Source organism: Pseudomonas sp. ADAK2 TE3594, from assembly GCF_053628675.1.
Window position 1 is genome coordinate 4,956,693 of the sequence record NZ_JBRJGV010000001.1, and the last position, 57,671, is coordinate 5,014,363.

Here is a 57,671-nt window from a genome sequence, read left to right on the forward strand (position 1 = left end):
TTCGCTGGATCAGCGGCTGGACTATTACCACGGCTCGGCCATCCGCCAATTCATCCTGGTGGCGACTGTTTTCGGCTGCCTGCTACTGGCTGCGTTGTACCTGTTCATCTGTTTGCAGGCCTCGATCCGTCGCAGCGCCAGCGGCATCACGCTACTGGCCGAAGCGTTGCGTGACGGCAACCTGAGCCTGCAAGTACCGGTGCAAGGCCGCGACGAACTGGCTGCTATCAGCACCGCCCTCAACGTCGCGGTGGTGCAACTGCGCAACAGCCTGTTGGGGGTCGATCATGAGACCTTGCAGTTGAGCAACGCGGTGCGCACTCTCAACCATCACTCGAGTGGTGCCCTTGGGGAAGTCGAAGCTCAGCAGTTGCAGATCAGCCAGATCGCCGCTGCGGCCACGCAATTGGCCGCGACCTCTCAAGGGGTCGCCCAGAGTTGCGAACAGGCCTCAGGCAGCGCTCAGCACACCCAGCGCATCGCCGCCGACAGCAGCCGTGACAGCCAACGCACGACAGCGAGTATTCAGCAGCTCAATCAGCGTTTGAACGACACCGCGGCGGCACTGGGACGGGTCAGCGAGCAAGGACAGCAAATTCAATTGGTGGTCGATACCATTCGCGGCGTCGCCGAGCAGACCAACCTGCTGGCCCTCAACGCCGCCATCGAGGCCGCACGGGCCGGCGAGCAAGGTCGTGGTTTTGCCGTAGTGGCCGATGAAGTGCGCAGCCTGTCGCAACGCACCCAGTCCTCCACTGCGCAAATCGCCGGCACCGTCGACAGCCTGCGCAGCACCGTCAACGAAGCCGTAAGCCTGATGGAAGCCGCCTGCGGCCAGGCCCAAACGGATGCACAAGCCGTCACCGGTCTCGGCGAGCGCCTGGGGGAAATCGCCAGCGCGGTGCAGAGTGTCACCGATACCCTGGCGCAGATCGCCACCGCTGTCGAAGAGCAAGCGAGCACTGCCGATGAAGTCAGCGGCAACATTCAGCAAGTCGATCAGGCTGCGGTACGCTTACTTGAAGGCGCACGGGCGGTGAACCTGGCTGCGGACACCTTGAGCCAGGGCAGCAAGGCCTTGAGTGCGAATACCGGGAGATTTCAGCTCGGTTGACGCCATCCCCTGGCCCGACTTTTCGGGTCAGCGGGATAAGCGGTTGAAAGTGTGGAGAAATATTTTAAATTTACGCTTGACGCATCTTCGTTCCAGGTGAATAATGCGCGCCACTTGGCTACATAGCTCAGTTGGTTAGAGCATAGCATTCATAATGCTGGGGTCCGGGGTTCAAGTCCCTGTGTAGCCACCAAGTACTAAAAACGGCTTACCGAAAGGTAGGCCGTTTTTTTATGCCTCGAAAAAAGTCGCGGCCTCCATCCCTGATTTGCGTACCGTTCCCTCGGCCGATAAAGTCCTCAGACCTTTTATCCCATGGACGGAGTGCCCCGCGTGTTCTCAGCCTTCCACTTGAGCCTCTCTCGCCTGTCAGCCCTTTCGCTGATCGCCAGCGTTTTAACCCTCACCGCATGTAATGCCCCGCCCTCTTCACCGTCAGTCTCGACCCTGCCGGTCGCGCCAGAAATCGCCTCTGGTTATCGCACTGACCTGCAGACCCGGCACGCCTCGAAACACATGGCCGCCGCCGCCAACCCGCTGGCAGCTGAAGCCGGACGGGAGATGCTGCGTGAGGGCGGCTCGGCGATTGATGCGGCCATTGCCATGCAAGCAGTGTTGACGCTGGTCGAGCCACAATCATCGGGTATCGGCGGTGGCGCGTTGATTGTGCTGTGGGATGGCAAGGCTGTACGCACCTACGACGGTCGAGAAACCGCTCCGGCCGGCGCCAGCGAGAAACTATTCCTGCAAGCCGACGGCAAACCGATGCCGTTCACCCAAGCGCAGATCGGCGGGCGATCAGTGGGTACGCCGGGTGTGTTGCGGGCGTTGGAGCTGGCGCATCGCAAGCATGGTCGCCTGCCGTGGGCGAAGCTGTTCGAACCCGCCATCAAACTCGCGGAACAAGGCTTCGCCATCTCGCCACGACTGCATCAGTTAATCGCGGCAGATACGTTCATACCGCGTTCACCGGACATGGCCGCCTACTTTTTGAATGCCGATGGCAGCCCGAAAGCCGTCGGTACGCCGCTGAAGAACCCGGCACTCGCCGCAGTGTTCAAGCGCATCGCCAAGGAAGGTCCCGACGCGCTGTACAAAGGCCCGATCGCAAGTGAGATCGTCGCCAAGGTTCAGGGCCACGCCAACCCCGGCAGCCTGTCGCTGAACGACCTCCAAGGCTACAAGGCCAAGGAACGCGCACCGCTGTGCACCGACTACAAACGCTGGCAGGTCTGCGGCATGCCGCCACCGTCGTCGGGCGGGATCGCCGTGGCGCAAATTCTCGGCACCTTGCAGGCGCTGGAATCCCGCGACCCGCGCTTTGCCCTGGCACCACTCAAACCAATCAAGACCAGCAAAGCGGCGGGCACAGAACCAGCCCCAGAAGCTGTGCACCTGATCGCCGAAGCCGAGCGCCTGGCTTACGCCGACCGAGCGCAGTATGTCGCCGACACCGACTTCGTACCCGTGCCGGTAAAAGGTCTGATCGACCCGACTTATCTTGCCAGCCGCGCCGCGCTGATTGGTGACCGCAGCATGGGTCAGGCCAAACCCGGCACCCCGCCGGGGATTCAGGTTGCCTATGCGCCGGACCGCTCGCCACTGCGCATCTCTACCTCGCAAGTGGTGGCGGTCGATGACGAAGGCGGCGCGGTGTCCATGACCACCACCGTGGAAGCAGCGTTTGGCTCGCACCTGATGGTCCAGGGTTTTCTGCTCAACAACCAAATGACCGACTTCTCGTTCATCCCCGAAGAGAACGGACAGAAAGTCGCCAACCGCGTTGAACCGGGTAAACGCCCGCGTTCGTCCATGGCGCCAACGCTGATCTTCGACCGCCAGAGCGGCGAGTTCCTGGCCACCGTCGGCTCCCCTGGCGGCTCGCAGATCATCGAATACGTCGCCAAATCCACTATCGCTCTGCTCGACTGGAATCTCGCTCCGCAAGCGGCCATCAACCTGCCCAACTTCGGCAGCCGCAACGGCCCGACAGAACTGGAACAGCGCCAGTTCAGCCCGGCGCTGATTCAGGCGTTGAAGGACAAAGGGCACAGCGTGAACGAGATCGACATGACCAGCGGGACCCAGGCGATTGTTCGGGTCAAGGATGCGCAAGGGAAAGCGGCGTTGGCCGGCGGGGCCGATCCACGGCGCGAGGGGGAAGCGTTGGGGGATTGAGTCGTACGCAGGAATGAGAAAAGGCTTACCGGGAGGTAGGCCTTTTTTGATTGGAGAAGAATCCTGATCAAGTCTCTCGCGTAGCCTTTTCCTACCTTCAAACTGCTACCTTTTAGATAGAGTATGAAAACCGTTTTTAGCTCGAATGCCCTGTTAACGACTGGAAGACGCCTGCTGACAAGCCGCAGAGTCGTGTTCAACATCAAGGGCAATGACTTTCGGCTAGTAGTCGCGGTGGCCTACCGTTTCGGCGCCGTATACATAAAATTTGTCGGCACCCACAAGCAATACGATGGGATCGACGCTGATACCATCGAAATGGAATAACCCATGAACATTCATCCGATTCACACCGACGCGGACTACCGTGCAGCCCTCAAGAACGTATCTGCACTATTCAACAATGAGCCTGAGCCGGGTACCCCCGAAGGCGATTACTTCGAGATCATGATTACCCTCATCGAGGCCTATGAATCGAAGCAGTTTCCTGTCGATCTGCCCACCCCGATCGACGCTATCAAATTTCGCATGGAGCAGTCCGGTCTGTCCGCGGCTGATCTGGCACCTGCCATTGGCCGGACAAACCGGGTTTATGAAGTGCTCAACGGTAAGCGTGCGTTGACGCTTCCGATGATCTGGAAGCTTCATGATCTATTCGGGATACCAGCCGAAAGCCTGATCAAGCCAGTGAAGCAGGCCTGATCTTTTTTAGGGCTACCGACACCGGATGCAGGGCATCAAGTCGATAATTGATTGGCAAACTGCCCGACCGCGTTCACCACTTTCTGTGCACCGTCCTGGATTTCGACGATCACTGTGCCCGCCTCCGCTGCCAGCGCCAGCCCCTGTTCGGCCTGGAGTTTGCCATCGGTCATCAGGGCCACGGCGTTGCGCGCCATGTCCTGGTTCTGGCGTACGACGCCGACAATTTCATCGGTCGCCTGGCTGGTGCGCGAGGCCAGTTGCCGGACTTCGTCAGCCACCACGGCAAAACCTCGACCTTGTTCACCCGCGCGAGCCGCTTCGATGGCCGCGTTGAGCGCCAGCAGGTTGGTCTGTTCGGCAATGCCACTGATGGTTTTGACGATGGTGCCGATTACCAATGATTGCTCGTTCAGCGCCTCGATGCCTTCACCGGCGGTTTGCATGTGTTTGGCCAAGTCACGCATGACGTCCACCGCTTGAGTCACCACGGTGGTACCGCGCTGGGCGCTGCTGTCGGTTTGCAGCGAGGTGCTATAGGCGATGTTGGCCGCTTCGGCGACGGCCTGTTCCTGATTGACCTGATCGGTAATCACCGTGGCGAACTTCACCACTTTGTAGAGTTTGTTGTTGGCGTCGACCACCGGATTGTAGGAAGCCTCCAGCCAGACCACGCGACCGTGGCTGTCGACGCGCTTGAAGCGATCAGCCACGAACTCGCCGGCGTTCAAGCGGCGCCAGAAGTTCTGATATTCAGCGCTGTTGTATTCCTCTGGCGCGCAGAAGGTCCGGTGATGTTTACCCTGGATCTGCGCCAGGCTGTAACCCATGCCGCTGAGGAAGCGGTCGTTGGCCATCAACACGTTGCCATTGAGATCGAACTCGATGACCGCCGTCGAGCGCACCAGGGCGCCGATCAGGTTCTGATGTTCACGGGACGCTTCAATGGTGCGGGTCAGGTCGCTGGAGTAAATCGAGAAGTGTTTGACCCGGCCATCCGAGGACCGCACCGGTTGCATGATCGACCGCAGCCAGGCTTCGGCACCGTTGCCACGCAACAGACGAATCGTGCCGGCAAAGTGCTCGCCACGGGTCAGCGCAGTCTTGAAGCGGCGGTGAAACTCGTCCGATTTCACATGGACGGGGACGATGTCTTCGATGTGCCGGCCGACCAGATCATTACCCTTGTAGAGCATCTCACCCATGAAGTTCTGGTTGACCGATTGAATCCTGCCATCGGAATCAAGGGTCAGGGCCAGCATCTCGCTGTCCAGGCTCTCCTTGACTTGCTGAAGGCTGGAGAGTTCTTCGCGCAGAGCCGACAGCTCCTGCTTCAAGCGTTTGTTGAACATGGGAAAGCACCGATGGACAGGGATAGAAAGCGGCGTACAGCCTAACCATCGGCATTGTGGTTATTTTCTGAAGAGCGTTTAGGGGTTGTCCTACAAAAATAGTGGCAACACGATCACCTTTATACCGCGCCAGCTACCGAACAACGCCCAATTCGCGGTACTCGCGCGCCGAAATACGCTGCGCTGCTGACGCCCACCGCCCCCATCACCGCGCAGAAAATCACACAAATCCATGGACTCCACGGCATCAGACCGATCAACAGCAGCGGCGTGATACTGGCCCAGGCGGCGTAGGCAATGTTGTAGGTAAAGGAAATCCCCGAGACGCGAATCCGTGCCGGAAACAGGCTGACCATCACCGACGGCACCGCGCCGACGACCCCGCAACCGAGGCCGGCCACCGCATAGGCGAAACCGAGCCACTGGCCTTCAATGATCAGGCAGGTGTAGAGCACGCCGATGCCCAGAGGCAGCAGCAGGCTATACAGCATCACCGTGCGCCAGGCGCCAATGCGGTCGACGAGCAGTCCCGCGAGTACGCAGCCGATGTTCAGAAACACGATGCCCAAGGCACTCAGGGCGAAGGTATGGCTGGCGCTCATGCCGAAGGTTTTTTGCATCATGGTCGGGGTGATGACTACAAACACCACAACGGCCGAGGTCAGCACACAGGTGAGAATCATCGCCGGCAGCATCGCCATGCGGTGCTCACGCAGAACCGTGCGCAGCGGCAGTTCGACAGTAGCCTCGCGCTGGGCCTGCATCGCCATGAATACCGGGGTTTCACTGAGCCAGCGACGTAGCCAGACACCAATGACGCCAAACACACCGCCAAGGAGAAACGGGTAGCGCCAGGCGTAATCAAGGATTTCCGCCGGGGTGAACGTCTGTGCCAGAAATGTCGCCGTCAGGGCTCCGATCAAGTAGCCAAAGGTCAGCCCCGCCTGCAGGAAACCCAAGGCATAACCGCGATGCCCGACCGGTGCATGCTCGGCGACGAACACCCAGGCACTCGGCACCTCACCGCCTACCGCAGCACCTTGCAGGACCCTCAGGGCCAACAGCAGCAGTGGAGCGAAATAACCAATCTGGGCGTAGGTCGGCATGATCCCGATCAGCAGGCATGGTAACGCCATCATCAGGATGCTCAGGCTGAAAACCTTCTTGCGTCCCAACTTATCGGCGAAATGCGCCATCAGGATCCCGCCCAGAGGCCGCGCAAGGTAACCGGTAACGAAGATCCCGAAGCTTTGCAGCAGACGCAACCATTCGGGCATTTCTGGCGGAAAGAACAGCTGGCTGAGGGTCAGCGCGAAAAATACGAAAATGATGAAGTCGTAGATTTCCAGCGCGCCGCCAAGGGCTGCAAGCCCCAGTGTCTTGTAGTCCGAGCGGGTGAAGGGCGCCGGGCGCGCATCGTTATTGGCAGTCATGGAAAAAACTCTGGCAGGCAAAAAACCAAGGCGCCCATGGTCTACGCAAATGCGCTTGTGGACAACCCGTTAGACCATCGGCCCAAATACACAAACAGCGTCACCGCAACGGGCCGATTGATTTGTAGTTGCTACGGACCGGACGGGTAATGATCAAGATTTATCCTACAGGCAGACTCGATTGCGCCTGACATTAAACCCAGCCAGTTCCTATCTCGAATATATAAATCAGCGGGTTAAACTTTGGCGTCTCACAACCTACTTTTTCAAAGTAAAAACAACACCACCCAAGGATGAACAAGTCAGATGTCTTTAGTATCGAAAACGCTGGAAGAAATGATCAATGAGATTTACCAGGACGGTAGAGTTTCAGTCGTTGAATATAGGAAGTTGCGTGATGATGCTGATCGCCGCATGGACGCTGTCGTCCGCGAGTTTGGCCTGCACAACAATCTGACAGCGCTCCAGAAAGCAATGGATGTGGTCATGCAGTTAATGCAATCGTCCATCATCGATGCCAAAAAAGCCAAGTTGACCGATACAGGCGAAGCCATCGTCAAGGATGCTGTTGTTGCGCAAATAGAGTACCTGCGCGCTGGCAGCCATTTGGCATTGCATTTGTTGTAATACTTTATATTTACCCGGTCCCGGACAATTGACTTGGGGGCCGGACCCTCACCCCGGCAGGCCTGCAAACATGCAGAGGTAGCTCTGTGAAAAAAACCATGAGAACCCGCTTTTATATGTAACGCCGCTGATCCAATATGGCATGCATCCCATTATCGGGACCACGCTGAAAAGGATCTGAGCATGTTAAAACTCACAGGACTCACCCTCGCAGCCCTCACCCTCAGTGCCGCCGCTCACGCCGATGTCGATCTGAATCTGGGCAGTACCGAACGGGTCACCCGGCTGTTCTCCTACCCCAACAACTGCAACGTCATCTGCTATCGCAACTGGACGCTGGAGCAGACCGTCGAGCATTACCTGACCCAAAGCGTACAGCGCGATGGCTACAAAACCGCAAAAGTGCAGGTAAAGACCGACAACAATCAGCTCTACGCCAATATCAGCGGTGTACCCAAAGGCTATGACAAACCACTGACCGCATTGCTCAAGGCTGGGGATTTGGCCTACAACGGCGCCAGCAAACTGAATGCTGACGGTAAATGGACTTTTAGCTGGTACCTGTTCCTGCCGTTGGGAATGGCGCTGGAAAACCGCAAAAGCGTCGAACTGCTGCACTTCCCGCCGGATTATTCCCTGATCCAGGCCCAGGATTACCTGGAGTCCAAGACCACGGACCGTTGGGCCACGCTGCTGACGAACAACGGCATTCCCGCCGACCAGACACCGGGCTATCAGACCATCATCGACATCGCGCCAATTGCCGCACCGTCCAGCGCCGGTAAGGACCTGGAGGGCGTCTACGGCTACTTCAAGGACTACCAGACCACCATGGTCAAGGAAGTCAGCCAGAACGCCAGCGGCGCTGCGTTGCCAATGGTTGCCTTCGGCGCACCGGTGCGTAACTGGATCAAGCAACAATATGGGCCGACCGTGGACGTGCTGGGCCTGGCAACCATCAGCCCGAGCGAGGGTGTGAAAGTACCCGTACTGGGTTCCAACCACCCGAGCTACATCTGGTACGCCGCCGATCCCGAGGCCTATAGCGGCAGCGATGCCCAGGCCAAGGCCGATGCTGCGGGGCTGAAAGTCATGGGGCAGGATTTGAGCGCCGCGTGCTGGCAGGCCGGGATGGGCAGCAAACCGGGCACTGACCCTACCGTTCAGCTGAAAAGCTGTACTCAGACCTGGCAAGTGACCCAGAAAGAAAAAACCTGCGAACTGTTCTACACCTCGATTCGCAACCTGACGCCTGAACAGGCCGTGGCCAAGTGCTCGACAGCGCAGGTCAAATCTCAGTTGAAACAGTTGAAGAGTCCAGCCCTTGTGACCTCCTCCGCCCCTGCTCCACACTTGTAAACGATAAAGCTCTTTCTCGCGTGAGCCATGGCTGACGCGGGAAAGAGCTTTTTTCACCTGTCATATCTGACAGTAGATCAATTGGTTCATTTGCGAGAGGCTTGGGGCATACCCATGTGCTGCAGGACTGACAGGATGTCAGTAGACGGCGGTCGTAGCACTCGACTGACAAGGATTGTTATGAGAGCCCATGCAGAACAAGCAATACCCCCACCGCCATCAAATGGCATCTATCCGTTTGTAGAATTGCCCCTTCGCCTTGGGTTCCCCTCCAAAGACGACTTTGAAATTATCTACAACACCCAGGGATCGGCAATGGCTGTCGTGGCACTGCGCGAGTTCCCGCGCATCAGCCGAATCTGCCGGGTTTCCGGGCATCTGCTGCCCTATCGCTGCCGACACACTCGGCAACTGGCTCCAGGAATCCACCTCTACGATCCGCGCTTCTGCGGTCTGCTGAGCCACTCCTGCGATCCCAACGTCTTTCTGGACATGAGCGAGCTGTGGTTATGGGCACTCAAGGACATCAAAAAAGGTGATCGACTGACGATGGATTTCGCCGCGACAGAAGACAAACTGCAGCGGCAGTTCGCTTGCCGCTGCGGTTGTCCCTGCTGCCGTGGCTGGATCATCGGCTATGACGAGTCGCCGAACGCCAATGGAGAACAGTTTTTTCAACACTGGCGTCGACGAAGTTCCAGCTGAAAGGCTCTTACAACGTTTCGACCGGACGCAAACGGTACTGCGGCGGCAACTGTTCGAAACCGCTGATGGTGGCGTTCAGGCTTTTCCAGCGACCGTCCTTGATGCCATAGATGCAACCATGGATCGACAGGCTCTGGCCGCGGTGCCAGGCGTTTTGCACAATGCTGGTATGACCGACGTTGGCCACCTGCTGGATCACATTGAGCTCGCAAAGGCGGTCGACCCGCTCTTCTTCGGTGGACAACTTGGCCAGTTCGTCGCGCTTTTCATAATAGAGATCGCGAATCGAGCGCAACCAACCGTCGATCAGGCCCAACTGACGGTCCTGCATCGAGGCGCGTACACCGCCGCAGCCATAGTGGCCAGTGACCAGGATGTGTTTGACTTTGAGTACGTCGACCGCGTACTGAATCACCGACAGGCAGTTGAGGTCGGTGTGCAATACAACGTTGGCCACGTTGCGGTGCACGAACAGATCGCCCGGCAGCATGCCAACGATTTCATTGGCCGGCACGCGGGCATCGGAGCAACCGATCCACAGGTATTCCGGGGTTTGTTGACGGGCCAGCTTGGCGAAGAAATCAGGATCTTCCTGGGTGATCGCGTCGGCCCAGCGCTCATTGTTATCAATCAGATCTTGTAATTCGTTCATGCAATGAAGCCTCGATAATGATGCGCTGGTTTGACAGACAACCGCCTGTCGGGGTCACGTGCGCGATGCAGATACCCCTGATGCCCTGATGCCTATAACGGCGAGCCGACGTTCCCTGCCGGTGGAATTCTCGCAAGCCCAGTGGGTCAACTGTAGTAAGGCCTACAGTATGAGGGAATGCCATGACTGATTCACGACGTCCGTTCGATGAGGCGCAACCCGAGCCCATCGATGACAACGAAGACCGCATGGGCTCAGTGCATGAGCTGAATTTCGACGAGGAAGAACCAGGCACCAGAATCGGCGACTTGATCCCCGAACGCGAGCGTGCACAGAAGATCCCCGACGAACGCGTCCGTGAAGCTGGCATGACCGGCGGCTCGACCGATGACCATGAATCCACCGACGATGACATGAGCCCGGAAACCTTGATCCGTGAAGACGGCGCACGGGACGCCCATGAAGAGGGTGAAGGCGACCAGGCGGATTGGGATTTGAGCATTGTCGATGAGGACGACATCGGCGGGGGCAATGGGTTGGACGAAGCAGAGATGGCGCAGCGCGATCCAATGGATGGCAAGCGTTGATCGTTGTCGTCAGTGAGGACGCCTTCGCGGGCAAGCCTCAATCCACTAATGTACAGGCCATGACCACGGCATCTTCGCGCCCGCCAACAGCGGGGTAGTAATCGCGCCGACGTCCGATTTCGTTGAACCCATACCGCTCATACAACCGAAACGCCGCCCGGTTGCTGTCGCGCACCTCCAGGAAACATTCCCGCGCCTCTGCCTTGTAGGCAATCGACATCAAGTGCTCCAGCAGCGTCAATCCCAGGCCTCGGCCCTGATTTTCCGGTTTGACGGTGATGTTCAGCAAATGCGCCTCGTCGAGAATGATCTGCACCACGCCATGACCGACCTGCTGCTGCCCTTCGAACATCAGCCAGATCTGGTACTTGCCCAGGCCATCGAGAAAAATCCCGCGGGTCCAGGGGTGGCTGTAAGCCGCGTATTCGATTTTCAGTACAGTGTCCAGGTCCGCTTCGGTCATCGGGCGGAACGATACAGCGTCACTCATTCGATTCTTTCCAGCGCGCCATCAGCCGACGCATGGCTTGCCAGACATCAGCCTTACGCTGTGGCTCTTCCATTAATAATTCCAGACCCGGCAGGGCCCAGACCGAACCCAGGCCTTCGACCTGAAGTTCACGGTTGAAGGATTCGGCGTTGGCCTCACCCGCAAAACGCACCGCCGGCAAGCCGATCAGCCACAGGCAGACGCATGGCGCGTCTTCCAGACGGGCCGACAGAAAGCCTTGTACGAAATCCCGAGCTGCTTCCGGCCCTTGATCCATGGTGCCGCGAGCCAGCAGTGGCCAGCGCACCGGCTCGCCGACGATCTGCGGGCTGTCCGGCAGACCGGCGGCGCGCAGCATGTCCTTGAGCAACAGATAGGCCGGATCGCGGGTCTGGAAGCTTTCGCCTGTGGGTAACTCCACCAGCAACAGGCAACGACCCGCGCGCAGCAATTGCAGGGCGAATCGCGGTGGCGGAACGACCGGCGCCTTGACCGCGACCGGGGCCTCCTCTTCTTCGACCTTGGCGTTCGTACGGGTGCTGGCCAACGATGGCCGCGGCACCTCGATTTTTACCCGTTCGGCCGGTTTGACCACGGGCTCCATCGGTGCCTCGGCCACGGGAGCCGGCGCAACCGGGGTGACGACCAATGGCTCGGGCATCTCCAGCAGTTCGGGGCGCGAGGGCGCAGCAAAGGGCAATTCGGTGCGCGGCAGCCAGTTGACCACCTGCATGGCGGTCAAATAAGCGCGGCGACGGGACTCGATAAGCAAAGGTCGGCCACTTGTGGATAACTAAAGTGCGTTGATTCTACCGCCCTTCGCTCAAGATCGCCCGCGCTTGATCGATAGAAAGCCAACTGTCCGTCCCGAGAGTGAATCGCAACGGGCGTGATGCAGTACAATCGCGACTTTTAATCGCCAACCAGCCGGCCATTCCGATGATCGAACCCAAGCGCGTCTTGCGCGCCCTCGCTGAACACTGGGCACTTCTGGAGCCACTGTGCGAGCACTTCGACCAAGGCACCTTGAGCCTCAACGAACTGCGCACGCAACTGGCCGCCCAGCAACTCGACAGTACTGCACAGGACATCACCAGCCTGCTGGATGTGTGGATCCGCCTCGACATTCTGGTTCCCGTGGCGAAAAGCCCGAACCGTTTCGAGCTCAATGCGCAGATCCACGACTTCCTCGCTTACCTGCGCCGTGAGCACCGTCTGGGCCTGTGCCTGGAAATCGAAGCCTATTTGCGCCATCTCGAGCGCCTGGCCGGTTACATTCAGGACGCCTTCGACATTCGCGACGGCAACGACCTGGCGCGTCAATTGCGCCTGCTCGACATGCGCGTGCGCGACGTGCTGAAAAAACTCGACAACGACGAACAGGCGTTGGTGGCCGTCGCCGAACGGGCGAAAACCAGCGATCGGCAGATCCCGCTGCGTCAGCGCTACGCTGAAGTGCTGGCGACCTGGGACGAATACGTCGAGCCGATGATTGAACTGGTGAACGCCGACGGCGCCTTCGAACAAGGCGTGCGCAAGGTCGAAACAGTCCTGCTGAAGATGCTCTCCGAACAGCAGCGCCTCGGCCATCTGGTCGACGACGACATGCTGCTGCGCACCCACGCGCGCATCCTCGAAATGCAGACCAGCGCCCAGCTGACTCTGCGCCACGCCCGCGAACTGCTGCTGCCGCTGCGTGAAGAAGCCCGCCGCCATAACGCCGTGACCCGTGGCGCGGCGCTGGCCTTGTCGGCCATTCGTCGCAAAGGTATCGATGCGGTGCCACAAGCAGCGATGCCGATGTTCACCCGCCCGCAAAGCACGTTCCTGGGCAGCGCCAGTCAGGTCGAAGCCTACGTTTATGCCCTGGCCCGTTTCGAACCAAAACCGGCACGCTTCCCCAAGGCGCACAAGACCCAGAAAGGTGAAGCCCCGCGCGCGCCACGCACGGTTCGGGAAATGCTCGAACGCTGCGAAGACGCCCTGCCGATGCCGGACCTGATGACCTGGCTGCTGGAGCAGGAACCGGACGGCGCCACCGACGAATTGCTCTACTGGTTCTCGCGCCTGTCGCGGGAAAAACGCTTCAAGCGCGAGCGTCTGGAACGCCGCGATTACCACACTCATGAGCATCAGGTCAGCCTGCGCTCCTTCGCCCTGCTCTCGGCCGACGACTGCGCCGCCGAGGATTCTGCGAGCACACTCTATGCAAGTACTTCGCATGCAACTTGATCTAAACGAACTGTCCCAGCTGGCGCCGATCTTTCGCGAGCTGTTCAAGGGCTACCACGTCAGCCGCCGCGATCCGGAGCTGTACGCGCAACTGTCGAACTTCCAGGACCAGTACCGCACGCTATTCAAGGCGTTGGGCTTTGAACTGGTCTGCGACACCCGCGGTTTCTACTACTTCGTGCCAGACCTCGCCGCTGCGGCGGTGAACAAGACCGCGCAACGTCTGGCGCTGTTCACCTTCATTCTCGTCGAGCATCTGGCCGATCAGGGCCGCGACCCGGTCGCCGTGCTGGATGGGGGCAGCCTCGGCCGCGATGAATTGCCATCGCTGCTGGAGAAATATCGCGACCTGTTTATCCAGGCCGAAGTGCAGACCGTCGAAGAACTCGAAGAAAAAATCATGCGCCGCATGACACAACTCGGTTTCGCCGGCGAAGAAAACGGCATCTACCGTTTCCTGCCGCCGATGCACCGTTTCCTCGACGTCTGCCTGTCGGTTCAGCAGGACCGCGATCTGGCGGCCAGCCTGCACAGCGTGTTGCCTCTGCCGGTGCCGGTGCTGATCGATGACGACAGCGACGAAAAACTTTTGGAAACCGATGACCCGCTCGACTTGAGTGACTTCGCTGAAGAAAGCGAAGAAGACGCCATGGCCCGTGCCATAGCCGAAGAACAGGAGACCGACGCATGAGCAAGGAACGCTACGGCATTCGCCGCTTTGCCCTTTTGAACACCGCCGGTTACAGCCTCGGCCTGTTCCCGCTGGAAGAACCGCTGTCGGTTTACGGCGCGAACAACCTCGGTAAATCTGCTTCGATCAACGCCTTGCAGTTCCCGATCCTGGCGCGCATGTCAGACATGAGTTTCGGCAAGTACAGCCTGGAGCAATCCCGGCGCTTCTACTTCGCCTCGGACACCAGTTACATCCTGGTGGAAGTCTCCCTGCCCCACGGCCCACACGTAATCGGCGTGGTCGGCCGCGGCCCGGGCGGTGGTTTCGGTCACCAGTTCTTTGCCTACGCCGGCAAACTGGATCTGGCCCATTACCAGAAAAACGACACCTGCCTGCGTCAGAAAGAATTGTTCACCAACCTTGAGCGCGAAGGCCTGAAAGCCTACGAACTCAAGCCGGATGAACTGCGTCGCTTGCTGGTCGGCGGTCACACCTCGATTCCGCTGGACCTGACGCTGATCCCGCTGCGCTCCACCAGCGAGCAGAGCCTGAAGACCTTTCGCGCCCTGTTCATCAACCTGCTGCACATGCGCGAAATCACTGCGGCCAAACTCAAGCAGCTGTTCCTCGATGCTTTCGAACACAGCCTGCGTTCCGGCAGTGTCGATTACATCGCCGCGTGCGAAGAAGCGTTCCGCGATGTACGCCGCATGGAACAGGACTACAACTCGCTGGTTACCGCCGGCCCGCTGGTTGAAGCGCTGGCCGCAGGCGTGGCCCAGCGCAATATCCTGCGCGGCAAACTGCATCGCCTGTCGCCGCTGCTCGACTCCCTGCTCGGCACCTGGTCGGACTACGCCAGTGCGCGCAAGGAAGAGCTGACGATTCAGGCCGAGCACTATCGCAACGAGCAGGACGCGCTGCAAAACGATCAACGCGGCGGCACTCAGGAGCTGATGCGTCTGGAGCGGGAAATCACCGGCATCCAGCGCTGGCTCGGCGAGTTGTCGGTGCTCAAGCATCGCTTCGCGCTGGTCGATGACGTCAAAGTCCTCGAGCAGCAACTGCTCGCCGCCAAGGACGCGCATGACGAACTGGCCGGTGCACTGGCCCAGTCGCGCCAGTTCAGTGCCGAAGACCTGGAAGAGCGTCTGCGGGATCTGGAAAAACGCCTCAAATCGGTGAAGCAGCAACTCGACCACGCCGACAACAACAGCTACGCCCGTCTGCGCGAAGAGTTTTCGCAGCAGGACGTCGAGCGCCTGATGCGCCTGTTCAACAGCGCGTTGTTCAGCCTGCCACTGGGTGAACACGGCATTACGCTGGACGAGGACGGTCAGTGGGTCAAATCCATGGAGCTGATCCTTGACGGCTTCAAAGGCGAGCGCTTCGAAGTGCCGGGCCTGTCTATCGACATCTCGCACATCGAGCCACCAGCCCTGCAAGCCCTGGCCGACCGTGCGGCGTTACGCGATCAGAAAGAGCGTCTGGACAAAGAACTCAAGCAACTGAAAACTCAAGCTGCCGTGGCAGCCGACCGCGCGGCCAGTAAGACCCAGACCGAAGCGCTGTACCAGCAAGTGCTGGATGCGCAGAAAGCCCTGGAAGACTTCCGCCGCGCGCAAACCCTGAGCGCCGAAGAAGGCGACAAGCTTGAGCAATTGGCGCAGATGGAAGCCGCTCAGGACGAGTTGAAACGCTCCAGCGACGCCTTCACCGAACGCGTCCAGCAACTGTCGGCCAAGCTGCAACTGGTCGGGCGGCAGATCGGCGACATGGAAGCCAAGCAACGCACCCTCGACGACGCCCTGCGCCGCCGTCAGCTGTTGCCAGCGGACCTGCCATTCGGCACGCCGTTCATGGACCCGGTCGACGATTCCATGGAGAACCTGCTGCCGTTGCTCAATGACTATCAAGATAGCTGGCAAGGTTTGCTGCGCAGCGACGGACAAATCGACGCGCTCTACGCTCAGGTTCGCCTGAAAGGCGTGGCCAAGTTCGACAGCGAAGACGATATGGAGCGTCGCCTGCAACTGCTGATCAATGCCTATGCACACCGCACCGATGAAGCCCTGACCCTCGGCAAGGCACGCCGTGCGGCGGTCACCGACATCGCCCGGACCCTGCGTAACATCCGCAGCGACTATGACAGCCTCGAACATCAACTGGCGCTGTTCAACCGCGAGATCAACAAACGTCAGGTTTCCAACCTGCAAAGCTTCCGCATCGTGCTCGCGCCGAACAAGGAAGCGCTCAAGCACATTGACCAGATCATCCACAGCGCCGGTCAGTACGAAGAAGGCGAAACCCTTTCCGTCTTCGACCTGAGCCAAAGCGCCGATCAGGACAACAAGAACGAAGAGGCCAAGGAATACCTGGCGCGGCTGGTGGCGGCAAACCACAACCAGCTCGGTCTCAAGGATCTGTTCGAGCTGGCGTTCGAGATCACCAAGGTCAACGGCCAACCGGTGATCCATACCGACATCGACGGCGCGGCATCCAACGGCACCACCATGACGATCAAGGCGCTGACCAACATGTACTTGTTGCTGCACTTGATGGACCGTGACCAGGCCGGTCGCGTGCGCCTGCCGTACTACCTCGACGAAGCGGCGGACATCGACGAGAAGAACCAGGCGGCACTGCTGGAAACTAGCTTGCAATTGGGCTTCGTGCCGATCCTGGCGAGTGTGAAGCCGCAAGTTTGCGCCAGTGTCGCTATCGACCTGGAAGGCGGCAGCGGCCCGAACGGTATCTACATCGACGAGGCGGACTGGAAGTACATCCGTCGTCACGATGAGGTGAAGGCTACCGTTGTTGTACAAGCTGATGAGCCAGAGCTGGATGCGGTCTGATTTGACTTAATCCAAGCCAACAAAAAGGCCGCGATCCAAATGGATCGCGGCCTTTTTTTATCTTTTCATTGTAGGAGCGAGGCTTGCCCGCGAAGGCGTCATCACAGACGCAATAACTACTTGCCGATCGAAATCTTCGGCGCCCAGGTCAGCCATTCATCTTCGAACTGGTCAAACAGCGGGAATGTTTGCTCGGGCCGCGCCGGGGCACCCATGCGATCGCCATCCGGTGTGGCAAACGCAATGCCGCCCTGGACCAGCGTCTCCAGCGATTCGGTGCGTATTGTCGCGCCTTTGAACAAGCCGTAGTCAAAACCAAAACCACTGGTGTTCCAGAACCGCGTGCCACTGCGCACCAGCGGCGCGTACTTCGGCTCGATCAGGATGTGCACCAACACTCGATCCGCCGTTTGGCCCAGTTCATAGCCGGTCACCTTACCCACCGTGATTTCACGATAGGTGACGGGGACACCAGTCTTCAACGAACCCCTACGAGCAGCGCTCAACACCAGACTCAAACCAGCTTCTTCCTTGGCGGTTTCCGGGGGAATGGTCAGGGCCACAAAGTTCTTTTGCGGGCCGAGGTTCTTTGGCGCGGGCTGCACTTCGATGTATTGCCCGGTGACCAACGTTTCGAGGTTCGAGGTTTTAATCAGACCTAGCTCAGGTTTGACCACCCAAAACTGACTGCCGACCCGAGCGATACGCTCCGGCACTTCTGTGATCCGCGCGGTCAGCAGTACTGATTGCAGGTCATCACTGAGGTCGACGTCCTCGATCTTGCCAACGTCCAGCCCTTTGAATCGAACCGGCGTGCCACTGCGCAGGCCATCGGCGCGATCAACCTTGATTGTCACCATCGTGCCTTTCTGCGTTGCCTCGTCATGGCTCGCATGCAGGCGGAAACGTGGAATACGCTTCTGCAATGGTGCTTTGGCTTCCGGGGTTTCGAAGGCGATGCCGCCGGCCATCAGGCTTTGCAACGACTCACTTTTGACCTGGATGCCGCCGGTCAACCCACCGGTGAGCGTAATGCCGCTGGCATTCCAGAAACGCGTCGAGGCGTTGACCAGCCCTTCGTATTCCTTCTCGATGTGCACACCGATCACAAGCTGCTTTTTGGTGCGGGAGAACTGATAGCTCTGCACCGAACCGACCTTGACCTGCTTGTAGAGAATCGGACTGCCGACTTCCAGTGAACCGAGGTTCTCGGTGAATAGCACCAGATGCAGACCCGGCGAACGCAGATCCAGAGGCGGCGCCTTGGGCCGCGCTTCGAACTCGCGCTGCGGTGCCCCGCCCTTGTCGCCAGGCCGAACGGCGATGTAGTTACCTTTGACCAGAGCTTCCAGGCCTGTAATACCGGCGAGCGAAATCGATGGTTTCACCACCCAGAACTGGGTGCCAGTGACCAGGTAATCCTCGGCGAGTGGGTCGAGAGTCAACTCGGCACTAGCACTGGACAGGTCCGGGTCAATCTTGAGCGTTTTCAGATTACCGACCTGGATGCCTTTGTACATTACCGGCGTACGACCGGCCTGCAGGCCTTCGAAATCGCTGAGTTTGACCTTGACTCGAATACCCGCTGCGGCCGCATCGAAATCCTCATAGAGACGGAACGGCAGGCTTGGATCGGTGGGCGGGCTGTCCTTGCGGTTCTCCGGAGTGGCAAATGCAATACCACCGGCGACGATGCTGGCGAGGGACTCGCTACGCACTTTCACACCGGAGAGGTTGGCGTCGATACTGATGCCGCTGGCATTCCAGAAACGCGTGTGTTTACGCACCAGGTTGGCGTAGGTCGGCTCGATGAAGACTTTGAGTTCGACAGTATTCTGGTCTGCGGACAGCACGTAGCTTTTGATCTGACCGACCTGGATCTGTTTATAGAACACCGGGCTGCCGCGATTCAGCGAGCCAAGGCGATCAGCCTTGATGGTCAGGTGCAGGCCGGGTTGGGCATCCGATAGCGGAGGCTCTTGGGCCAAGGCCTTGAACTTGCGAGTCGGCTCGCCTTCACCTGGGCTGACGGCCACATAGTTACCCGAGACCAGCGTCTCCAGGCCCGTGATACCTGCCAGGCTCACGCTCGGCTTGACCAGCCAGAAACGCGTGCTGGTCTTGAGGTATTGCTCCACGTCCTTGTTCATCTCGATGGTGGCGATCACTCCTTTGGAGCTGCCTTCGTCATCGAGTTTGAGGGCTTTCACCTTACCGACCGACATGCCTTTGTAGACAACTTCAGTCTTGTTGGCCTGAATGCCTTCACCGCTTTCGAAGCGCACATGAATCTCGATGCCCGTCTCGCTGTAGGCACGCCAGCCTAGCCAGCCGCCGATAATCAAGGCGATCAGGGGCAACACCCAAATGGCTGACCAGTTCGAGGCCGGTCGGGTTTTCGCTTTAGGCAAATCAGTCATGGTCGTCGTCCGACTCCGTGTTATCCCAAATCAGTCGGGGATCGAAAGTTACCGCGGCAAGCATCGTCAGAATCACCACACTGGCGAAGGCGATGGCGCCAAGATTGGCTTCGATGCTGGCAAGCCGTCCAAAATTCACAACCGCCACCAGGATGGCAATTACAAAGATATCCAGCATCGACCAGCGGCCGATGAACTCGATAAAGCGGTACATCAGAATGCGCTGGCGTGCCGAGAGCGGCTGACGGCGCTGCACCGAAAACAGCAGCAATGCGATGCCCACCAGCTTGAACGTGGGTACCAGGATGCTGGCGATAAAAACCACGGCGGCGATCGGAATCATGCCGTGCTGAACCAGTTGGATCACACCGGACATAATGGTGCTCGGATCGCCCTGCCCCAGGGAATTGACGGTCATGATCGGTAGCACATTGGCCGGGATATAGAGAATCGCGCCCGTGATTAATAACGCCCAAGTACGCATCAGACTGTTCGGGCGGCGGGCGTGAACCAGCGCACCGCAGCGAGTGCAAACCTGCTCGTCGGTATCGGCTTCCTGCTTGTTCAACTCATGGCATTCGGCGCAAATCAGAATGCCTGCATCAATCGCCCGCATGGGCATCTTCTCCTGATAGAGCCTGCCAGATCTGGTGGGGTGACATCACTACCTCCAGCCAGACCTGAACCAACAACAAACTGATGAAGCACGCCAGACCAAGACCTACGGTGATCGCCGCCATATCGGCCAATTTGACGATCGCAACCAGTACGCCCATGAGGTAAACCTCGAGCATCCCCCAGTCCCGTAGATGGTGATAAATGCGGTAGAGCAGCAGGCCATAACTGCGTCCGATATCGAAGCGAATACTCAGCAACACGAACAGCTGGCAAAGCAGCTTGAGCAGCGGAATCCCCATGCTGCAAAGGAATACCACTGCTGCTACGCCTCGCATACCGGTATCGAACAGACCGACAACGCCACTCCAGACAGTATCGTGCGACGACTGTCCGAGTAGATGGAGCTGCATGATGGGTAAAAAGTTCGCAGGGATGTACAACAACAGTGCGGCAATGACCAAGGCGAGACTGCGCTGGACGACATTGTGCCGATGGGCATACAGCTCATAACCGCAGCGTACACAGATGGCTTTCTCACCATGAGCAAGCTCAGGCTTGCGCATCAGCAAGTCGCACTCATGACACGCTACCAAGTCGTCCAGCGGTAAATCTGACAGCCCTGGGGCGTCAACCGGATCTGGCATAAAGGCTTTGGCTCCGAAAAAGTTGGACCTATTCTAGTGTCCCGACTCGAAAATAACTGTGCAATTTTGTATTGCCGTCAGAGTGCTCTTTTCCTGCGGACAAAACAAAACCCCTACCTGCATACGCAGATAGGGGTTTCGGAATTTAATCTTGACGATGACCTACTCTCACATGGGGAAACCCCACACTACCATCGGCGATGCATCGTTTCACTGCTGAGTTCGGGATGGGATCAGGTGGTTCCAATGCTCTATGGTCGTCAAGAAATTCGGTAGCCAGGTCGTTCTCTCTTGCGAGATCACGCTCCAGCGAATGGGTATGCGATAGTTTGTGTGTTTGTTCTCGAACTTTCGGTTCGTTTCGTCTTCACACACCGCAATCTGGCCTCTTTCGAGTTCACAAATTGCTTGGGTGTTATATGGTCAAGCCTCACGGGCAATTAGTATTGGTTAGCTCAACGCCTCACAGCGCTTACACACCCAACCTATCAACGTCGTAGTCTTCGACGGCCCTTCAGGGGACTCAAGGTCCCAGTGAGATCTCATCTTGAGGCTAGTTTCCCGCTTAGATGCTTTCAGCGGTTATCTATTCCGAACATAGCTACCCGGCAATGCCACTGGCGTGACAACCGGAACACCAGAGGTTCGTCCACTCCGGTCCTCTCGTACTAGGAGCAGCCCCTCTCAAATCTCAAACGTCCACGGCAGATAGGGACCGAACTGTCTCACGACGTTCTAAACCCAGCTCGCGTACCACTTTAAATGGCGAACAGCCATACCCTTGGGACCGGCTTCAGCCCCAGGATGTGATGAGCCGACATCGAGGTGCCAAACACCGCCGTCGATATGAACTCTTGGGCGGTATCAGCCTGTTATCCCCGGAGTACCTTTTATCCGTTGAGCGATGGCCCTTCCATACAGAACCACCGGATCACTAAGACCTACTTTCGTACCTGCTCGACGTGTCTGTCTCGCAGTCAAGCGCGCTTTTGCCTTTATACTCTACGACCGATTTCCGACCGGTCTGAGCGCACCTTCGTACTCCTCCGTTACTCTTTAGGAGGAGACCGCCCCAGTCAAACTACCCACCATACACTGTCCTCGATCCGGATAACGGACCTGAGTTAGAACCTCAAAGTTGCCAGGGTGGTATTTCAAGGTTGGCTCCACGCGAACTGGCGTCCACGCTTCAAAGCCTCCCACCTATCCTACACAAGCAAATTCAAAGTCCAGTGCAAAGCTATAGTAAAGGTTCACGGGGTCTTTCCGTCTAGCCGCGGATACACTGCATCTTCACAGCGATTTCAATTTCACTGAGTCTCGGGTGGAGACAGCGCCGCCATCGTTACGCCATTCGTGCAGGTCGGAACTTACCCGACAAGGAATTTCGCTACCTTAGGACCGTTATAGTTACGGCCGCCGTTTACCGGGGCTTCGATCAAGAGCTTCGCGTTAGCTAACCCCATCAATTAACCTTCCGGCACCGGGCAGGCGTCACACCCTATACGTCCACTTTCGTGTTTGCAGAGTGCTGTGTTTTTAATAAACAGTCGCAGCGGCCTGGTATCTTCGACCGGCGTGGGCTTACGCAGTAAATGCTTCACCCTCACCGGCGCACCTTCTCCCGAAGTTACGGTGCCATTTTGCCTAGTTCCTTCACCCGAGTTCTCTCAAGCGCCTTGGTATTCTCTACCCAACCACCTGTGTCGGTTTGGGGTACGGTTCCTGGTTACCTGAAGCTTAGAAGCTTTTCTTGGAAGCATGGCATCAACCACTTCGTCACCCAGAGGGTAACTCGTCATCAGCTCTCGGCCTTAGAATCCCGGATTTACCTAAGATTCCAGCCTACCACCTTAAACTTGGACAACCAACGCCAAGCTGGCCTAGCCTTCTCCGTCCCTCCATCGCAATAACCAGAAGTACAGGAATATTAACCTGTTTTCCATCGACTACGCTTTTCAGCCTCGCCTTAGGGACCGACTAACCCTGCGTCGATTAACGTTGCGCAGGAAACCTTGGTCTTTCGGCGTGGGTGTTTTTCACACCCATTGTCGTTACTCATGTCAGCATTCGCACTTCTGATACCTCCAGCAAGCTTCTCAACTCACCTTCACAGGCTTACAGAACGCTCCTCTACCGCATCACCTAAGTGATACCCGTAGCTTCGGTGTATGGTTTGAGCCCCGTTACATCTTCCGCGCAGGCCGACTCGACTAGTGAGCTATTACGCTTTCTTTAAAGGGTGGCTGCTTCTAAGCCAACCTCCTAGCTGTCTAAGCCTTCCCACATCGTTTCCCACTTAACCATAACTTTGGGACCTTAGCTGACGGTCTGGGTTGTTTCCCTTTTCACGACGGACGTTAGCACCCGCCGTGTGTCTCCCATGCTCGGCACTTGTAGGTATTCGGAGTTTGCATCGGTTTGGTAAGTCGGGATGACCCCCTAGCCGAAACAGTGCTCTACCCCCTACAGTGATACATGAGGCGCTACCTAAATAGCTTTCGAGGAGAACCAGCTATCTCCGAGCTTGATTAGCCTTTCACTCCGATCCACAGGTCATCCGCTAACTTTTCAACGGTAGTCGGTTCGGTCCTCCAGTTAGTGTTACCCAACCTTCAACCTGCCCATGGATAGATCGCCCGGTTTCGGGTCTATTCCCAGCGACTAGACGCCCTATTAAGACTCGCTTTCGCTACGCCTCCCCTATTCGGTTAAGCTCGCCACTGAAAATAAGTCGCTGACCCATTATACAAAAGGTACGCAGTCACCCAACAAAGTGGGCTCCCACTGCTTGTACGCATACGGTTTCAGGATCTATTTCACTCCCCTCTCCGGGGTTCTTTTCGCCTTTCCCTCACGGTACTAGTTCACTATCGGTCAGTCAGTAGTATTTAGCCTTGGAGGATGGTCCCCCCATATTCAGACAAAGTTTCTCGTGCTCCGTCCTACTCGATTTCATGACCAAGAGATTTTCGCGTACAGGGCTATCACCCACTATGGCCGCACTTTCCAGAGCGTTCCGCTAATCTCAAAGCCACTTAAGGGCTAGTCCCCGTTCGCTCGCCACTACTAAGGGAATCTCGGTTGATTTCTTTTCCTCAGGGTACTTAGATGTTTCAGTTCCCCTGGTTCGCTTCTTAAGCCTATGTATTCAGCTTAAGATACCTAACTTATGTTAGGTGGGTTCCCCCATTCAGACATCTCCGGATCAAAGTCTGTTTGCCGACTCCCCGAAGCTTTTCGCAGGCTACCACGTCTTTCATCGCCTCTGACTGCCAAGGCATCCACCGTATGCGCTTCTTCACTTGACCATATAACCCCAAGCAATCTGGTTATACTGTGAAGACGACATTCGCCGAAAATTCGCGATTAAACTCACAAATTTTACCTTAGCCTGAACAACACCAGTGAAAGTGTTATCCAGTCTATCTTTCTATCACATACCCAAATTTTTAAAGAACGATCTAATCAAAGACTAGAAATCAACATTCACCATCGTCACGATGGAATGCTCATTTCTAAGCTTTCAACAAACAGAAGCAGTAGTGGTGGAGCCAAACGGGATCGAACCGTTGACCTCCTGCGTGCAAGGCAGGCGCTCTCCCAGCTGAGCTATGGCCCCGTATTTCTACAGGCGTTTCCCACACAAAATTGGTGGGTCTGGGCAGATTCGAACTGCCGACCTCACCCTTATCAGGGGTGCGCTCTAACCAACTGAGCTACAGACCCAATTTCGAGCTTTAAGGCCGACCTCACCCTGCTCTTTACCGCAAAACATGGGGTGCGCTCTAACCAACTAAGCTACAACCTGTTAGGGCTGCTTCTTATCGTCTTCTTCAATGAATCAAGCAATTCGTGTGGGAACTTATGGAGCAGCTGATGTCGTCGATTAAGGAGGTGATCCAGCCGCAGGTTCCCCTACGGCTACCTTGTTACGACTTCACCCCAGTCATGAATCACACCGTGGTAACCGTCCTCCCGAAGGTTAGACTAGCTACTTCTGGTGCAACCCACTCCCATGGTGTGACGGGCGGTGTGTACAAGGCCCGGGAACGTATTCACCGCGACATTCTGATTCGCGATTACTAGCGATTCCGACTTCACGCAGTCGAGTTGCAGACTGCGATCCGGACTACGATCGGTTTTATGGGATTAGCTCCACCTCGCGGCTTGGCAACCCTCTGTACCGACCATTGTAGCACGTGTGTAGCCCAGGCCGTAAGGGCCATGATGACTTGACGTCATCCCCACCTTCCTCCGGTTTGTCACCGGCAGTCTCCTTAGAGTGCCCACCATGACGTGCTGGTAACTAAGGACAAGGGTTGCGCTCGTTACGGGACTTAACCCAACATCTCACGACACGAGCTGACGACAGCCATGCAGCACCTGTCTCAATGTTCCCGAAGGCACCAATCCATCTCTGGAAAGTTCATTGGATGTCAAGGCCTGGTAAGGTTCTTCGCGTTGCTTCGAATTAAACCACATGCTCCACCGCTTGTGCGGGCCCCCGTCAATTCATTTGAGTTTTAACCTTGCGGCCGTACTCCCCAGGCGGTCAACTTAATGCGTTAGCTGCGCCACTAAGAGCTCAAGGCTCCCAACGGCTAGTTGACATCGTTTACGGCGTGGACTACCAGGGTATCTAATCCTGTTTGCTCCCCACGCTTTCGCACCTCAGTGTCAGTATCAGTCCAGGTGGTCGCCTTCGCCACTGGTGTTCCTTCCTATATCTACGCATTTCACCGCTACACAGGAAATTCCACCACCCTCTACCATACTCTAGCTCGTCAGTTTTGAATGCAGTTCCCAGGTTGAGCCCGGGGATTTCACATCCAACTTAACGAACCACCTACGCGCGCTTTACGCCCAGTAATTCCGATTAACGCTTGCACCCTCTGTATTACCGCGGCTGCTGGCACAGAGTTAGCCGGTGCTTATTCTGTCGGTAACGTCAAAACAATTACGTATTAGGCAACTGCCCTTCCTCCCAACTTAAAGTGCTTTACAATCCGAAGACCTTCTTCACACACGCGGCATGGCTGGATCAGGCTTTCGCCCATTGTCCAATATTCCCCACTGCTGCCTCCCGTAGGAGTCTGGACCGTGTCTCAGTTCCAGTGTGACTGATCATCCTCTCAGACCAGTTACGGATCGTCGCCTTGGTGAGCCATTACCTCACCAACTAGCTAATCCGACCTAGGCTCATCTGATAGCGCAAGGCCCGAAGGTCCCCTGCTTTCTCCCGTAGGACGTATGCGGTATTAGCGTCCGTTTCCGAGCGTTATCCCCCACTACCAGGCAGATTCCTAGGCATTACTCACCCGTCCGCCGCTCGCCACCAGGTACAAGTACCCGTGCTGCCGCTCGACTTGCATGTGTTAGGCCTGCCGCCAGCGTTCAATCTGAGCCATGATCAAACTCTTCAGTTCAAACATCTTTGGGTTTTTAAGAAACCCTAAACTTGGCTCAGCAATCGTTGGTCACATCTTTGATTTCTCGCGGAGTAACTTGTGATGCTGATAATCTTGTTGACTATCAGTCTGACTCCACAAGCACCCACACGAATTGCTTGATTCAGTTGTTAAAGAGCGGTTGGTTAAGATCTTTCATCTGAACCGAGGCGCGCATTCTACAGCAGCCTCTGTTGCTGTCAAGCGGTTATTTTCAGAAGTTTTCAAAGTTTCCTCTGCAACTTCAACCACTTGCGCTTTCGATCTCTCGTTAGCGGGAGGCGAATTCTACAGCGTTACTCGCTGCTGTCAACACCTCTTTTTCTCCGCTTTCGACCGAGATGATCGAACCGTCAATAAGGCAAAAACACACTGCCCTACCAACTCCTTCTGGCTTCGATGAACTGAAACGTAACCGCTGCCGAAAACTGCGTAACTCTTTGTTTACCAAGGAGTTTTCGGTTTCGACTGCGCCGGAAGTGGGGCGAATTATAGACTTCCAGAATCTGCCGTCAACCTCTAATTACGCTTTTCTTGCAGAAGGTGCCTTTTTGGCTGTTAAACGTGGAATCCGGCGGGTTACAGGCGGCAATCTCAACACCAACAACAACGCACCTATAGAAGCATAGATCGCCCACTCCTTCAGATCGGCACGAACGATCCACAACATATGCAGCAATCCGAGCCCGAGAACCACATAGACCAACCGATGCAACTTCTTCCAGCGAGAACCCAAACGCCGCTGACTGTAGCGATTGGAGGTAACAGCCAATGCCAACAAACAGAGAAACCCCAGGCCCCCGACAATAATGTACGGCCGCTTGCGCAACTCGATACCCAACTGCGACCAATCAAAGCCAAGAATGAAAGCGGTGTAACCGCTCAAATGCAGAACCACATAAGCGAAGCACCACAACCCCAACTGCCGTCGGACAGCTATCCATCCCGGCCAACCGGTGAGCTTCTGCAAAGGAGTCATGCTTAATGTAATCAGCAGCAGTACAAGCGTCCCCAGCCCTAGACGGTCAACCAGTACCTTGCCCGGATCTGGACCCAACATATCCCCCCAAGCCTGATACAACCAAAACAGCGGCCAAATCGCTGCAGCGATGAAGACGCCAATACGCCAGAACGGATATCGCATCAGTAATTCTTCCGCAGATCGAGCCCTGAATAGAGAGAAGCGACTTCATCCGAGTAACCATTGAACATTTGCGTGTCCCGCACGTTGGGCTTGAACAGACCGCTCGGCAAACGCCTTTCTCGTGCCTGGGTCCAGCGCGGGTGATCGACTGTCGGGTTCACGTTCGCATAAAAGCCATACTCATCCGAAGCAATACTCTGCCAGGTGGTTTTCGGCTGCTCACTGACCAGGCTGATCCGCACGATGGATTTAATGCTCTTGAAGCCGTATTTCCAAGGCACCACCAGACGCAGCGGTGCACCGTTCTGATTGGGCAACTCACGCCCGTACATGCCCATAGCAAGAATCGCCAACGGATTCATCGCCTCATCCAGACGCAGCCCTTCTACATAAGGCCAGTCGATCAGGGCAAAACCGGAACGCTGCCCGGGCATAGTTTGGGGATCCTGCAAGGTTTCGAAGCGAATGAACTTGGCTTTGGACGTCGGCTCTACTTCCTTGAGCAACGCCGAAATGGGAAAACCTATCCACGGAATGACCATCGACCAGGCCTCCACACAGCGAAGACGATAAATACGCTCTTCCAGTTGATAAGGCTTCATGAAGTCTTCCAGCGCATACCGCCCCGGCCTCCCCACCTCCCCGTCCACCACCACGCTCCAGGGTTCGGTTTTCAGCGCACCGGCATTGGCCGCGGGATCACCTTTATCGGTACCGAACTCATAGAAGTTGTTGTAGTGAGTCGCATCCTTGAAAGGTGTGATCGCCTCGTCCTTGACGTTGACCGCCCCCCACTTGGTAGAAGGAAGCTTTTCGGCAAACCAGGAGGGCGCCTTGCCAGGCTCGACATCAGCATAACGCGCAACATCGTCGGCACTCGCCCAACGCGGCAGACTGCTCGCAGCCAAACCTGCAACGGCGGCACCTAATACACTGCGACGAGAAAGGTAGAGGGATTCAGGCGTGACGTCCGACTCATGACAGTCAGACGCTTTGGGGACTTTGATCAGCATGACAACTCCGCAGCTTTGGAGGACAGATGCACCCATAGACTGCGGAGTATGAGGGAAATTACATCACTCGGCTTTTTTGTGCCGACGAAGGCGCAGCAGGTACTGCACCGGCCCGGAAGCCGCATAGGCAAGGAAAACCAGCAGCAGGATACGCGGCGGATCACTGAACACAACGGCGAATACCAATACCACTGCGAGGATCGCGACAAAGGGAACGCGCCCTTTCAAGTCCAGCTCCTTGAAGCTGTTGTACTTGATGTTACTGACCATCAGCATGCCAGCGGCGGCAACCATCAGTGCAACCAGGAACGACATCTTGGAACCCTGAATGCCGTAGTCGCTGAATGCCCAGACAATGCCCGCGACCACTCCGGCGGCAGCCGGGCTGGCCAGACCGATGAAGTAACGTTTGTCTGCAGTGCCGACCTGAGTGTTGAAACGCGCCAGGCGTAACGCCGCCCCCGCTACATAGATGAAGGCGACCATCCAGCCGACCTTGCCCATATCGCCCAAGGCCCAGCCGAATGCCAGCAATGCCGGCGCCACACCAAAGGCAACCATGTCTGACAGCGAGTCATACTCGGCACCGAAAGCGCTTTGGGTATTGGTCATACGGGCAACGCGACCGTCGAGGCCGTCGAGTACCATGGCGACGAAAATCGCGATCGCGGCAAACGCAAAATATTTGCTCGCGCCGATGGCATCACCTGCACTCAAGGCACTCTGGGCGCTCATCGAGTTGATGATGGAATAAAACCCTGCGAAGAGGTTCGCAGTGGTGAACAGATTCGGCAGAAGATAGATACCACGATGCCGGACTTTACGGCCTTCAGCGTCATGCCCTTCTTCGATGTGTTCATCGATGGGCAGAAGGCTTTCGGCGTCAGAAGCCTGCTTTGGCTCTTCGGGACGTTCGCTCATGGACATTTACCTTGCAACGGGGTGGAAAGTTTCGACAGGTGTCTGGGACGACGGTTCGGCCACAAACAATGCAGCTTTATACCAGAACCGACGGATCCAAACGAAAAAACGCGGCCTAGGCCGCGTTTTCCGTACAAGCTCGGGACTTAGTTCTTGGCTTTGTCGACGATCTTGTTGGCACCGATCCACGGCATCATGGAGCGCAGTTGCTCACCGATGATTTCGATACCGTGAGCGGCGTTGTTACGACGCTTGGCGGTCATCGAAGGATAGCCGGTGGCGCCTTCGCTGATGAACATCTTGGCGTATTCGCCGTCCTGAATACGTTTCAGGGCGTTGCGCATGGCCTGACGGGATTCGGCGTTGATCACTTCCGGACCGGTCACGTACTCGCCGTATTCAGCGTTGTTGGAGATCGAGTAGTTCATGTTGGCGATACCGCCTTCGTACATGAGGTCAACGATCAACTTCAGTTCGTGCAGGCATTCGAAGTAGGCCATTTCCGGCGCGTAGCCAGCTTCAACCAGGGTTTCGAAACCGGCTTTTACCAGCTCAACGGTACCGCCGCACAGAACGGCTTGCTCGCCGAACAGGTCGGTTTCAGTCTCGTCCTTGAAGGTGGTTTCGATGATGCCGGTACGACCGCCACCAACGCCAGCGGCGTAGGACAGTGCAACGTTTTTGGCGTTGCCCGAAGCATCCTGGTAGATAGCGATCAGGTCAGGGATACCGCCGCCTTTGACGAACTCGGAACGCACGGTGTGGCCCGGAGCTTTCGGCGCGATCATGATCACGTCGAGGTCAGCACGTGGCACAACCTGGTTGTAGTGAATCGCGAAACCGTGGGAGAAGGCCAGGGTGGCGCCTTTCTTGATGTTCGGCTCGATTTCGTTCTTGTACAGGGCAGACTGGAACTCGTCCGGGGTCAGGATCATGACCAGGTCGGCAGCCGCTACGGCGGAAGCAACGTCAGTCACTTTCAGGCCGTGGGCTTCAGCTTTGGCAACAGTAGCCGAACCTTTACGCAGACCAACAGTAACGTCAACGCCGGAGTCTTTCAGGTTGCACGCTTGAGCGTGGCCCTGGGAACCGTAACCGATGATGGCAACTTTCTTGCCCTGGATGATCGACAGGTCGCAGTCTTTATCGTAGAAAACTTTCATGAATTTCCCCTTTATATCTGGCCCTTCAGGCCATTCGCTAATTTGGTTTAGATGCTCAGTACTTTGTCGCCGCGGGCAATCCCGGTGACGCCACTGCGTACGGTTTCCAGAATCGAGGCAGTCCCGATCGATTGAATGAAGCTGTCGAGCTTGTCGCTGGTACCGGTCAATTGAACGGTATACACGCTAGCGCTGACATCAACGATCTGCCCACGATAAATATCGGTGGTGCGCTTGATCTCGGCGCGCTGGGCGCCGGTGGCCTTGACCTTGACCAGCATCAGTTCGCGCTCGATGTGAGCACTTTCCGACAGGTCGACCAGTTTTACCACTTCGATCAGTTTGTTCAGGTTCTTGGTGATCTGTTCGATGACTTCATCATGGCCAACAGTGGTCAGCGTCAGACGCGACAGAGTCGGGTCTTCGGTGGGTGCCACGGTCAGGCTTTCGATGTTGTAGTTGCGCTGCGAGAACAGGCCGACTACACGAGACAGAGCGCCCGGTTCGTTTTCCAGAAGCAAGGAAATAATGTGCCGCATGATTAAGTACGCTCCGTCTTGCTCAGCCACATATCGCGCATGGAGCCGTCTTTGATCTGCATCGGGTAGACGTGCTCGCTGGTGTCGACCGAAATATCGATAACCACCAGGCGATCTTTCATGGCGAACGCCTCTTCCATCTTCGACTTCAAATCTTTCGATTCGGTGATGCGCACGCCAACGTGACCGTAGGCCTCGGCCAGCTTGACGAAGTCAGGCAACGATTCCATGTAGGAGTGCGAGTGGCGGCTGCCATAACTCATGTCCTGCCACTGGCGAACCATACCCAGTACACCGTTATTCAGAATGACGATCTTCACCGGTAAACCGTATTGCAGGCAGGTCGACAGTTCCTGAATGTTCATCTGGATGCTGCCCTCGCCCGTTACGCAGGCGACGTCGTCATCCGGGAAGCTCAGCTTGATGCCCATGGCCGCCGGAAAACCGAAGCCCATGGTGCCCAGGCCACCGGAGTTGATCCAGCGGTTTGGCTTGTTGAACGTGTAGTACTGCGCAGCGAACATTTGGTGCTGGCCCACGTCGGAGGTCACAAAGGCATCGCCCTTGGTCACTTCGCACAGGGTTTCGATCACGGTCTGCGGCTTGATCACGCTCCCGTCGCCCTTGTCGTAAGGGAACAGGCCGCGGTCGCCGCGCCACTCATCGACTTGCTTCCACCAGCTGGCAACGGACTCCTTGTTCGGGGTCTCGCCGATTTCCTTGAGGATCGCGACCATTTCGGTCAGGACACTCTCGACTGGACCGACGATAGGCACGTCTGCCTTGATGGTCTTGGAAATCGAAGCCGGGTCGATGTCGATGTGAATGATCTTGGCATTCGGACAGAACTTGGCCGGGCCGTTGATCACGCGGTCATCGAAACGCGCGCCGACTGCAAGGATCACATCGGCATGGTGCATCGCCAGGTTGGCGGTGTAGCTGCCGTGCATGCCGAGCATGCCAATGAACTGACGGTCGGTGCCAGGGTAGGCACCCAGGCCCATCAGGGTATTGGTCACTGGCAGATTGAGCATTTTTGCCAGTTCGGTCAGCGGCGCGGAGCCACCTCCGAGAATCACGCCGCCGCCTGCATAAAGCACAGGACGCTTGGCCGCCAGGAGCATTTCGGCTGCCTTGCGGATTTGCCCGGAGTGACCGCGAACGGCCGGGCTGTAGGAACGCAGCTTGGCTTTTTTCGGGAAGATGTATTCGAACTTCTCGGCCGGGTTGGTCATGTCTTTCGGGATATCGACAACGACCGGACCAGGACGACCGGATTGCGCCAGGTAGAACGCCTTCTTCATGACTTCCGGGATTTCCGACGCATGCTTGATCATGAAGCTGTGCTTCACGATCGGCCGGGAGATACCGATCATGTCGGTTTCCTGGAATGCATCGGTACCTACCATGGTGCTAGGCACCTGGCCGGAAATGATCACCATCGGAATGGAGTCCATGTAGGCCGTGGCAATACCGGTGATGGCGTTGGTTGCGCCCGGACCGGAAGTCACCAGTACCACGCCGGCTTTACCGGTGGCACGGGCATAACCGTCGGCCATATGGGTCGCAGCCTGCTCGTGACGAACCAGGATGTGGGTCACTTCCGGTTCTTTGAACAGGGCATCGTAGACATGAAGAAGAGCACCGCCCGGGTACCCGTAGATATATTTGACGCCTTCGTCACGCAAAAAGCGGACGAGCATCTCACCGCCAGATAAAAGCTCCACGTTGTTCACCTCTAAAACGCCAGAATACCGTCCACATACATGAGGACGGGTCTTAATAGGTTTACTTCTCGGCAGAGCATGAGCGACGGTGGTCGCCGACTACGTCAGCACTGACTGAGCAAGTATTGGGAACGTCCCAAGTGTTGCGGGCCTTTCCCACCCAGCGCGAGGTAACGCGTTGCGGGTGTAACAGGTCGGCGCGGATGTGCGCCTCATGATCTACCGAGTGGGTCTGCTTCTGGCAGTCCCTCTACAGCGGACTTTGGATTCTTCTGTTTCGCCCATCGCAAGTCAAGCCGTCAATGTGCTTTATTCGAACTAAGCGCATGAGAACGCAAGAAAAAACCTTTAAACCGCAACTGTGTTAGCTTCGATTGCGCACCCATGACAAGGAAATGGCATGCGAACGTTCTTCTTCACCGCCGGCTTGCTGATCAGCCTGAGCCCTTTGTGCATGGCGGGTCAGATCTATAAATGGGTCGATGCCCAGGGCGTTACTCATTTCGATGCGCAACCACCCCCAGGCCAGGAGCCGACCCTCGTGGTGACACCCGCCCCGCCCGTCGGCAAACCGAGCGCGCCGCCGCGCAGCAACGTCATAGGCGATCAACGGGCCATCGACAACAAAGTGAAAAAGCAGGTCGCCGAGCAGCAAGACCAGCTAAAAGTATTCTGCGAACAGGCCCGAACGAACCTGGCTCAACTGCAGAATAATCCGCGACTACGGGAGGATGTCGAGGGTGAGATGCGCCGCCTGACCGACCAACAACGTCAGGAGCGCATCACCGAAGCACAGAAACAGATTGTGAAAAACTGCCAATAGAAGGAGTCAGCGGGAGGCGGTGATCAACAGGTCGAACTCTTTGAGCAAGACCTGAAGCTGCCGGTCCTTGCCCTGGACGTTGCGGGCGGCGAAGACCATTTCGGCCATCTCCTGAATACCCGACGCGTTCGGCAAGGGCAGATCCTGCTCCAGGATCGCTTTCATGCGCGGCAGGAAAATCCATTGCAGCCATTGCTCGAAATCCAGCGTATCCACCGAAAATGGCTCGACACTGGATAGCGCTTCAGCGGACGGCGCGACTTCGTCCCACCAGCCCTGGACACGCAGTTCGCGCTCGATCAACAGCAACTGCTCGGCAATCTTCGGGAAGCGTGCATCCATCACAGCGAGACCTTGGCCTTCTGACGAGCCAACGCTGCACCGGCGGAGTCACCCTGCTTCTCACGAGCCTGGGCGATCAATTCCCACAGGCTGGCCTGAAGGGCCGGACGACCACTGGCGAACGTCAAACCACGACGAGCGAATTGCTCGGCCTGTGCCGCATCGCCTTGGGCCATACGTACCTGGGCCAGGCGATAAAGTACTTGCGGCTCACGCGGCGCGACACGCTGGGCGCGCTCGAGACTCGAAGACGCACCATTAAGGTCGCCGCTGGCCTGTTGCTGCTGGGCAGTGGTCAACAACGCCAGGACCGGACCGTCCAGTTGCTCATCGGCAGACAGGCCGCCGGAACTCGAAGGAATCCCGCTCGGCGTCGACGGCATGCTGTAGCTGCCCTGATTGATCGGTGCCGACTGAACCGGCGAGGTATCGATCGGCCCCGGAGTGATCGGGCCTGGGGTAATCGGCGAAGTGCTGATCGGGGCCGAGGAAACCGCGCCACCACCCGGTACCATCACGACAACGCCAGTGTCACCTTGCGGGATTGCCTGAGTCTGGGCTTGTGCAGGACGTTTTACCGTCGTCTGACGGTAACCGCCATTCGCCTGTATCCGTTCACTGTTCGAAACGGCACTGCCGGCATCCACAACCGGAATCGAACCACGCTGTACGGTGGAGCAGCCGCTGAGCAAAGCCACGGCGGTCACTGCTGGAATCAACCACTTGTTCACTTGAAACCCTCTTCGCTTAATTCATCCAGCCCTTGACCCAATCCATCACCGATTCTGCAGGGCTTTCGCCACCGCAAGCAGCACCGGGAGGCGGTTCGCTGCCGCGAATATACGGCATCTGCACCGCGCCTGGGCAGCTGCCTTCAGAACCTTGCCCGGTGCGTGAATCGACCCAGGCCTGAACAATGTTGTCTGGCTGCGGCATGTCCAGCGGCAGCGGATCGGCCTTGCGCATGAAACTGGTCCACACCTGTAACGCACCGGTGGCACCGGTGAACGGCGTCTTGCCGTTATCATCGCGCCCCAGCCAGACCACTGCCAGCAGATCCTGACTGAAACCGGCGAACCAGCTGTCCCGCGAATCGTTACTGGTACCGGTCTTGCCGGCCAGGGTCAGGGTTTTTGGTAACACGTTGTAAACCGAGCTGCCCGTACCTTCACGCATGACCCGTTGCATGGCGCTCTGGATCAGGTAAATGGACGCCGGATCGAATTGCTGCTGAATCTGGAACGGATAACGCTTGAGCGGTTCGCCCTCGGCAGTCAGCACGCTGCGAATCCCGCGCATCGGCGTATTGAACCCGCCATTGGCGAGCGTCTGGTACATGGTCGCCACTTCGATCGGGGTCATACCGCCGGCACCCAGCAACATCGACGGGAACGCCGGAAATTCCCGCGTCACGCCCAGGCGCGCCAGGGTCTTCAAGACATTCGGTACGCCCACCGCCAAGCCAAGACGCGCGGTCGACAGGTTGTAGGAATGCGCCAACCCTTGATACAGGAACACCGTACCGTGGGAACGGCGATCATAGTTCTGCGGTTTCCAGACCTGACCGTCCGCGCCTTTGACCGAGAAGTAGTCGTCCGACAACCAACTGGTCAGCGTGTACTGGCTCGGCTTCTCAAGGGCTGTCAGATAAACCGCCGGCTTGATCAACGAGCCGATCGGTCGTACCGCGTCCAGCGCCCGGTTGAAGCCGGCAAAACTCGCCTGACGACTACCGATCATGGCCTGGACTTCGCCGGTTTCCGGGTTGGTCACGACCATGGCCGCTTCAACCTCATCGGAACCCTTGCGCCCGGACAGACGCTTGAACGTGTCGTTGACCGATGCTTCGGCCTTCATCTGCAGGATCGGGTCGAAACTGGTGAAGATCCGCAGACCTTCTTCGGTCAAGTCTTCGTCGCGGTAGTCTTCGCGCAACTGACGTTTAACCAGGTCGAGGAAGCCAGGGAACGAGCTGTCGGCCAACTTGCCGCGAGTGGTCACACCCAGTGGCATTTTCTTCGCTGCCTCAACCTGCTCGGCGGTGGCAACGCCTTGTTCCGCTAGAACATCGAGCACCAGATTGCGCCGCTCCAGCGCCCGCTCAGGGTTGCGACGCGGGTTGTAATAGGACGGCCCCTTGACCATACCCACCAGCAAAGCGACTTGATGCAGTTTCAGCTCGGACAATGGCTGCCCGAAGAAGAATTGGCTGGCCAGGCCGAAACCGTGCACCGCGCGCTGACCATCCTGGCCGACGAACACTTCATTGAGGTAAGCCTCAAGAATTTCGCGCTTGTCGTAATGCAACTCAAGCAACAACGCCATCATGGCTTCGGTGAGCTTACGGGTCAGGCTGCGTTCGCTGGTGAGGTAGAAGTTCTTGACCAATTGTTGCGTCAGCGTACTGCCGCCCTGGGTCATCTTGCCGCCCGAGGTGTTGACGTAGATGGCTCGGGCAATCGACTTCGGCGACACGCCCCAGTGGCTGTAGAAATCCCGGTCTTCTACGGCAACCAGGGTTTCGAGCAGATACGGCGGAACCTGATCGATCTTGATCAGGATGCGGTCTTCAAGGTTTTTCGGGTAAATCCCGCCGATCAGCAGCGGCTCCAGTCGCACCACAGAAAGCTTCGAACCGTTGGTCGCCGAAAGCTCGGCCACGTAATCGCCGGAGAACCGCACGCGCACGGGCTGAGCCGTCTCCATGCCTTCATAGAACTGGAAGCCCCGGGTATTCAAGTCGACGGTATTGCCATTGACCGCCGCCGCACCGGGGCCGTTGCTGACGGCTTCGCGTCGGTAGCCCAAGGCATCGAGCTCGGTGAGGAAGTCTTCCTTGCTCAGCTTTTGGCCAGTGAACAGTTCAAGCGGGCGCGCGTACACCTTGGCCGGAATGGTCCAGCGCTTGCCGGAGAACTTCTCCTGGACCACTGCGTCGAGGTAAACCGCGAACCCGGCAAGCACCACAAGGCCGACCAGGCTGAGTTTAAGGGCCCAGCCCAGCCAGGGGCGCATGCCTCTGGAAGGTGGTTTTTTTGGGGTGCGGGGGGATCGAGTTCGAGTCATGGCGGCGGATTATACGCACTTTATTCATACTCAACAGAAGCCCGCTGAGGTTTGCGTCGGGCGGACTTGCGGCCATAATGGCGGCCTTGAATTTTCCCCAGACTCTGAAGGATCGCCTGTGAGCCAGTCCCTGATCGCTGCCCTGCAAAACCCGGCCCTCTACCCGCATCCCGTAGAAGGGTTCCAGGTCATCGAGACCCATATTTCCTGGGTGCTGCTCACCGGCCCCTATGCTTATAAAGTGAAGAAGCCAGTGAATTTCGGCTTCCTCGATTTCACCAGCCTCCAGGCGCGCGAGCATTTTTGCGCTGAAGAACTGCGTCTGAACCAGCGCCTGACCCATGATTTGTATCTTGAAGTGTTGCCGATTACTGGCAGCGCCGAGGCGCCACAACTGGGTGGCGAGGGTTCGGTTGTCGATTACGCCCTGAAAATGCGTCAGTTCCCACAAAGCCAATTGCTCAGCACCTTGCAAGCCAACGGCGAATTGACCACCACGCACATCGACGAGATGGCCGCGCAAATCGCTCAATTCCACCTCAGCGCGCCAAAAGTACCTGCCGAACATGAAGCTGGCACGCCGGACAGCGTGATGGCGCCGGTACGGCAGAACTTCGAACAGATCCGCCCGTTCCTCAGCGACAAGGCCGATCTGCTGCAACTCGATGCACTGCAAGCCTGGGCCGAAAGCAGCTTCGAACGCCTCAAGCCGCTGTTCGCCCAGCGCAAGGCCGACGGTTTCATTCGTGAATGCCACGGTGACATTCACTTGGGCAACGCTACCGTGATCGACGGCAACGTGGTGATCTTCGACTGCATCGAGTTCAACGAACCGTTCCGCTTCACTGACGTTTACGCCGACACCGGTTTCCTGGCCATGGACCTGGAAGACCGTGGCCTCAAGAGCCTGGCACGCCGTTTCATCAGCCAATACCTGGAGCTGACCGGCGACTATCAGGGCCTTGAGCTGCTGAACTTCTACAAAGCCTACCGCGCACTGGTTCGCGCCAAGGTCAGCCTGTTCAGCATGCCCGCCGAGGCCGATCCGGTGCAGCGCGCCACTACTCTGCGTCAGTACCGCAACTACGCTAACCTGGCGGAAAGCTACAGCACCATTCCTTCGCGCTTCCTGGCGATTACCCACGGTGTTTCCGCCGTCGGCAAGAGTCACGTGGCCATGCGCCTGGTGGAAGCCCTCGGCGCCATTCGCCTGCGTTCCGACGTCGAGCGCAAGCGTATGTTCGGCGAGCAAACCGTACCGAACGACCCGCAGGCTGGCATCTATAGTGCTGACGCCAGCGCTGCCACCTACAGCCGCCTGCATGAAGTTGTCGATGTCATTCTGCGTGCCGGTTTCCCGGTGGTGGTCGATGCCACGTACCTCAAGCGCGACCAACGCGACGGCGCGGCAAAAATCGCCGAAGCCACGGGTGCGCCGTTCCTGATCCTCGACTGCGAAGCACCGCAAGCGGTGATCGAGAGCTGGCTGAAGCAACGTCAGGCAGACAATAACGATCCGTCCGACGCCAACCTGACCGTTATCGCCGCCCAACAAGCCAGCCGCGAGGCCCTGACGCCAGCAGAAATTCTGTGCAGCAAACGCGTCCAGACCAATGAAAGTGGCACGCTCGATACCGTCGTTGCGCAGATTCGCCAACGTCTGCCAGGCCTGTAAGAAACTATTTCAACCGTGAAGCCTTCATCGGCTTCACGGCTGTCAAATAGTGGCACTATACTGGCGTCATAAAACCATCAGGTGATGTGACATGAGCCAGCCGAAACTTCTCGACACCCCGCTTTATGCCTTGCTGCACAAAGACGACATCACAGGCTTTAACAACGAACGCCCGAAAGATGGACCTATCGACATGGTCGGTGGCGACTTCCGTGGTCTCGATCTGCGTGAACTGAACGCCGACGGCGTCGACTTCACCGATGCCTATTTCCGCTCTGCCGACTTGCGCGGCATCGACTTTCGCAACGCTTCCCTGGAAGGGGCGAGCCTGGCCCACGCGCAGATCTCCGGCGCCTACTTCCCGCCAGAGCTGAGTGCCGATGAGATTCTGATGTCGATGAATTTCGGTACGCGACTGCGTTATCGCACCCGCTAAAAGCGACGTTCTACCAGGTCCGGCGCCCCTGCTTTGCGCTGGACTCTGTACTTTTTTTCTACCCTGAAACTCAATCCTCCGCCCTTCTTCCGACTGCACTCGCAGCCTTTTCACGCCCCTTCTTGAGCCTGTTTCTTAGAAGCTTTTGCGTCGAAACCGACCAAACAATCACGCTTTTCCTACTGATGGCTACACTGCTGAGAGGCTCGCCCACGCACCGTTCGGCTGTCGCAAGGAGGCTTGATGAATGATGAACTGCAACACCTGAAAAATCTTGGCAAGACGTCGGCGCAATGGCTGCACGCCGTGGGCATCCACAGTGCCTCGGACTTGCGTCGGCTGGGAGCTGTGGATGCTTATCGGGCCGTGCGCACGCGCGGTTTTCGGGCTTCCAAGGTGTTGTTGTATGCGATCGAAGGCGCACTGATGGATGTTCACTGGAACGACATTCCCGCCGAACGCAAGGAAGCCCTGAACAAACAGCTGGACGCTATCTCGTCACGCCACAAGATTTGAACGGGTAATTACGCTTACGCACACAGCCTGAAGACCAATGATTGCAGGGCCTTCACCAAGGGAACTGGTGAGATCCACAGAAATTGAAAATCAGCGGTTGACTTGGTAATGAGAATCGCTATGATTATCACAACTGGTCGCGAGACTGGTCGATATTCTGAAAAGCCCTTGGTTCGGACTCTCAGATTATCTCCTCATCAGGCTAATCACGGTTATTTGACCCGGCTCTTGCCGGGTCTTTTTTTGCCTGTGGAAAACTCGCCAGATTTTACTGCCCTGACTGCTTGCCGAACTGTTTACGCATTTGCGCGCAGTAATCCTGCGGTGGCGTGGCGGGCGTATACCAAACGTAATCGGCCATGGCCGGCGTGATCTCAGCGCCCTGCTCCGCCAGCATCAATACCATCGGCGATTCGGGCTCATCCAGATCCAGCACATGGATCGGCACCCCGACATCCTTACGCACGTGGTACGCGCCGGCAAACAGCAGTGAAGGCGTTGGTGCGGCCAGTAATCGCTCGGCCATCCGCCGATCACGCTGCTGCTGGACGGCCAGCATCGCGGGCATTTGCGATGTGGGCAGCAAGCCACAATGTGAATCGCTGATTTGTGCCAGCAACGTCTCTTTGACCATCGGGGTATTGAAACGCGAACCGCTCAATGTCGGCGGTTTGGCATAGACAGTACGGATTTCAAGCGTATCCAGATTGGCCGCCAGCAACGGGTACGGCTGAGTCAGGGCAAAACCAACGATCGGCCCGTACAGATTCCACTCCCAACCCGGTTGCCAGGCCAATGCATTGGGCAAGTCAGCGGGTAGCGGTGAAGAGTGCTTAACATGATCGACGCGCACTTGTTGATCCGGCGTGAGCATTTCCAGCAGTAGACTGCCTTGGGGCCGCCGCTCACCCAGCGCCTGTAATAACCACAATTGCAGTTGATGGTGATCACGATTGTCATGCTGCTCGCCGACGATCAACCGCGAAGGCTGGGCTAACCGTGCAAGCAGTTCCTGCGCCGTCAGTGTTTGACCGCTGCGCAAGTCCCGGATCTCGCCGCTGACGGGTGGCGGCACTACCGGCACATGCTGACAGGCACTCAGTAACAGCACAGCCAGGATCACCATCACACGCATGTTTTCACCTCGATGAAATGCTCAGCGGGCGATGATCAGCGGATGCCCACGCTCCGGGTGCGGCTGCACCAGTACTTCCAACCCGAACACGGCCTTGAGTGGTTCCGGGCGCAGCACCTGCTCCGGCGTATCCAGCGCCACGGGACGCCCACCTTCGAGCAGTAATAGACGATCACAATAGCGTGCCGCCAGATTCAGATCATGCAGGATCACCAGCACCGCAGCGCCACGATCGGCGAATTCGCGCACAGCTTGCAGAGTGGTGTGTTGATGCAGCGGGTCGAGCATCGATGTCGGCTCATCGAGCAACAATGTTTGCCCCGCCTCCCCCGGCCAGAGCTGCGCCAACACCCGCGCCAGATGCACCCGCTGACGCTCACCGCCAGACAGCGCCAGATAGCTGCGTCCACTCAGGTGCCGCGCATCAGCCGCGTGCAGCGCGGCGGCGACGATTTCGTCATCCCGGACCCGGCCGCTTTGATAAGGCAAACGGCCCATGCCGACCACTTCTTCGACGCGAAAGGCAAAATCCAGGGTCGACACCTGCGGCAACACCGCCAAACGCTGGGCTCGCTGCGCCCCGGCCCAATGACTCAGTTCGCGCTCATCGAGCCAGACACTGCCGTGGTCCGCCTGCAATTCGCCGCAGAGGGCGCCGAGCAATGTGCTTTTACCGGCACCGTTGGGGCCCAGCACGCCGAGGACTTCGCCCGGTTTAAGCTCAAGGGTGATGTCGGTGAGAACAATCTTTCGACTGCGGCGGATTTGCAGGTTCTGCGTTCGCAACATCAGGCACGCCCTCTGAGCAGTAGATACAGAAAGAACGGTGCGCCGATGAAGGCCGTGACGATCCCGATCGGCAACTCGGCCGGCGCCAGGGCCAGTCGCGCCACCAGATCAGCAAACAATAAGAGACTGGCGCCCGCCAATACCGACGCCGGCAACAGCACCCGATGATCGGGGCCGGCCAGCAGCCGTACCAGATGCGGCACCACCAGGCCGACAAACCCGATCATCCCCGCTGCCGCGACCGCCGCACCGACGCCCAGCGCCGTACAGAACACCAGTTCGCGCTTAAGGCCTTCGACATCGATACCCAGGTGACCGGCCTCCGACTCCCCGAGCAACAATGCATTCAAGGCCTTGGCCCGACGCGGCAACCACAGTGCCACACCGGTGCTCACCAGTAGCAACGGCCAAAGTCGTGAATAACTGGCGCCGTTAAGGCTGCCCAGGTTCCAGAACGTCAGGGTGCGCAGGGTCGCGTCATCCGCCAGATAGGTGAACAACCCTACCGCCGAGCCGGCCAGGGCAGTCAATGCAATACCGGCCAGCAGCATGGTGGCGACGTTGGTCTGGCCATTGCGCCGCCCCAGTCGATAGACCAGCGCCGTTACGCCTAACCCGCCGAGAAACGCACACACCGACAACAGATAAGGCCCGAAGGATTCAGGCAGACCGCCGAACACCGATCCACCGACAATCGCGATGGCGGCGCCCAATGCCGCGCCACTGGAGACCCCCACCAATCCCGGATCGGCCAGCGGATTGCGAAACAAGCCCTGCATTGCCACGCCGGACAGCGCCAGCACGCCGCCCACCGCCAAGCCCAGCAAGGTTCGTGGCAAGCGAATCTGCCCGAGGATCAGCTCCGCCTGCTCCAGCCCATCGGGAGCGATCGGTACACCGATCAGCCGCAACGCCGCACGCAACGTATCGAACAACGGCAAACTCACCGGCCCCAACGCCAACGACAACCAGATCGCCAGCAAACACAGCAGGCTCAGGCCAATGAATAGCGCACGGGGTTTAACCAGAAAAGTCATTGGCCGGTCGTACCGGGATAGAACTCGTCAGACAGCCTGATCAGGCTTTCCGGCAACCGTGGCCCCAGCCCCCCCACCAACAACGTCGGGTCCAGCTCCATGACTCGCCCGTCCTTGGCCGCGCGGGTGGACGAGAGGATCGGATTCTCCTTGAACAGCGCCGCCCGCGCCGCATCGCCCGTCAGCGCACGGTCGGCAAACACCAGCACTTCGGGATTGAGACTGGCCAGGGACTCGACAGAAAACGGTTTGTAGCCAGTATGGGTTGCCAGATTGTGGCCACCGGCCTGTCGCAGCAACCAATCGGCGGCGGTGTCTTTACCGGCAATCAACGGTTTGCCGCCCGCGTGGCCCAACAGCAGCAATACGCCCGGCGCTTTGTGTTTGAGTTGCGCCTGACTGACCCGCGCTTGTTGCTGATCGAGTTGCTGTTGATAAGTCAAAAACACTTGCGAAGCACGATCTTCAGCCCCCAACAATTTGCCCAAATGCTGCAAGTTACCCTGCAACGTCGGCAAATCTGGCTGGGCCGAGAACAGTTCGACCTGAACGCCCGCGCTGCGAATCTGTGAAAGCACCGGTGGCGGCCCCATTTCTTCGGTGCCCACCAGGATCTGCGGGCGCAGACTCAGAACGCCTTCTGCCGAGAGTTGCCGTTGATAGCCGATGCTCGGCAGTGTCTTCAGCGATTCGGGATGCTGACTGGTGGTATCGACACCCACCAGTTTCGACTCACCGCCCAGTGCGCTGACCCATTCCGACAAGGCACCACCAGCACTGACCCAACGTTGCGGCAACTCGGTTGCCCAAGCCTGGTGACTGACGAGCAGGCCGACACAGAGCGCAGCAACGCGGGTACTCAGGCGCATAAACAGCTTCCTTTAAAGGGTTTCCCGGGCATCGAGATGACAAGCCAAGTATCCTCGGCATCCGGCAATCGCCCCGTGGGCGAACGGCCATTTGATAATTGTTTGCATTTGAACGTCAAGCTCGGACATATCTGGTCACGAGCTGTGGGCTTTGAGGATAGACATGAAGCTTCTTTGCACAGGCGCCGAATTGGCTGACGCCAGCAGTCGCGGTTTCGACGTCGACGGTCAGAAGCTTCTGGCCGTGCGCCGGGGTGGCCGAGTGTATGTGTATGAAAATCGCTGCCCGCACCGGGGCGTCGGACTGGAATGGAAGCCCGATCAGTTTCTCGACCCCAGCAACAGCCTGATCCAATGCGCCACCCACGGCGCATTGTTTCTGATCGAAGACGGCGAATGCGTCGCCGGCCCGTGCGCCGGGCAATCCCTGACCACCATCCCCTGCCACGAAGACGAGCAAGGGATCTGGGTCACGCTCTAACCGTTTAACAGCACTTCCAGCCGCCGATCGACCACCATCTCTTCGTGGGTCAAGTGCACGCCATACGCCAGCACTTCGACCCCGCACGCCACCGCTTCACGTAACGCAGCCGCATAGGCCGAATCGATTTCTTCAGCAGGACGCACGGAGTCGATGCCGGTCAGGTTCACGCAATACAACTGCACGGCACGAATCCCGTCCCGGGCCAAATGCGCCAACTCCCGCAAATGCTTGGCCCCACGCTGGGTGACTGCGTCGGGAAATGCCGCCACCAACGAGCCATCGAAGCCCAGGGTGACGCTTTTGACTTCCACATACGCTGGCCCGCTCGGGTAATCGAGACGGAAATCGATGCGGCTGCTCTCCTGACCGTAGGCCACTTCGCGCTTCAGTTCGGTAAAGCCGTTCAGCTCGGTGATGACATTGGCCCGCAACGCCTCCTCGATCAAACCGTTGGCGCGCCCGGTGTTTACACAGAACAACCGCCCTTGCGGGGTTTCCCCGACTTCCCAGGTGCCGGGCAATTTACGCTTGGGGTCGTTGGAACGGCTGAACCAGACTTGCCCGCCTTCGACTTGGCAATTAAGCATCGAACCGGTGTTAGGGCAGTGAATGGTCAGCAACTCGCCGCTAACGGTTTCGATATCGGCGAGAAAACGTTTGTAGCGACGAATCAAGCGACCTTCTTCGAGGGGAGGATGAAAGCGCATCAGCCTTGCCAACTCTTCAAACCGCGAGCGATCCGTTCGACCGCTTCCTGCAAGCGTGGAAGACTCTGGGTGTAGGCAAACCGCACATGATGCCCGGCCTGATAACGACCGAAGTCCAGGCCCGGCGTAATCGCGACGTGTTCGGTTTCGAGAAAATGTCGGCAAAACGCGAAGGCATCGCCGCCGAACTTGCTGATATCAGCGTACAAATAGAAAGCACCTTCCGGCTCTACGGCAATACCGAAGCCCAATTCACGCAGGGCTGGCAGCAGGAAATCACGACGTCGTCCGAACTCGGCGCGGCGCTCCTCGAAAATTTGAATAGTGGCGGGTTCGAAGCAAGCCAATGCAGCGTGCTGGGCCATGCTCGGCGCGCTGATGTAGAGGTTCTGGGCGAGTTTTTCCAGCTCACCGACCGCCGCTTCTGGCGCTACCAGCCAACCGAGGCGCCAGCCGGTCATGCCGAAATACTTGGAAAAACTATTGAGGACGAAGGCGCTGTCATCGACTTCCAGCACGCTGGCCGCGTCCGTGCCGTAAGTCAGGCCATGGTAGATCTCGTCGACCACCAAGTGGCCGTGGCGGGCCTTGATGGCTGCAGAGAGCCCGGCCAACTCGTCGCGGGTCAAGATGGTCCCGGTCGGGTTGGCCGGCGATGCCACCAGGGCGCCGACGCTGTCGTGGTCCCAATGACGCGCAACCAGATCCGGGGTCAGCTGATAACGCACGTCCGGGCCGACCGGCACCAGTTGCGCCGCGCCTTCCACCAACCGCAGGAAGTGCCGGTTGCACGGGTAACCCGGGTCTGCCAGCAGCCAATGCTTGCCTGGGTCCACCAGCAAGGCACTGGCCAACAGCAACGCGCCTGAACCGCCGGGCGTGATGAGAATTCGTTGCGGATCGATGTTCAGCCCGTAACGTTGCTGATAAAAGCCCGAAATGGCTTCACGCAGCTCAGGAATGCCGCGGGCAGCGGTGTAACGAGTCTTCCCCGCCGTCAGCGCGGCCTGGCCGGCCTGGATGATCGGCTCGGCGGTGGTGAAGTCCGGCTCGCCGATTTCCAGGTGAATCACGTCGTGCCCGGCTGCTTGCAGCTCGTTGGCTCGCGCCAGCAGGGCCATGACGTGAAATGGTTCGATAGCGCGACTGCGCGCACTGTAGGACAGAGCCATTAGCCTTCCTTACAACGGGGAAAAGAACCGATTCTACCCAAGCACAGGAACGAGCGAGAACCTAAAGCGGTCAGAGCCCATATAACGCTGGTCTCAAACGGTTCAAGCGTATGCTCCAGGTTTGACTAAAATCAATAATTGATCAGGTCTCCAGAGCCACCAGGCAAGGCTTTGCAATCTTTTGTAAGCGCCACGGGCCGCGGGCTCGACATCCGGGAGTAGCGCGGTCCGATTTGATCTGGTAAGTTCGCCCGCTTGCAGCCGCAGGGCCGGCAGGTGTCGGTGATGGAGCAATCCTGCGCAATGGATTACAAGAGTAGAGGCGGTCCATTTCATGCCCACCCAAGCAAAGCAGCAAAATCAGTCGATCAGCGGCTTCGAACCCTACAAAGAAGTGAAGGGCGAAGAGTACATGGGCAAGCCCATGCGCGCTCACTTCACCAAGATCCTGAACAAGTGGAAACAGGACTTGATGCAGGAAGTCGACCGTACTGTTGATCACATGAAAGACGAAGCGGCCAACTTTCCTGACCCGGCAGACCGTGCCAGCCAGGAAGAGGAATTCAGCCTCGAATTGCGCGCCCGCGATCGCGAGCGCAAGCTGATCAAGAAAATCGACAAAACCCTGCAATTGATCGAAGACGAAGAATACGGCTGGTGCGAGTCCTGCGGCGTCGAAATCGGCGTCAAGCGACTGGAAGCCCGCCCTACCGCCGACATGTGCGTTGACTGCAAGACCCTGGCGGAAATCAAGGAAAAGCAAGTCGGCAAGTAATCTTTGCGACTTGAACGAAGAACGGAGCGTGCGAACGCTCCGTTTTTTGTTTCTGACATTTGCTGATTTGTTGCGTCTTTAAAATCGCCTTCGCGAGCAAGCTTCGCTCCTACAAAGGCAGCGCAATTTCCTGTAGGAGCTGAGCTTGCTCGCGAAGGCGGCTTCAAGCCATGCTCAAAACGATTGAACAGCCTGACATCGCTCTTATGACCACCATCGCCTCCCCCGCCTACATTGGGCGCTTCGCCCCTACGCCCAGCGGGCATCTGCATTTCGGTTCACTGGTCGCAGCACTGGCCTCGTACCTCGACGCCCGTTCGGTCGGCGGCCGCTGGCTGGTGCGCATGGAGGATCTCGATCCGCCACGGGAAGAGCCTGGCGCTCAGGCGGCGATTCTCAAGGCGCTGGAAGGCTACGGGTTCGAGTGGGATGGCGACATGGTCCGACAGAGTGACCGGCACGCGGCCTATGACGAAGTCATCAATCGCCTGTTCAATCAGGGCCTGGCCTACGCTTGCACCTGTTCGCGCAAGCAATTGGAGCCGTATCACGGCATCTATCCCGGGTTCTGCCGCAACGCGGGGCATGGCACCGAGAACGCGGCGATCCGCCTGCGTGTACCGGAGCTGGAATACCACTTCATCGACCGGGTGCAGGGCGAATTCCGTCAACACCTGGGCCGGGAAGTCGGTGATTTCGTGATCCGCCGTCGCGACGGGCTTTACGCCTATCAATTGGCGGTGGTACTGGACGACGCCTGGCAAGGCATCACCGATATCGTGCGCGGCGCCGATCTGCTGGATTCCACGCCACGCCAGCTCTATCTGCAAGAACTGCTGGGCCTGCGGCAACCGCGCTACCTGCACATCCCGCTGATTACCCAGCCGGACGGCCACAAACTCGGCAAATCCTATCGCTCGCCGCCGCTGACCGAAGATCAGGCCACGCCGCTGTTGCTGCGCGCATTGCGGGCGCTGGGGCACAAACCCGCGACCGAACTGAATGACGCCACGCCACGGGAAGTGCTGAACTGGGGGATTACCCACTGGGATGCATCGCTGATCCCGCGCACACTGACGTTGCCTGAAGCGCAACTGCAGTGATGCCACTTGCAGTGGCGCGCCCATCCGTTACCATCGCCGCACGTTTTCGGGCACGCGCATAAAAAAGAGAGGCCGGGATGTACATCTATCGCTTGGTCCTGCTCCTGGTAGTGGGGATTTATCTGTTCTCCCCGGCCATCATGGATTGGTGGATCGACGCCACGGGCGCCTGGTATCGCCCTTATTTGCTCTGGCTGATCCTGATCGTCGTGACCTTCATCCTGCAGAGCCAAAAAGATGCCGATGAGCTTTAGCCTGACCCAGATGATCCTGATCAGCGCCGCGTACCTGGCGGTGCTGTTCGGCGTGGCCTGGATCAGCGAACGGGGGATGATCCCCCGGGCGATCATTCGCCACCCGCTGACGTACACCCTGTCGCTGGGCGTCTACGCCAGTGCCTGGGCGTTTTACGGCACGGTGGGCCTGGCCTATCAGTACGGCTACGGTTTTCTGTCCAGCTACCTCGGGGTTTCCGGGGCCTTTCTGCTGGCGCCGGTGCTTTTGTACCCGATCCTTAAAATCACCCGCACTTATCAGCTCTCGTCCCTGGCCGACCTGTTCGCGTTTCGTTTCCGCAGCACCTGGGCCGGCGCACTGACGACAATTTTCATGCTGATTGGCGTGCTGCCGTTGCTGGCGCTGCAGATTCAGGCAGTGGCCGACTCCATCAGCATCCTCACCCGCGAGCCGGTGCAGCATCGCGTGGCCCTGAGCTTCTGCGCACTGATTACGCTGTTCACGATTTTCTTCGGCTCACGCCACATCGCTACCCGCGAGAAACATGAAGGTCTGGTGTTCGCGATTGCCTTCGAGTCGGTGATCAAACTGATCGCGATTGGCGGCGTCGGCCTGTATGCGCTGTATGGCGTGTTTGATGGCCCGCAGCAGCTGGAACTGTGGCTGCTGCAAAACCAGACCGCCCTCGCCGCCCTGCACACGCCATTGCAGGAAGGCCCGTGGCGCACGCTGCTGCTGGTGTTCTTCGCCTCGGCGATTGTGATGCCGCACATGTACCACATGACGTTTACCGAGAACCTCAACCCGCGCTCGCTGGTCAGTGCGAGCTGGGGTCTGCCGCTGTTTCTGCTGTTGATGAGCCTCGCGGTGCCGCTGATTCTCTGGGCCGGGCTGAAACTCGGCGCCACGACCAATCCGGAATACTTCACCCTGGGCATCGGCATCGCCGCCAACAACAAAGCCCTGGCGCTATTGGCCTATGTCGGCGGATTGTCAGCGGCCAGCGGTTTGATCATCGTCACCACGCTGGCGCTCTCCGGGATGGCGCTGAACCATCTGGTGCTGCCGCTCTATCAGCCGCCGGCCGAAGGCAATATTTACCGTTGGCTGAAATGGACCCGCCGGGCGCTGATCGTCGCGATCATCATGGCCGGTTACGGTTTCTACCTGATGCTGGGTGCCGAGCAGGACCTGGCCAACCTCGGCATCGTCGCCTTCGTCGCCACGTTGCAGTTCCTGCCGGGGGTGTTGTCGGTACTGTACTGGCCGACCGCCAACCGTCGCGGCTTCATCGCAGGCCTGCTGGCGGGGATTCTGGTGTGGATGGTGACTATGCTGCTGCCGCTGGTCGGCAATCTGCAAGGCTTCTACATTCCACTGCTGAACATGATTTATGTGCTGGACGACACCAGCTGGCACATGGCAGCAATCGCCTCGCTGGCCGCCAACGTGCTGATGTTCACGCTGATCTCGTTGTTCACCAACGCCAGCCCCGAAGAGGCCAGCGCCGCCGAAGCCTGTGCGGTGGATAACGTTCGCCGCCCGCAACGCCGCGAACTGCACGCGGCCTCGCCCCAGGAATTCGCCACGCAGCTTGCAAAACCATTGGGCGCCAAGGCTGCACAGAAAGAAGTCGAACAGGCGCTGCGTGACCTCTATCTGCCGTTCGACGAGCGCCGGCCGTATGCCTTGCGTCGCTTGCGTGACCGTATCGAAGCCAACCTTTCCGGCCTGATGGGCCCGAGCGTGGCGCAGGACATGGTCGAAACCTTCCTGCCCTACAAGGCTGGCGGCGAAAACTACGTCACCGAAGACATCCACTTCATCGAAAGCCGTCTTGAGGATTACCACTCGCGCCTCACCGGTCTTGCCGCCGAACTCGATGCCCTGCGCCGCTACCATCGCCAGACCTTGCAGGAACTGCCGATGGGCGTGTGCTCGCTGGCCAAGGATCAGGAAATCCTCATGTGGAACAAAGCCATGGAGGAGCTGACCGGGATTGCCGCGCAGCGTGTGGTCGGTTCGCGCCTGAGCACCATCGGCGATCCGTGGAGAGAGCTGCTGCAAGGCTTCATCAATCTACCGGACGAGCATTTGCACAAACAGCACCTGGCCCTCGACGGTCAGACGCGCTGGCTGAACCTGCACAAAGCGGCGATCGATGAGCCGCTGGCGCCGGGTAACAGTGGCCTGGTGCTGCTGGTGGAAGATTTGACCGAAACCCAGATGCTCGAAGACAAACTGGTGCACTCCGAGCGCCTGGCCAGCATCGGTCGACTGGCGGCCGGCGTGGCCCATGAAATCGGCAACCCGATCACCGGCATTGCCTGTCTCGCGCAAAACTTGCGCGAAGAGCGTGAAGAAGACGCCGAACTCACGGAAATCAGTGGGCAGATCCTCGAGCAGACCAAACGCGTGTCACGCATCGTTCAGTCGCTGATGAGCTTCGCCCATGCCGGCAGTTATCAGCACAGTGACGAGCCCGTCTGTCTGGCGGAAGTGGCCCAGGATGCCATCGGCCTGCTGGCCTTGAACCGGCGCAATTTCGAAGTACAGTTCTATAATCTGTGCGATCCCGACCACTGGGTCGAAGGTGACCCACAGCGGCTCGCCCAGGTATTGATCAACCTGCTCTCAAACGCCCGCGACGCCTCGCCTCCGGGCAGTGCTGTACGAGTCAAGAGCGAAGCCGGCGAACACACGGTCGATCTGATCGTCGAAGACGAAGGCAGCGGTATTCCCTCGAGCATCATGGACCGATTGTTCGAACCTTTCTTCACCACCAAAGACCCTGGCGAAGGCACCGGTCTGGGCCTTGCACTGGTCTATTCCATCGTTGAAGAGCATTATGGACAAATCACCATCGACAGCCCGGCTGATGTTCAAAGCCAACGCGGCACCCGTATCCGGGTAACTTTGCCGCGTCATGTCGAAGCGACGTCCGCTGTGAACTGAGACCGTCGAGAGTATCGAATCAATGCCGCACATTTTGATCGTCGAAGACGAAACAATTATCCGCTCCGCCTTGCGCCGTCTGCTGGAACGTAACCAGTACCAGGTCAGCGAAGCCGGATCCGTGCAGGAAGCACAAGAGCGTTTCAGCATCCCCACATTTGACCTGATCGTCAGCGACCTGCGTCTGCCGGGCGCACCTGGTACCGAGTTGATCAAACTTGGCCAGGGCACTCCGGTGCTGATCATGACCAGTTACGCCAGCCTGCGTTCGGCCGTCGACTCCATGAAAATGGGCGCGGTGGATTACATCGCCAAGCCTTTCGATCACGACGAAATGCTTCAGGCCGTCGCGCGAATCCTGCGTGACCGGCAATCGGCGCAAGCCAGCGGTGAACCGGTCGTCGGCAAAACGAGCAATGGCGCCGCGAAAAACGGTGTCGACAACAGTAACGGCGAAATCGGCATTATCGGCTCCTGCCCACCGATGCAGGACCTGTACAGCAAGATCCGTAAAGTCGCGCCAACCGATTCCAATGTCCTGATCCAGGGTGAATCCGGTACAGGTAAAGAACTGGTAGCACGCGCCCTGCACAACCTGTCCAAACGCGCCAAGGCGCCGATGATCTCGGTGAACTGCGCGGCCATTCCGGAAAGCCTGATCGAGTCCGAACTGTTCGGCCACGAAAAAGGCGCGTTTACTGGCGCCAGTGCCGGGCGTGCCGGGTTGGTGGAAGCGGCGGACGGCGGCACCTTGTTCCTCGATGAAATCGGTGAACTGCCACTGGAAGCGCAGGCCCGCCTGCTGCGTGTGTTGCAGGAAGGGGAAATCCGCCGGGTCGGTTCGGTGCAGTCGCAGAAGGTTGATGTACGCCTGATCGCCGCCACCCACCGGGACCTCAAGAGCCTGGCGAAGATTGGCCAGTTCCGTGAAGACTTGTATTACCGTCTTCACGTGATCGCTTTGAAGCTGCCGGCCCTGCGCGAGCGCGGCGCGGACGTCAATGAAATTGCCACTGCATTCCTCGCGCGGCAGAGCGCGCGAGTCAACCGCACCGATCTGAAGTTCGCCCTGGATGCCGAACAGGCCATTCGGCATTACTCCTGGCCGGGTAACGTTCGCGAATTGGAAAACGCGGTCGAACGTGCGGTGATCCTGTGCGAGAGCCCGGAGATTTCCGCCGAGCTGCTGGGCATCGACATCGAACTGAGCGATCTGGATGACGATGACTTCATCGGTCTGGCGCCCCAGCAGGGCAACGGCGCCGGTAACACCAGCCACGAACCGACCGAAGATTTGTCCCTGGAAGACTACTTCCAGCATTTCGTTCTCGAGCATCAGGACCACATGACCGAAACCGAGTTGGCCCGCAAACTCGGGGTCAGTCGCAAATGCCTGTGGGAGCGCCGTCAGCGCCTGGGCATTCCGCGGCGCAAGACCGGGGTGGCCAGCGAGAGCTGAACCGCACCTGTCGGATGTGCGGGTAACACATGACATTGTGAAAAAACTGTTACCTCAGCTTTTTCGCGTAACAGAAGCCGGGGCTTACGGTAACGAAGCCCCGGTTTTTTTGGGCCTCGAAAAACACCATTAGCCCGCCTAACCCCTTGTTTTACTGGACTTCACAAAAGTTGGCACGCACCCTGCTATATGTTCAGTACAAGAACAATAACAAGCAATGTACAAGACAATAAAAATAAGACGAATCGACTCACGCACAATAAAAACAAGACGGCGAGAGGCGTAGCTAACTGATTCTTTTGGAGAGGCGTTGCATTTGGGGCTTGCCCCACGACCAGGCCGAGAATAATAAAAAACTGTCCCAAGACAGTGCCTGAACTGGTTGGATCGAACGATCATAGCAACACAGCGACCAAAGCAATCCGTTTGCTCTTGGCTCCCGATTGGGAGGGTCATGAAGGAAAACTTCATGGCGAGGGCACTCAACAAAAACAAGAAGCCCGAAACCAATAATAAAAATAGAGCATGCAACTACTTCTTGGGGAGCTTCGGCTCCCCTTGTGGTTTCTGGCGTTTGGCCTGTGGCGAGGGGGCTTGCCCCCGCTGGGTTGCGAAGCAGCCCCAAGCTCTTGAGCGTTCCGAAATCATGCCAGTGCTGGGGCAAGCCCCCTCGCCACGCGGCAGCTGCTACAGAACCAATGCCTGCCAGACATGCCCTTCAACCGCTTGCGCAGCTTCCTACACCATCCCCCGACTAAATGCTAGAATCCCCGCCCATCATGCGGTCATTCTTCGTTATGGCCGAACATTCCTTCAAACAGTGCATCCCATGCTGAAGAAGTTGTTCCAGTCATTCCGTTCTCCCAAGCGTCATACGCAACACATTCGCAGTACGCCTGAAGTGCTCAACAGCGGCCAACATTCGCTGCAAAAGGCACAATTCAGCCGTTACGCGGTGAATATCGTCGAACGCCTGCAGAACGCCGGTTACCAGGCTTACCTGGTCGGCGGCTGTGTGCGAGACATGCTGCTCGGCATCACGCCGAAAGATTTCGACGTCGCCACCAGCGCCACGCCTGAACAGGTACGCGCCGAATTCCGCAACGCGCGGATCATCGGTCGGCGTTTCAAACTGGTGCATATCCACTTTGGCCGCGAAATCATTGAAGTCGCGACCTTCCGCGCCAATCACCCGCAAAACGACGAGGACGAAGACAGCAACCAATCGTCTCGTAATGAAAGCGGGCGCATTTTGCGCGACAACGTCTACGGCACCCTGGAAGAAGACGCGCAACGCCGCGACTTCACCATCAACGCCTTGTATTACGACCCGGTCAGCGAGCGCATTCTCGACTACGCCAACGGCGTACACGACATCCGCAATCATCTGATCCGCCTGATCGGCGATCCGAAGCAACGCTACCAGGAAGACCCGGTGCGGATGCTGCGGGCCGTGCGTTTCGCCGCCAAGCTGAATTTCGGCATCGAAAAACACAGCGCCACGCCGATCCGCGAACTGGCGCCGTTGCTGCGCGAGATCCCGTCGGCTCGTCTGTTCGAAGAAGTGCTCAAGTTGTTCCTCTCCGGCTATGCCGCGGACACCTTCGAAATGCTGGTCGACCTGCAGTTGTTCGATCCGCTGTTCCCGGCCAGTGCGGCAGCGTTGGAGTACAACCCGACCTACACGCACACGCTGATCAGTGAAGCGCTGATCAACACGGACCTGCGGATCAAGCAGAACAAACCGGTCACCCCGGCGTTCCTGTTTGCCGCCCTGCTCTGGCCTGCCCTGCCGGCCCGTGTGTTGCGCCTGCAAGAACGCGGCATGCCGCCGATTCCGGCGATGCAGGAAGCCGCTCACGAGTTGATCGCCGAACAGTGCCAGCGCATCGCCATTCCGAAACGCTTCACCATGCCGATCCGCGAGATCTGGGACATGCAGGAGCGTCTGCCACGGCGCAGCGGCAAACGCGCCGACCTGTTACTGGACAACCCGCGGTTCCGCGCCGGTTACGACTTCCTGCTGCTGCGTGAAAGCGCCGGTGAGCAGACCGATGGCCTGGGCGAATGGTGGACCGACTATCAGGACGCCAACGACAGCGAACGCCGGGACATGATCCGCGACCTCAGCGGCAAGGACGACGGTACCGGCGCTCCACGCAAACGTCGCCGCAGCGGCGGCGCCAAGCGCAAGCGCGCTGCCGGCGCACCGAGCGCTACAGGCGAATAAGCCATGGAACGCATCTACATCGGCATGGGCAGCAATCTGGCTGACCCCGCCGAGCAGTTGCGCAGTGCTGTCACAGCGCTGGCGCAATTGCCGCAAACCGAACTGGTCGGTGTTTCCGGGTTTTATCAAAGCGACTCGCTGCTGCCCGGCCAACCGCGTTACACCAACGCGGTCGCCGCGCTCGACAGCCACCTGGCGCCGCTGGACCTGCTGGATGCGCTACAAGCCATCGAGAACGGCCAAGGCCGCGAGCGCCTTGAACGCTGGGGTCCGCGCACGCTGGATCTGGACATCGTGCTGTTCGGCGATCGATTGATCGACGAACCTCGCCTCAAAGTTCCCCACTATCACCTGCAGGAACGGGCCTTTGTGCTCTATCCGTTGGCCGAGCTGGCACCTGCGGATTTGCGTCTGGCCGATGGCCGCACCCTCACAGAATTACTCGCCACCTGCCCGTTCGTCGGGTTGGAACGCCTCTCTCAAAATTGACAAACAACCCTGTGGGAGCGGGCTTGCCCGCGATAGCGACTTTACATTCAACATCAATGTTGACTGATAGTCCGCCATCGCGGGCAAGCCCGCTCCCACAATGGTTTCTGTCGTATCAAAGATTTGCAGCAGCAAAAATCTGCTGAATCGCATCAGTAACGCCGGTAACACCCCACGCGTAACAATGCGGTAACACACGCAATTGACTTCCCGGGTTCTCCTCACGACTATAGGCGTCCCGCTGCCGCCAACGCGGCGCCAAAGGGCGCAATCCAGGCCTTACAAGCACCACGAAAGAAGGTGCGCCTGTATAAATGACGAATCACGCGCGTTACTCGCAGTAGTTTCCATAGCGCCTGTAATGAGGATTTTTTTCATGCCAGCCATCACCCTGACCACGCTCCAGAGCCTCAAGCAGAAAGGTGAAAAGATCACCATGCTGACCTGCTATGACGCGACCTTCGCCCATGCCTGCAATGAGGCCGGGGTTGAAGTGCTGCTGGTGGGCGACTCCCTCGGCATGGTCTTGCAAGGTCACGACAGCACGCTGCCGGTAACCACCGCTGAAATGGCCTACCACGTGGCAGCCGTCAAACGCGGCAACACCGATGCCCTGATCCTCGCCGACCTGCCTTTCATGGCCTACGCCACCATTGAACAAACCATGACCAACAGCGCCCTGTTGATGCAGGCCGGTGCGCACATGGTCAAGGTTGAAGGCGCATTGTGGCTCGCGGACTCGATCCGTCTGCTGGCCGAACGTGGCATCCCGGTGTGCGCGCACATGGGGCTGACACCGCAATCGGTCAACATCCTCGGCGGCTATAAAGTCCAGGGCCGCAACGAGAATCAGGCGCGGCAGATGCGTGCCGACGCGATTTCCCTGGAACAAGCCGGCGCGGCCATGCTGCTGCTCGAATGCGTGCCCAGCGAACTGGCTGAAGAAATCTCCCAGGCGGTGAAGATCCCGGTAATCGGTATCGGCGCCGGCAGTGGCACCGACGGCCAGGTACTGGTCCTGCACGACATGCTTGGCTTGTCCATTACCGGTCGCGTGCCAAAATTCGTGAAGAATTTCATGACCGGCCAAACCAGCATTCAGGCTGCCTTGAGCGCTTACGTCACTGAAGTCAAAGCGGTGACTTTCCCTGGCATCGAACACGGATTCTCTGCATGAACACCGTAAAAACCGTACGCGAACTGCGGGCCGCCGTGGCCCGTGCCCGTAGCGAAGGCAAGCGCATCGGCTTTGTGCCGACCATGGGCAACCTGCACAGCGGGCATATCGCGCTGATTACCAAAGCCACCCAACGGGTGGATTTCGTGGTCGCGAGCATTTTCGTCAATCCGCTGCAATTTGGTGCCGGCGAAGACCTCGACAAGTACCCGCGGACCCTGGCCGCCGATCAGGAGAAGCTGCTCCAGGCCGGTTGCCATCTGCTGTTCGCACCGACCGTCGAAGAAATGTACCCCGACGGCATGGCCGGCCAGACCCGCGTCAGCGTTCCGCAACTCTCCGAAGGTCTGTGCGGCGCCAGCCGTCCGGGGCATTTCGAAGGGGTGGCGACCGTGGTCAGCAAGCTGTTCAACATGGTCCAGCCGGATTTGGCGATTTTCGGCCAGAAAGACTTCCAGCAACTGGCGGTGATTCGCGCCCTGGTGCATGACCTGAACATGCCGATCCAGATCATCGGCGAACCCACCGTGCGGGCCGCCGACGGTCTGGCATTGTCGTCGCGCAATGGTTTCCTCAGCGAAGAACAGCGCGCCGTCGCGCCAGTGGCCTATCGCACCCTGACCCATATTGCCGATGCAATTAAACAGGGCGAGCGGGATTACCCGACGTTGATCAACGAGCAGATCAAGCAGCTCGAAGCCGCTGGCCTGCGTGCGGATTATCTGGAAATTCGCCATGCGCTGACCTTGCGTCCGGCGACGGCCGAAGATCGGGATCTGGTGATTCTGGTGGCGGCGTTCCTGGGCACGACGCGGTTGATCGACAACCTGCATCTGAACCTCGACGCCCCCGCATAAACACTACAAAACCCTGTGGGAGCGGGCTTGCCCGCGATAGCGATTTAACAGTCGACAGAGATGTTGACTGTTAGTACGCCATCGCGGGCAAGCCCGCTCCCACATTGGTCCTGTGTCAATTTCCACATCGTATTGCCGCCCTTCATGCCTTCGGGCAAACTGCCCGCCGTTCGATTCCGACCTGGGGAAACACTCATGCACGCCATCATGCTCAAGGCCAAGCTGCATCGCGCCGAAGTCACCCATGCAGTACTCGATTACGAAGGTTCTTGCGCCATCGACGGCGAATGGCTGGACCTGTCCGGCATCCGTGAATACGAACAGATCCAGATCTACAACATCGACAACGGCGAACGCTTCACCACCTACGCGATTCGTGGCGAAGAAGGTTCGCGCATGATTTCGGTCAACGGTGCCGCGGCGCACAAGGCCAAGGTTGGCGACCGCGTGATCATCTGCGCTTACGCCCACTACAACGAAGCCGAGCTGCTCAACTTCAAGCCGCGCATGCTCTACATGGCGCCGGGTAACGAGTTGAGCCACACCAGCAATGCCATTCCGGTTCAGGTCGCCTGATCGAGCCGACGCCCCTGTCAGCCTTCCGTTTGTCGGACCGCTCCCTGTTTAAATGTTAAAAAAGTACCGGGAGCAGGTCAGACAAAGTCAAGACAGATTGCAGCGCGAGGTTTACTGTATTCGCCCTGCGCCATGAAATCGTGTCGACGCAGTTGACCGGACGC

At 58.1% G+C, this 57,671-nt stretch carries 48 protein-coding genes, 3 tRNA genes, 3 rRNA genes and 2 pseudogenes (1 of these 56 only partly in view); 27 read left to right on the plus strand and 29 right to left on the minus strand.

Features of this window, described 5'->3' with window-relative positions; genetic code table 11:
• The 5 genes and pseudogenes from AB7M22_RS22145 to AB7M22_RS22165 form a co-directional block, all read left to right on the plus strand.
• A protein-coding gene (locus AB7M22_RS22145; RefSeq protein WP_454187793.1) for a methyl-accepting chemotaxis protein crosses the window boundary here: on the plus strand, positions 1–1,114 show its 3' portion. Its footprint begins 944 nt before the window's first position; only the last 1,114 of its 2,058 coding nucleotides appear in the window; its start codon lies beyond the left edge, outside the window; the stop codon is at positions 1,112–1,114.
• A gap of 116 nt (positions 1,115–1,230) precedes the next feature.
• A tRNA-Met gene (locus AB7M22_RS22150) sits at positions 1,231–1,307 on the plus strand.
• Positions 1,308–1,429: 122 nt separating this feature from the next.
• Positions 1,430–3,292: a gamma-glutamyltransferase gene (gene ggt, locus AB7M22_RS22155; RefSeq protein WP_454187794.1), complete on the plus strand. Its 1,863-nt coding sequence runs from the start codon at positions 1,430–1,432 to the stop codon at positions 3,290–3,292.
• 171 nt (positions 3,293–3,463) lie between these two features.
• A pseudogene (locus AB7M22_RS22160) lies at positions 3,464–3,619 on the plus strand (type II toxin-antitoxin system HigB family toxin); the annotation flags it as partial.
• Between the two features lie 3 nt (positions 3,620–3,622).
• The gene (locus tag AB7M22_RS22165) at positions 3,623–3,994 is read left to right on the plus strand and encodes a helix-turn-helix domain-containing protein (protein ID WP_454187795.1); all 372 of its coding nucleotides are present in this window, start codon (positions 3,623–3,625) and stop codon (positions 3,992–3,994) included.
• Between the two features lie 35 nt (positions 3,995–4,029).
• On the opposite strand, the gene AB7M22_RS22170 is transcribed toward AB7M22_RS22165, so the two are convergent.
• The 3 genes and pseudogenes from AB7M22_RS22170 to AB7M22_RS22180 all read right to left on the minus strand — a co-directional run bounded on the left by AB7M22_RS22170 (position 4,030) and on the right by AB7M22_RS22180 (position 6,779).
• Positions 4,030–4,461: a methyl-accepting chemotaxis protein gene (locus AB7M22_RS22170; RefSeq protein WP_225602937.1), complete on the minus strand. Its 432-nt coding sequence runs from the start codon at positions 4,459–4,461 to the stop codon at positions 4,030–4,032.
• A gap of 156 nt (positions 4,462–4,617) precedes the next feature.
• A pseudogene (locus AB7M22_RS22175) lies at positions 4,618–5,346 on the minus strand (PAS domain-containing protein); the annotation flags it as partial.
• A 119-nt stretch (positions 5,347–5,465) separates the two neighbouring features.
• Positions 5,466–6,779: an MFS transporter gene (locus AB7M22_RS22180; protein ID WP_454187796.1), complete on the minus strand. Its 1,314-nt coding sequence runs from the start codon at positions 6,777–6,779 to the stop codon at positions 5,466–5,468.
• Between the two features lie 306 nt (positions 6,780–7,085).
• Here AB7M22_RS22180 and AB7M22_RS22185 point away from each other — a divergent pair, with 306 nt between their 5' ends.
• The 3 genes from AB7M22_RS22185 to AB7M22_RS22195 all read left to right on the plus strand — a co-directional run bounded on the left by AB7M22_RS22185 (position 7,086) and on the right by AB7M22_RS22195 (position 9,470).
• Positions 7,086–7,406, plus strand: a complete 321-nt coding sequence (locus AB7M22_RS22185; RefSeq protein ID WP_454187797.1) for a hypothetical protein — start codon at positions 7,086–7,088, stop codon at positions 7,404–7,406.
• 183 nt (positions 7,407–7,589) lie between these two features.
• Positions 7,590–8,765 carry a hypothetical protein gene (locus AB7M22_RS22190; RefSeq protein WP_454187798.1) on the plus strand — a complete coding sequence of 392 codons (1,176 nt, stop codon included), beginning with the start codon at positions 7,590–7,592 and terminating at the stop codon, positions 8,763–8,765.
• Between the two features lie 180 nt (positions 8,766–8,945).
• Positions 8,946–9,470: an SET domain-containing protein gene (locus AB7M22_RS22195; RefSeq protein ID WP_454188845.1), complete on the plus strand. Its 525-nt coding sequence runs from the start codon at positions 8,946–8,948 to the stop codon at positions 9,468–9,470.
• A 7-nt stretch (positions 9,471–9,477) separates the two neighbouring features.
• Here AB7M22_RS22195 and can read toward each other — a convergent pair whose 3' ends face one another.
• Entirely contained in the window at positions 9,478–10,122 is a 645-nt protein-coding gene (gene can, locus AB7M22_RS22200; RefSeq protein WP_454187799.1) for a carbonate dehydratase, read from the minus strand.
• A gap of 182 nt (positions 10,123–10,304) precedes the next feature.
• Here can and AB7M22_RS22205 point away from each other — a divergent pair, with 182 nt between their 5' ends.
• Positions 10,305–10,709: a hypothetical protein gene (locus tag AB7M22_RS22205; RefSeq protein ID WP_008011915.1), complete on the plus strand. Its 405-nt coding sequence runs from the start codon at positions 10,305–10,307 to the stop codon at positions 10,707–10,709.
• Between the two features lie 37 nt (positions 10,710–10,746).
• On the opposite strand, the gene rimI is transcribed toward AB7M22_RS22205, so the two are convergent.
• Positions 10,747–11,199 (minus strand): ribosomal protein S18-alanine N-acetyltransferase, encoded by a 453-nt coding sequence (gene rimI, locus AB7M22_RS22210; protein ID WP_007896888.1) that lies wholly within the window; start codon positions 11,197–11,199, stop codon positions 10,747–10,749.
• Complete coding sequence (locus AB7M22_RS22215; RefSeq protein ID WP_008011913.1) at positions 11,192–11,932, minus strand: hypothetical protein; 741 nt, start codon at positions 11,930–11,932, stop codon at positions 11,192–11,194. The genes rimI and AB7M22_RS22215 overlap by 8 nt, the downstream gene beginning before the upstream one ends.
• A 206-nt stretch (positions 11,933–12,138) precedes the next feature.
• Between AB7M22_RS22215 and mksB the strand changes: the two genes are divergently transcribed.
• From mksB to mksF, 3 genes are read left to right on the plus strand one after another with little or no spacing between them, the layout of a single operon-like run.
• Positions 12,139–13,431 (plus strand): Mks condensin complex protein MksB, encoded by a 1,293-nt coding sequence (gene mksB, locus AB7M22_RS22220; protein ID WP_454187800.1) that lies wholly within the window; start codon positions 12,139–12,141, stop codon positions 13,429–13,431.
• Positions 13,421–14,122 (plus strand): Mks condensin complex protein MksE, encoded by a 702-nt coding sequence (mksE, locus tag AB7M22_RS22225; protein WP_140677938.1) that lies wholly within the window; start codon positions 13,421–13,423, stop codon positions 14,120–14,122. The genes mksB and mksE overlap by 11 nt, the downstream gene beginning before the upstream one ends.
• Positions 14,119–16,959 (plus strand): Mks condensin complex protein MksF, encoded by a 2,841-nt coding sequence (gene mksF / locus AB7M22_RS22230; RefSeq protein WP_454187801.1) that lies wholly within the window; start codon positions 14,119–14,121, stop codon positions 16,957–16,959. The genes mksE and mksF overlap by 4 nt, the downstream gene beginning before the upstream one ends.
• Positions 16,960–17,075: 116 nt before the next feature.
• Here the strand turns inward: mksF and AB7M22_RS22235 are convergent, their stop codons facing one another.
• From AB7M22_RS22235 to AB7M22_RS22300, 14 genes are all read right to left on the minus strand, one after another.
• Positions 17,076–19,379, minus strand: coding sequence for an MlaD family protein (locus tag AB7M22_RS22235; protein WP_454187802.1), 2,304 nt, complete (start codon positions 19,377–19,379; stop codon positions 17,076–17,078).
• On the minus strand, positions 19,372–19,995 hold the full coding sequence (locus AB7M22_RS22240; RefSeq protein WP_007896874.1) for a paraquat-inducible protein A: 624 nt from the start codon (positions 19,993–19,995) through the stop codon (positions 19,372–19,374). The genes AB7M22_RS22235 and AB7M22_RS22240 overlap by 8 nt, the downstream gene beginning before the upstream one ends.
• On the minus strand, positions 19,982–20,641 hold the full coding sequence (locus AB7M22_RS22245; RefSeq protein ID WP_253555134.1) for a paraquat-inducible protein A: 660 nt from the start codon (positions 20,639–20,641) through the stop codon (positions 19,982–19,984). Before AB7M22_RS22245 ends, AB7M22_RS22240 begins: the two co-directional genes overlap by 14 nt.
• A 149-nt stretch (positions 20,642–20,790) precedes the next feature.
• Positions 20,791–20,906 (minus strand): 5S ribosomal RNA (gene rrf / locus AB7M22_RS22250).
• Between the two features lie 154 nt (positions 20,907–21,060).
• Positions 21,061–23,952: ribosomal RNA gene (locus tag AB7M22_RS22255) — 23S ribosomal RNA — on the minus strand.
• A 235-nt stretch (positions 23,953–24,187) separates the two neighbouring features.
• A tRNA-Ala gene (locus AB7M22_RS22260) sits at positions 24,188–24,263 on the minus strand.
• A gap of 30 nt (positions 24,264–24,293) precedes the next feature.
• A tRNA-Ile gene (locus AB7M22_RS22265) sits at positions 24,294–24,370 on the minus strand.
• A 161-nt stretch (positions 24,371–24,531) separates the two neighbouring features.
• A 16S ribosomal RNA gene (locus AB7M22_RS22270) occupies positions 24,532–26,070 on the minus strand.
• The 16S, 23S and 5S rRNA genes sit together here with 2 tRNA genes alongside, the layout of an rRNA operon.
• 544 nt (positions 26,071–26,614) lie before the next feature.
• Positions 26,615–27,235, minus strand: coding sequence for a protein-methionine-sulfoxide reductase heme-binding subunit MsrQ (msrQ, locus tag AB7M22_RS22275; RefSeq protein ID WP_454187803.1), 621 nt, complete (start codon positions 27,233–27,235; stop codon positions 26,615–26,617).
• On the minus strand, positions 27,235–28,248 hold the full coding sequence (gene msrP / locus AB7M22_RS22280; protein ID WP_454187804.1) for a protein-methionine-sulfoxide reductase catalytic subunit MsrP: 1,014 nt from the start codon (positions 28,246–28,248) through the stop codon (positions 27,235–27,237). The genes msrQ and msrP overlap by 1 nt, the downstream gene beginning before the upstream one ends.
• Before the next feature lie 63 nt (positions 28,249–28,311).
• Positions 28,312–29,169, minus strand: a complete 858-nt coding sequence (gene pssA / locus AB7M22_RS22285; protein ID WP_008006914.1) for a CDP-diacylglycerol--serine O-phosphatidyltransferase — start codon at positions 29,167–29,169, stop codon at positions 28,312–28,314.
• A 146-nt stretch (positions 29,170–29,315) separates the two neighbouring features.
• Complete coding sequence (gene ilvC / locus AB7M22_RS22290) at positions 29,316–30,332, minus strand: ketol-acid reductoisomerase (protein ID WP_003185459.1); 1,017 nt, start codon at positions 30,330–30,332, stop codon at positions 29,316–29,318.
• Between the two features lie 47 nt (positions 30,333–30,379).
• Positions 30,380–30,871, minus strand: a complete 492-nt coding sequence (gene ilvN / locus AB7M22_RS22295) for an acetolactate synthase small subunit (RefSeq protein ID WP_003176102.1) — start codon at positions 30,869–30,871, stop codon at positions 30,380–30,382.
• 2 nt (positions 30,872–30,873) lie between these two features.
• Positions 30,874–32,598: an acetolactate synthase 3 large subunit gene (locus tag AB7M22_RS22300; RefSeq protein WP_030130347.1), complete on the minus strand. Its 1,725-nt coding sequence runs from the start codon at positions 32,596–32,598 to the stop codon at positions 30,874–30,876.
• Positions 32,599–32,998: 400 nt separating this feature from the next.
• Between AB7M22_RS22300 and AB7M22_RS22305 the strand changes: the two genes are divergently transcribed.
• Positions 32,999–33,421 (plus strand): DUF4124 domain-containing protein, encoded by a 423-nt coding sequence (locus AB7M22_RS22305; RefSeq protein WP_454187805.1) that lies wholly within the window; start codon positions 32,999–33,001, stop codon positions 33,419–33,421.
• 6 nt (positions 33,422–33,427) lie between these two features.
• Here the strand turns inward: AB7M22_RS22305 and AB7M22_RS22310 are convergent, their stop codons facing one another.
• Genes AB7M22_RS22310 through mrcB form a run of 3 tightly spaced genes read right to left on the minus strand, consistent with a single transcriptional unit; the run spans position 33,428 to position 36,829 of the window.
• Positions 33,428–33,763 carry a YqcC family protein gene (locus AB7M22_RS22310; RefSeq protein WP_007902060.1) on the minus strand — a complete coding sequence of 112 codons (336 nt, stop codon included), beginning with the start codon at positions 33,761–33,763 and terminating at the stop codon, positions 33,428–33,430.
• Positions 33,763–34,494, minus strand: coding sequence for a tetratricopeptide repeat protein (locus tag AB7M22_RS22315; protein WP_454187806.1), 732 nt, complete (start codon positions 34,492–34,494; stop codon positions 33,763–33,765). The genes AB7M22_RS22310 and AB7M22_RS22315 overlap by 1 nt, the downstream gene beginning before the upstream one ends.
• Positions 34,495–34,510: 16 nt before the next feature.
• Positions 34,511–36,829 carry a penicillin-binding protein 1B gene (gene mrcB / locus AB7M22_RS22320; protein WP_454187807.1) on the minus strand — a complete coding sequence of 773 codons (2,319 nt, stop codon included), beginning with the start codon at positions 36,827–36,829 and terminating at the stop codon, positions 34,511–34,513.
• Positions 36,830–36,947: 118 nt separating this feature from the next.
• Here mrcB and AB7M22_RS22325 point away from each other — a divergent pair, with 118 nt between their 5' ends.
• The 3 genes from AB7M22_RS22325 (at position 36,948) to AB7M22_RS22335 (ending at position 39,456) form a co-directional block, all read left to right on the plus strand.
• Positions 36,948–38,504: a bifunctional aminoglycoside phosphotransferase/ATP-binding protein gene (locus AB7M22_RS22325; RefSeq protein WP_454187808.1), complete on the plus strand. Its 1,557-nt coding sequence runs from the start codon at positions 36,948–36,950 to the stop codon at positions 38,502–38,504.
• Positions 38,505–38,595: 91 nt separating this feature from the next.
• Positions 38,596–38,940: a pentapeptide repeat-containing protein gene (locus AB7M22_RS22330; RefSeq protein ID WP_008015079.1), complete on the plus strand. Its 345-nt coding sequence runs from the start codon at positions 38,596–38,598 to the stop codon at positions 38,938–38,940.
• 243 nt (positions 38,941–39,183) lie between these two features.
• Entirely contained in the window at positions 39,184–39,456 is a 273-nt protein-coding gene (locus AB7M22_RS22335) for a TfoX/Sxy family protein (RefSeq protein ID WP_007902045.1), read from the plus strand.
• Positions 39,457–39,724: 268 nt separating this feature from the next.
• Here AB7M22_RS22335 and AB7M22_RS22340 read toward each other — a convergent pair whose 3' ends face one another.
• Genes AB7M22_RS22340 through AB7M22_RS22355 form a run of 4 tightly spaced genes read right to left on the minus strand, consistent with a single transcriptional unit; the run spans position 39,725 to position 43,286 of the window.
• Positions 39,725–40,591 (minus strand): ChaN family lipoprotein, encoded by an 867-nt coding sequence (locus AB7M22_RS22340; protein ID WP_454187809.1) that lies wholly within the window; start codon positions 40,589–40,591, stop codon positions 39,725–39,727.
• Positions 40,592–40,612: 21 nt separating this feature from the next.
• Positions 40,613–41,380, minus strand: coding sequence for a heme ABC transporter ATP-binding protein (locus AB7M22_RS22345; protein WP_454187810.1), 768 nt, complete (start codon positions 41,378–41,380; stop codon positions 40,613–40,615).
• Positions 41,380–42,363 (minus strand): FecCD family ABC transporter permease, encoded by a 984-nt coding sequence (locus tag AB7M22_RS22350; protein ID WP_454188846.1) that lies wholly within the window; start codon positions 42,361–42,363, stop codon positions 41,380–41,382. Before AB7M22_RS22350 ends, AB7M22_RS22345 begins: the two co-directional genes overlap by 1 nt.
• Positions 42,364–42,413: 50 nt before the next feature.
• A complete protein-coding gene (locus AB7M22_RS22355) occupies positions 42,414–43,286 on the minus strand; it encodes a heme/hemin ABC transporter substrate-binding protein (protein ID WP_454187811.1) in 873 nt (290 codons plus the stop codon).
• A gap of 163 nt (positions 43,287–43,449) precedes the next feature.
• Between AB7M22_RS22355 and AB7M22_RS22360 the strand changes: the two genes are divergently transcribed.
• The gene (locus AB7M22_RS22360; protein WP_063342511.1) at positions 43,450–43,767 is read left to right on the plus strand and encodes a Rieske (2Fe-2S) protein; all 318 of its coding nucleotides are present in this window, start codon (positions 43,450–43,452) and stop codon (positions 43,765–43,767) included.
• On the opposite strand, the gene sfsA is transcribed toward AB7M22_RS22360, so the two are convergent.
• Both sfsA and AB7M22_RS22370 read right to left on the minus strand, forming a co-directional pair.
• A complete protein-coding gene (gene sfsA / locus AB7M22_RS22365; RefSeq protein WP_008068517.1) occupies positions 43,764–44,477 on the minus strand; it encodes a DNA/RNA nuclease SfsA in 714 nt (237 codons plus the stop codon). The two genes, AB7M22_RS22360 and sfsA, sit on opposite strands and share 4 nt — an antisense overlap.
• Positions 44,477–45,649: a pyridoxal phosphate-dependent aminotransferase gene (locus AB7M22_RS22370; RefSeq protein ID WP_008015090.1), complete on the minus strand. Its 1,173-nt coding sequence runs from the start codon at positions 45,647–45,649 to the stop codon at positions 44,477–44,479. The genes sfsA and AB7M22_RS22370 overlap by 1 nt, the downstream gene beginning before the upstream one ends.
• A 334-nt stretch (positions 45,650–45,983) precedes the next feature.
• Here AB7M22_RS22370 and dksA point away from each other — a divergent pair, with 334 nt between their 5' ends.
• The 10 genes from dksA to panD all read left to right on the plus strand — a co-directional run bounded on the left by dksA (position 45,984) and on the right by panD (position 57,507).
• On the plus strand, positions 45,984–46,424 hold the full coding sequence (gene dksA / locus AB7M22_RS22375; RefSeq protein ID WP_007902025.1) for an RNA polymerase-binding protein DksA: 441 nt from the start codon (positions 45,984–45,986) through the stop codon (positions 46,422–46,424).
• 206 nt (positions 46,425–46,630) lie between these two features.
• Entirely contained in the window at positions 46,631–47,527 is an 897-nt protein-coding gene (gluQRS, locus tag AB7M22_RS22380; protein WP_454188847.1) for a tRNA glutamyl-Q(34) synthetase GluQRS, read from the plus strand.
• 77 nt (positions 47,528–47,604) lie between these two features.
• Positions 47,605–47,781 (plus strand): hypothetical protein, encoded by a 177-nt coding sequence (locus AB7M22_RS22385; protein ID WP_003176118.1) that lies wholly within the window; start codon positions 47,605–47,607, stop codon positions 47,779–47,781.
• Complete coding sequence (locus tag AB7M22_RS22390) at positions 47,765–50,719, plus strand: sensor histidine kinase (RefSeq protein WP_454187812.1); 2,955 nt, start codon at positions 47,765–47,767, stop codon at positions 50,717–50,719. The genes AB7M22_RS22385 and AB7M22_RS22390 overlap by 17 nt, the downstream gene beginning before the upstream one ends.
• 22 nt (positions 50,720–50,741) lie before the next feature.
• Positions 50,742–52,178, plus strand: coding sequence for a sigma-54-dependent transcriptional regulator (locus tag AB7M22_RS22395; protein ID WP_008015096.1), 1,437 nt, complete (start codon positions 50,742–50,744; stop codon positions 52,176–52,178).
• 829 nt (positions 52,179–53,007) lie between these two features.
• A complete protein-coding gene (locus AB7M22_RS22400) occupies positions 53,008–54,408 on the plus strand; it encodes a polynucleotide adenylyltransferase PcnB (protein WP_008068509.1) in 1,401 nt (466 codons plus the stop codon).
• 3 nt (positions 54,409–54,411) lie between these two features.
• Positions 54,412–54,897, plus strand: a complete 486-nt coding sequence (gene folK / locus AB7M22_RS22405; RefSeq protein ID WP_454187813.1) for a 2-amino-4-hydroxy-6-hydroxymethyldihydropteridine diphosphokinase — start codon at positions 54,412–54,414, stop codon at positions 54,895–54,897.
• A 376-nt stretch (positions 54,898–55,273) separates the two neighbouring features.
• A complete protein-coding gene (panB, locus tag AB7M22_RS22410; RefSeq protein WP_008015100.1) occupies positions 55,274–56,074 on the plus strand; it encodes a 3-methyl-2-oxobutanoate hydroxymethyltransferase in 801 nt (266 codons plus the stop codon).
• Positions 56,071–56,931, plus strand: a complete 861-nt coding sequence (gene panC, locus AB7M22_RS22415) for a pantoate--beta-alanine ligase (protein ID WP_454187814.1) — start codon at positions 56,071–56,073, stop codon at positions 56,929–56,931. The genes panB and panC overlap by 4 nt, the downstream gene beginning before the upstream one ends.
• A gap of 195 nt (positions 56,932–57,126) precedes the next feature.
• Positions 57,127–57,507 carry an aspartate 1-decarboxylase gene (gene panD / locus AB7M22_RS22420; protein ID WP_008015102.1) on the plus strand — a complete coding sequence of 127 codons (381 nt, stop codon included), beginning with the start codon at positions 57,127–57,129 and terminating at the stop codon, positions 57,505–57,507.
• Positions 57,508–57,671 lie beyond the last annotated feature (164 nt).

Bases quoted from the DNA above. Each gene is read 5' to 3' on its own strand.
- AB7M22_RS22360 (WP_063342511.1), top strand. From the start codon at position 43,450: ATGAAGCTTCTTTGCACAGGCGCCGAATTGGCTGACGCCAGCAGTCGC.
- can (WP_454187799.1), bottom strand. From the start codon at position 10,122: ATGAACGAATTACAAGATCTGATTGATAACAATGAGCGCTGGGCCGAC.
- AB7M22_RS22215 (WP_008011913.1), bottom strand. From the start codon at position 11,932: ATGCAGGTGGTCAACTGGCTGCCGCGCACCGAATTGCCCTTTGCTGCG.
- AB7M22_RS22240 (WP_007896874.1), bottom strand. From the start codon at position 19,995: ATGCGGGCGATTGATGCAGGCATTCTGATTTGCGCCGAATGCCATGAG.
- folK (WP_454187813.1), top strand. From the start codon at position 54,412: ATGGAACGCATCTACATCGGCATGGGCAGCAATCTGGCTGACCCCGCC.
- AB7M22_RS22205 (WP_008011915.1), top strand. From the start codon at position 10,305: ATGACTGATTCACGACGTCCGTTCGATGAGGCGCAACCCGAGCCCATC.
- AB7M22_RS22190 (WP_454187798.1), top strand. From the start codon at position 7,590: ATGTTAAAACTCACAGGACTCACCCTCGCAGCCCTCACCCTCAGTGCC.
- rimI (WP_007896888.1), bottom strand. From the start codon at position 11,199: ATGAGTGACGCTGTATCGTTCCGCCCGATGACCGAAGCGGACCTGGAC.
- pssA (WP_008006914.1), bottom strand. From the start codon at position 29,169: ATGAGCGAACGTCCCGAAGAGCCAAAGCAGGCTTCTGACGCCGAAAGC.
- AB7M22_RS22185 (WP_454187797.1), top strand. From the start codon at position 7,086: ATGTCTTTAGTATCGAAAACGCTGGAAGAAATGATCAATGAGATTTAC.
- AB7M22_RS22165 (WP_454187795.1), top strand. From the start codon at position 3,623: ATGAACATTCATCCGATTCACACCGACGCGGACTACCGTGCAGCCCTC.
- AB7M22_RS22310 (WP_007902060.1), bottom strand. From the start codon at position 33,763: ATGGATGCACGCTTCCCGAAGATTGCCGAGCAGTTGCTGTTGATCGAG.
- mksE (WP_140677938.1), top strand. From the start codon at position 13,421: ATGCAACTTGATCTAAACGAACTGTCCCAGCTGGCGCCGATCTTTCGC.
- sfsA (WP_008068517.1), bottom strand. From the start codon at position 44,477: ATGCGCTTTCATCCTCCCCTCGAAGAAGGTCGCTTGATTCGTCGCTAC.
- mksB (WP_454187800.1), top strand. From the start codon at position 12,139: ATGATCGAACCCAAGCGCGTCTTGCGCGCCCTCGCTGAACACTGGGCA.
- AB7M22_RS22370 (WP_008015090.1), bottom strand. From the start codon at position 45,649: ATGGCTCTGTCCTACAGTGCGCGCAGTCGCGCTATCGAACCATTTCAC.
- dksA (WP_007902025.1), top strand. From the start codon at position 45,984: ATGCCCACCCAAGCAAAGCAGCAAAATCAGTCGATCAGCGGCTTCGAA.
- AB7M22_RS22180 (WP_454187796.1), bottom strand. From the start codon at position 6,779: ATGACTGCCAATAACGATGCGCGCCCGGCGCCCTTCACCCGCTCGGAC.
- AB7M22_RS22400 (WP_008068509.1), top strand. From the start codon at position 53,008: ATGCTGAAGAAGTTGTTCCAGTCATTCCGTTCTCCCAAGCGTCATACG.
- AB7M22_RS22355 (WP_454187811.1), bottom strand. From the start codon at position 43,286: ATGCGCCTGAGTACCCGCGTTGCTGCGCTCTGTGTCGGCCTGCTCGTC.
- AB7M22_RS22170 (WP_225602937.1), bottom strand. From the start codon at position 4,461: ATGCGTGACTTGGCCAAACACATGCAAACCGCCGGTGAAGGCATCGAG.
- AB7M22_RS22335 (WP_007902045.1), top strand. From the start codon at position 39,184: ATGAATGATGAACTGCAACACCTGAAAAATCTTGGCAAGACGTCGGCG.
- ggt (WP_454187794.1), top strand. From the start codon at position 1,430: ATGGACGGAGTGCCCCGCGTGTTCTCAGCCTTCCACTTGAGCCTCTCT.
- AB7M22_RS22330 (WP_008015079.1), top strand. From the start codon at position 38,596: ATGAGCCAGCCGAAACTTCTCGACACCCCGCTTTATGCCTTGCTGCAC.
- AB7M22_RS22305 (WP_454187805.1), top strand. From the start codon at position 32,999: ATGCGAACGTTCTTCTTCACCGCCGGCTTGCTGATCAGCCTGAGCCCT.
- gluQRS (WP_454188847.1), top strand. From the start codon at position 46,631: ATGACCACCATCGCCTCCCCCGCCTACATTGGGCGCTTCGCCCCTACG.
- ilvC (WP_003185459.1), bottom strand. From the start codon at position 30,332: ATGAAAGTTTTCTACGATAAAGACTGCGACCTGTCGATCATCCAGGGC.
- panC (WP_454187814.1), top strand. From the start codon at position 56,071: ATGAACACCGTAAAAACCGTACGCGAACTGCGGGCCGCCGTGGCCCGT.
- msrQ (WP_454187803.1), bottom strand. From the start codon at position 27,235: ATGCGATATCCGTTCTGGCGTATTGGCGTCTTCATCGCTGCAGCGATT.
- AB7M22_RS22390 (WP_454187812.1), top strand. From the start codon at position 47,765: ATGCCGATGAGCTTTAGCCTGACCCAGATGATCCTGATCAGCGCCGCG.
- panD (WP_008015102.1), top strand. From the start codon at position 57,127: ATGCACGCCATCATGCTCAAGGCCAAGCTGCATCGCGCCGAAGTCACC.
- AB7M22_RS22395 (WP_008015096.1), top strand. From the start codon at position 50,742: ATGCCGCACATTTTGATCGTCGAAGACGAAACAATTATCCGCTCCGCC.
- AB7M22_RS22245 (WP_253555134.1), bottom strand. From the start codon at position 20,641: ATGCCAGATCCGGTTGACGCCCCAGGGCTGTCAGATTTACCGCTGGAC.
- msrP (WP_454187804.1), bottom strand. From the start codon at position 28,248: ATGCTGATCAAAGTCCCCAAAGCGTCTGACTGTCATGAGTCGGACGTC.
- AB7M22_RS22235 (WP_454187802.1), bottom strand. From the start codon at position 19,379: ATGACTGATTTGCCTAAAGCGAAAACCCGACCGGCCTCGAACTGGTCA.
- AB7M22_RS22385 (WP_003176118.1), top strand. From the start codon at position 47,605: ATGTACATCTATCGCTTGGTCCTGCTCCTGGTAGTGGGGATTTATCTG.
- panB (WP_008015100.1), top strand. From the start codon at position 55,274: ATGCCAGCCATCACCCTGACCACGCTCCAGAGCCTCAAGCAGAAAGGT.
- ilvN (WP_003176102.1), bottom strand. From the start codon at position 30,871: ATGCGGCACATTATTTCCTTGCTTCTGGAAAACGAACCGGGCGCTCTG.
- AB7M22_RS22345 (WP_454187810.1), bottom strand. From the start codon at position 41,380: ATGTTGCGAACGCAGAACCTGCAAATCCGCCGCAGTCGAAAGATTGTT.
- mksF (WP_454187801.1), top strand. From the start codon at position 14,119: ATGAGCAAGGAACGCTACGGCATTCGCCGCTTTGCCCTTTTGAACACC.
- AB7M22_RS22340 (WP_454187809.1), bottom strand. From the start codon at position 40,591: ATGCGTGTGATGGTGATCCTGGCTGTGCTGTTACTGAGTGCCTGTCAG.
- AB7M22_RS22195 (WP_454188845.1), top strand. From the start codon at position 8,946: ATGAGAGCCCATGCAGAACAAGCAATACCCCCACCGCCATCAAATGGC.
- mrcB (WP_454187807.1), bottom strand. From the start codon at position 36,829: ATGACTCGAACTCGATCCCCCCGCACCCCAAAAAAACCACCTTCCAGA.